The following is a 54,783-nucleotide window of genomic DNA, read 5'->3' on the forward strand; positions in this document are numbered from 1 at the left end:
GATCGTTGTGATCCGAAATAAAGCATGGAGGTGTTTTTTCTATGGGTACAAGAGTGAGTTATCCGGTTGAAGTGAAACAGAAGGCTGTAGAAATGAGATTGGCAGGTGTACCTATGAAAGAGATCATGCAGGAATTGAATATTAAGAATAAGACGCAGGTTCAGACATGGGTGAGGTGGCATAAGGCTGGGGATACACACCGGTTCGAACAGCCTGTTGGAAAACAATATACCTATGGAAAGGGCCCAGAATTAGAGAGACTGCAGGCAGAAAATCGCTATTTGAGTCAACAGAATGAAGTTTTAAAAGAGTACGAAGAATTGGAAAGGAAGTTGATCAGGAAAAGGAAATTATATTTGTTGTAAGAATTAGAGAGACTGCAGGCAGAAAATCGCTATTTTAGTCAACAGAATGAAGTTTTAAAAAAGTACAACGAATTGGAAAGGAAGTTGATAAGGAACCGGCAATCAAACTGGTAGAAGAATTGTGCAAAACGTTGACGGTACAGGACACCTGTATCCATTTAGGCATCTTACGAGTATCAGAAAGCTGTTCATATAAAAGGCATTACCATGAGCATGTCCCATAAAGGGACGTCCGCTGATAATGTGCCTCCATCGAATCGTTTCATTCCTCACACGTTCTATACTTAACAGGATTGATCGAACTACGACCACCATCGTAGAACGCACTGTCAAAGAATACATTTATTATTATAACAACATCCGTATGCAAACGAAACTAAACAACCAATCACCGATAAAATACCGGCAATTGGCTGTATAAAAGTGTTTTGATCCCTGTCTCAAAAACGGCGGGTCAGTCCCGAGGCACGGGCTGTTTTTATTGTCTTTTGACCATTCGTTTATAGAATTTCGTAAATGGCTTGAACTCTTCGTTCACCAAACCAGTAACTTCTGCAATGACTTGCATAAACATGACCAGTAAAAAGATAATGATCAATGAGAGCCAAATGGTGGCACTTGTCAGCAAGATTGCACTTAAGCTAAAGACTAAGCCAATCATGTAAATGACGATCACAGCCATTCGATGAGATAAGCCAAAGGCCATCAGTCGATGATGGATGTGTGATTTATCAGGCGCCGAAATTGGCTGTTTATTTAATATCCGCCTAATGATTGCAAAGGTGGTATCAAAGATAGGGACACCTAAGATGATCACTGGGACAACGACACTAAACAAAGTGACACTTTTGTATAACCCTAAAAGTGACAGCACCGAAATCATATAGCCTAAAAATAACGAGCCTGTATCGCCCATAAAAATCTTTGCTGGATGGAAATTATAAAATAGAAAACCGATGGTACTGCCAATGACGACAAGAGATAACGAAAGAATTAGGATTTTGTCAGCCGAAAACGCCATGACTGCAATCGTTGTTAAACCGATAACCGAGATACCGGCAGCCAGTCCATCTAATCCATCGATTAAATTAATTGCATTTGTGATTCCAACAATCCATAGTACAGTCAGGGGATATGCCATCCACCCTAGCTCCATTCGATCTGTTAAGAAAGGAACAGAGAAAAAGTCCATTTTTAACCCCGTGCTCACGATTAAACAAGCGACGAGAATTTGTACGAGAAATTTAAATTTTGCACTTAAATTATATTTATCATCAAATATACCTAAAATGACGATGAGAACAGCGCCAACTGAAATAGCTGTAATTTTATTATGTAGAAACAGCCCACCTGCTAGTGCTCCAGTCGCTACCCCAATAAAAATCGCCAAACCACCCATTCGAGGCATTACTCTATCATGAACTTTTCGTTTATTCGGCTGGTCCACTGCACCAATCTTAATTGCAAACTTTTTGACGATTGGTGTCACAATTAAAACTGTAGCCAGAGAGACAAAAAACGCTAATAAGGCGCGTTCGTAATCCATAGGTCAGTCTCCTTCTAAATTGAAATCTGTATTTTGTATATTGGCCGCTCTTTCCATTATACAATTGAATATAGGATGATCACAAGCTCCCCCTGTGAAGAAGAAACAAATAAAAACGCACAATCCTGAATGAATTATGCGTTTTCTTTAATATTCGTTAATTCCACCATGTTTGTGAACAGCGCGTGCCAATCTTTTTTCTTTGCTCGGCTTTGTCTTAGATGTCTATAGGTCATGTCGTCTTTTTTGCTGATCACTTTCAGACAGGCTTCTACGAAAAGAGCAGAATCTTCGCCCTCTAAATATTCATACACATCATTCTCTTTTAGCCTTTCCGTTGATGGAAGATTTAAACCAACAACAGGTATTCCTGCAGCTAAAAATTCATATAGCTTGAGCGGGAAAACAGCTTGATTATAAGGAGACTGTTTGTATGGCATCATTCCTACATCAATCAGTTTCATGTAAGCAGGCACTTCTTCTGGTGCGACAGCCCCTGTCCAAATGACATTTGGCAGTTTGAGTGCATGCTGAAAAGATGGATCTCCATTTGTTCCATCCGGACCAACAAATAAAAATGTCCAATCTGGCTGCATGCGAGCAGCTTGTGCGATCATGTCAAAATCGAGCTTCGGCTTGATTCCTCCAATAAAGCCAAGAACGGTACCTTCTCTTCCCTCTAGCACATCCTCCCTGCTAGGAAGGCTGCTTTTCGCAAACACATCGTACTCGACGCCATTTTCCACTGTGAACACATCTTTCGGTTCACCCATAAGCCTTTTTTTGATTTGATCATGTAGATATTGAGAGGAGCATGTAATGCTGTGTGCGTATTTAATGATCCGGTTTTCTGCTTTTACAATGACCCGCTGCCTCATATAAGAAAGAATGCTGTTTTTTCCGCTGATAGGCTCTCCCCACAGATCACTGCAATCATACACAATATGTTTCCATTCAAATAAAGAAGATAAGAGCGGAAATCCAGGAAACGTATACCATAAACAGACGGCCATGCCCTTCTTTTCCTCCTGCCGCAAATGCTCAAGCAGAGGGGACAATTTATGAATATAAAACATATCTTGATAACGGCCAAAGCGGAAAAACTTGCTCTTGAGCACATCAGGAATGGTCATTTGCTTCATTCGATCCGTTATAGGCTGAAAGGGAGCTAAATGACGGGAGGCAGATGGACATACCCAGATGACCTCTTTCGTCTCTGGATCAGATGCTAGAAATTCTGCTAAGCGATGCCGTCTGTATCTCAGACCATCCTGTCCCCATTCTCCCGTTGCTACGATAACATGTATGATCGAGTCTGCTTTCACCTTTATCACCTTTTTTCCCTTCTGTTTATAAGCGCTTCTTCACAGCATTTGTGGCATAATGCATAAAACACCAAGACGCTTTGACAAAATGAAGCTGCTCAATTTCTCTGTAGACAAACCACGTTTTTTTCGCTGCTTTCCACTTGTTACTAGAGATCGAGTTGCCAACGATGCGATATTCACTGAGCGGCTCACTCATTCCATAGGCCGTAAATCCTCTTTTTAAAATAGAGAGCCATGTGGCTAAGTCCTGTCTTGTTCGAATGTTCGGCATTTCCACATGTCCCACCTGCTGAAGATCGAGCATCACCGTCAAACAGCCGATAATCGTATTTTTCAAGGCTTCATTGTAGTTCAACTGAGCCGGTGCTGTGACCGTTTTTTGTAACGGTTCTCCATTTTCTGCGATGATGTCATATGCCGTGAATGTAAAGGCATAATCATTTGCTAGCATAAAGTCGACCTGTTTTTCGAGCTTTGTCTCTTTCCACTTATCATCGCTGTCTAAAAAAGCGATAAAGCGCCCTTTTGCCTGTTTGATGGCAGTGTTTCTAGCAATGGCGGCTCCCCCATTTTCCTCTAAATAAATGACGTTGATTCTGTCGTCCGTTTGACTTAATTCCCTTAACAGCTTCCTAGTTCCATCTGTTGAGCCATCATCTGCAATGATCAGCTCCCAGTTAGCATAAGTTTGGGCAAGGACGGAATGAACTGTATCCGTTACATAACGTTCCGCATTATACGCCGGTGTAATGATTGATACTAACGGTTGCTTGTTCACCTAGGACTCATCTCCAGTTCATCATTAAGATTCTTTGAACACTTCAGGTAACACCACAAACATGAGCGAGATGCTGAAGCCAATGACAAGTCCAAGCAGTGCCCGTTTTTTCGCTGACATGCCTTTATTGCCTTCATCGAGCACTTGGGCAGGATCGACAATCTTTGCCTGCTTCATCCCGAGCTTTGTAGACTCCAATTCATATAAAAAACGTTCTTTATCGACTTTGGAATCATCGCTGACAGATTCATCTTCTAGAGCAGATAATCTATTTTCAATGACCTGCTGTCTTTTCATAAATAAGGCCTTGTCTTGCTTTAAAAATGTATCTGACACTTGTTTCACGACAGCCAAGGCCCGGGCTTTGTCGGCATCTGTAAATGACAGCTGTAATTGTGTATCTGATGCATTGGTGAGAATCAGACGGTTTTTCACATCCTGCCTTTCTGCTTCCTTGACATCATGTAGTGCTTGATTCAGAAATGCATCGCTTTTTATGAGAGATGTCACTTCTGCCATATTGTTATACACCCCATCATCATATTTACCAAGCGTCAAGGTCACAGCGGCTGTGTAGCTAGACTGCTCTACTGTCCCTTTGGCAAAAAAGAAACCAAAAGCGGCTAATATGACAGGCAATAGTACGAGCCATACGATATATTTTTTGATTCGCTTCCTTATTCTTACCATGAAACCAGACATGTTCATTCTCCCAACATTGACGTATTTGCTTTTTCACTAGTGTAGCCATACAAGCTCATCATCACACGTTTTACCACGGCTTTAAACGTTGTTTATTTTTCATGATATTCACCGCCGTCATCACCAGTCCTAAAAATACCCAGTGGAAATATAAATTCGAAACGGAGCTGGGACTAATACTCGAGACGAGAAAACTCAGCATTGCAGCAAATAGACCTTCGATGATCATCTTTGCTGGTCTCGTGTCAGCCAATTGGTATTGTTTGTACAGTGAGAACATGAGATAGGCGTACACTGAGAGATAACCCAGCATGACGGCAAAGCCAAAATTCGTCATCAGCTCTAGCAGCCAATTGTGCACTTCAACGACTTGATCTGTATCAAAGATCGAAAAGTGGGCTAAGTAGTAAGACACATTGCCTGCACCGACCCCAAAGCCATATGAATTCGTAAAGAAATGCCATGCGTTTTTGATCAAATTAGCCCGAGCGATGTTGGACGGGAGTGGTTCACTAAAAGAATGTGCGACCTGAGAAGCGAGAAACAAGTCATAAAAGACCGAATAGATCTTAGCTGAAAAGATGGCAAGACATATGACGCCAAGCCCGCCTGCTGCGATGAGTGACCACTTTTTTAAAAAGCGAGGCAGTAGCAGCCACACATAGATCGCCGCTCCAGCAAATATACCCAGCAAGCTCGCGCGCGATTCTGTTAACAAAATGAGATACAGTGCTGCGATCGCTCCTAATCCCCCAAACGCTTTGATATAACCATTTTTCACCTGACGCATACACGCTACATATAAGAAAAAGCTAATAGATAAAAACGTCGCAAAGTCATTTTGATTAAAGAATACAGCTGTAGGATAGTGCTGTTTGTACGCTGGTCCAAGATACAATGATGTATTCGGTAAATGGTTCAAGGTCAAGTGATTATAGAACCCGATCCCCATCACAAAGACGGTCATGACAAGCCAAATGCTATAAAAGGTTACAATCTGATCCATTCGCTGAATATACATGACCACCAGGAAGACAAATCCCATTCCCATTGCAAGAAGAGACATATATTTCAGACCATCTGTGACTGAATGAGCCCAAAGCAGTGAAATGAGGCCATAAAGAAACCATGCAGCGAAAAAGCCAAGAATGCCTTTTACACGAATGTGCCGCCACTGTGATATGTACGTTCCCCTGTCTCTCATCCGCCATATCAATAAAACAAAGACAGCCATGAGCATGATACGGTAGAGAAAAAGACTAAAGAATCCGACACTAATAGAAAAGAAAGCGTTATTGAGAAAGGTGAATGCAATCAAAAGGTAGATGGCTGACATGAAGACTTGATCACCGTTCATGTATAGCTTCATCAATACGGCAGCTGCCGTGAGCACCACAAGCAAAACCGGGACTGCCACCATCTTTTTTAACCCAATAGGCTGGGTGGATGCCAGCTGCACAAGCCCTATGCCTGCAGCTAATAAAATACATCCGATCATGATTTGCCATGCTGTTTGTTTCACACTCATACCCATTTTCCTCCTAAACAACCCATCCGATTTGAGGGATTAAGCCTTTACTCCCTGTTCATAGTAGGAGATGGTACGAGCCAAACCTTCTTGTAAAGACACGACAGGCTCCCAATTTAAGACTTGTTTCGTTTCCTCATTTGACAATGTACTATGCACAATATCTCCTGCACGCTGAGGCTTATAAATCGGTTCAAGTTGTGATCTGGTCACTCGCTTCATCGTTTGAAACAGCTCATTCACCGTGATGGAATCACCACATGAGATATTTAAACAAACGTTTGATTTGGCAGTTAAAGCCGACACATTCGCTGCTGCTAGATCACCGACATAGATGAAATCTCTTGTTTGTTCCCCGTCTCCGAAGATGAAAGGGGTCTCATGCTTTGCAAACTTATCAGAAAAAATAGAGACAACCCCTCCTTCGCCAAGCGCATCTTGACGCGGTCCATATACATTGCTGTATCGTAGAATACAATAATCCAGCTCATAGAGTGATTTCGCCATCTCTAAATACCGCTCGACTGTGAGTTTCGATAAGCCATAAGGTGAACCAGGCTGTAGTGGATGAGCTGTATCTACCGGCAGATAAACCGGGTCTCCATAGACAGCTGCCGATGAGGCAAACACCACTTTTTCCACACCGGCTTCAGCCGCTGCTTTTATCACATGAAGCGATCCTTTAATATTGACCTCTTCGTCATAGATAAAATGTTGAACCGAAACGGCTACACTCACTTGTGCTGCAAGATGGATGATATAATCTGGTGCAATTTGTTTGATCAAATCGACCGTTTCTGATTTTGTGACATCTGCTTCCACGCATTGTACGGAAAGATGAGCTATATTTTCCTTAGATCCAGTTGAAAAATTATCAAGAACTATGGGCTCATAGCCTTTTTCTAGTAAAGCCTCTACCGTATGAGACCCAATAAATCCACTTCCCCCAGTAACCAATACTTTCTTCATCCAAGCTCCCCCTATTATTGTGCCTTCGATACCAATTCTGCTTCCCATACGCCTGGGCGGCCGATCGACTGGTAAATAAATCCTCTCTCTTTCATTTCTGCTGGATCAAACAAATTCCTTCCATCAATTAAAATTGGTGAGCGAAGCAGCTGCTTGATCTGATCCTTATCCATCTTCTGTACATCCTCCCATTCTGTTAAAATGAGACAAGCATCTGTATCTTTCACTGTTTCGTAGAGATCATTGCTGAAGACTGCCTGCGGGCCAAGCTCTCTTTCTGCTTCTACATAAGCAATTGGATCATAGGCTTTGACAAAAGCTCCGAGTTCTCTCAGCATCGGGATAATATCTAATGATGGGGCTGAGCGCATATCATTGGTGTTCGGTTTAAATGCGAGCCCTAAGACGGAAATGGTCTTCCCTTTAATATCACCGAACACACTCATGAGCTTGCTGACAAGATGAGCTCTTTGGTTGTTGTTTGTTTCAATCACAGATTCGATCAGCTTGAACCGGTAGCCGGCTGTCTCGGCAATTTTGAGAAGAGCCATTGTATCTTTCGGGAAACAAGACCCTCCAAATCCAATGCCCGCTTTTAAAAATTTATGCCCGATGCGGCTGTCTAACCCAACTCCTTCGCTGACTTTCTCAACATCAGCGCCAACCCTCTCGCAAATATTCGCAATGTCATTGATGAATGAGATTTTTGTGGCGAGCATGGCATTTGCCGCATACTTAATCATTTCTGCACTTTCTAAGTTGGTCTCAACAACCTCTGTTTGAAACGGATCATGCAATCTTTTAATGATGGTCGATGCATGAGTGCTTGTTGCGCCAACGACTGCTCTCTCCATATTCATCGTGTCTTGAATCGCCGAACCTTCTCGAAGGAACTCTGGATTGGATACAACATCAAATGGATATTTACTGCGTGATGCCTTTTGAACAATGGCTTGAACAAGACGTCCTGTTCCAACTGGCACTGTGCTTTTGTTCACGATGATTTTGTAGCCATTCAGGTGTTCACCAATCGTTTGAGCGACGGCTTTTACGAAAGTTAAATCCGCTTCACCCTTCGATGTCATCGGTGTCCCTACAGCAATATAAATGATCTCAGATTCTCGAATCGCAGCAGGAATATTGGTTGTAAAACATAATCTTCCTTCTTTTGTATTCTTTTCAATCAATTCCTTTAAGCCTGGTTCATAAATTGGAACGACACCGCTTTGTAAGCTGTTGATTTTTGATTCATCAATGTCACAGCAGATGACGCGATTTCCGATATCAGCAAAACAAGTACCCGATACTAACCCGACATATCCTGTTCCAATCACAGCAATTTTCTTCAACCTGTTTCATCCTCTCAGTAAAAGCATATTGTCCGTTCCAAACTGTTTATCTATCAGTCTTTGCACATTTCTTCCTGTTTAAACGATGGATATTGATTGATTCAGCACCTTTTCATACTGCTGAATGAGATGCTTCGTATTATGTGATGATGAATATTCTGTATGGACGATGTGGTGAAGGTCGTTCTTCACTTGATCATTCCATTTATTTTCATAAAGATACGCGTGAATCGCCTCTTTTAGCTGACTCGTTGAGCGCGGCTCAATGAGCAGATGTCGATAAGTAGAAAACAATGATGGGAGGCCACCTACTCGTGTTGCAATAACAGGTACTTTTAAAGCGAGCGCCTCTAGGACGACAGTCGGCATTCCTTCACTATAGGATGGAAGGGCAAACAGATCGGCCGCCATGACATAATGTTTCACTTGATCATTTGGCATCTGCCCCGTGAGTATAATTGATTCCCCAGCTCGTTCTGCTAGCTCCTTTGCGAGGGGTCCTTTTCCAACTAAGACCGCTTTCACACCAGCCATCCCCTTAACTGCATCAACTAATTCAAGTAAGCCTTTCTCTTTGACTAAGCGACCGGCGAAGACAATAAGCTTGTCGTGAAGCGGTAACCCTAACTGCTTTCGGATGGCTTCTTGATCCCCTTGTGTATTAGAAAATGACTCGAGCGGAATCCCAAGCGGGAGGAATTGCGCTTCCACCTTTGTCATATCATGTGTCTTTTTTGCCAGCTCCTCACTCACTGTCAGAACAGCGGCGGCCTGTTTCACCGCTGTTTCAAAGGCTGCAAGCGCCCCTTTGCTATAGTTCGGATATACATTCACATCACTGCCGTGTAAGGTCAGAAGATAAGGGATATGCGTTTCTTTTTGAATCACAGCTGCTGCGCCGCCAGACGGCATAGCAAAGTGCGCATGGATAAAATCTGGTGACAGCTGATTGCGCTGCATTGCGCGGAGAACAGAAGCTGCGATTCGGTTGCTCGGCTGTGCCCATTTCAACTGTCCAGGTAACGCTGTATAGGGCGGCCTGTAAACCGTCACACCGTTTCGAACCTCTTGTTCCGGCAAGTCTATTTTCTGCCGATAGGACGACTTGATCATCCGTAATACTGGGAGATTCACGGGGGTAGGGCAAATGACGGTTACGTCTATTCCTTGTTTGAGCAGCTCCTGCACCTGCGTTTCATGAAAGACGCCTTCACTCGGATGGTTTTCACTAGGATATACACTTGTCAGCCATAGCACCTTCATGACGAACGACCTCTTCTCCATAATTTGCTTGCAGCCTGCGGATACATTTTGACAAGCAGCAAGCCATACAAAGCAGCACTTAAACAAATTGTTAGTAGCAATTGAAGCGTCATATCGGCTGACGTCAGCTTCATCCCTTGATGAACAGCCACTGTACAGGCGGCCATGAACAGCGTCATGACAGCAGGCTTTACGAGTGAGCTTACATACACCTTCATATCTAGCTGAATGACGTATGCCATAAGCCATCTGCCCACAATGAAGTTCAGCAGGCTGACACCTGAGTAAATCCAAGCTACTGTCACTAGACTGCCCGTATTTACTCCCGTATATAATGCGCCTCCATAGACGATCAGCATGCCTGTATCCCAATAAAAAGCTAAGTCCGCTCTCCCTTTTGCAAGGAGGATGGAACCGTTTGGATTCATGAGCACACGCAGAAGACCGACAATGCACAAAATATTAAGAACCGGAACTGCCACTAGCCACTTCTCTCCAAACACCACTTCTATAAAGCTGTCTGATACGGCAGCAAGACCGATTAATAATGGGAAACTAATCAATGCGAGCATATTCGTCATACTGAGGAAGCCCTCGCGCAGCATCGAATGGTCTCGCTGACTTTTTGCGAATAGAGGGAAAGCCACTCTCGTCACAATCGGATTGATTTTCAGCACTGGAATCGTCACGATTTGATAAGCCAAACTGTAAATGCCTAACGCCTCCGCTCCAAGAAACCGGCCGATTAAGATCATGTCAATGTTCGATCCTGCCCGGTTGACAAGCCTTGATGCCATCTGGAAAGCCCCGAAGGAGAAAAACTCTTTCACTTCCCCTAATGCGAAAACAGGTGCTGGGCGCCACTTTTTCCAATAAGCTGCCGCATACAATAGCCCCTTTCCTGCTTGAAGCAGCACTTGAGAAACAACATAGGCCACAATCGGATTGATAAAAAAGGCAAGAACGAGTAAAACGAGCAGCGATATGATGGACGCAATGGTTTCAATGGTACTTAATGTTTTAAAAGCTAAATCTTTTTGCATCATATATTGATATTGCTGACCAATTGGTGCAATGAGAAACATGATCGATAACAACTTGAGCAAGCCATCCAGCTCAGGTCTGGCATAAAAGGCGGCAATCAAGGGACTTGCGAGGATTAATACACAAAACAAGAGAATCCCCGTCAGCAAGTTAATCCAATATAATGTAGATAATTGACGTTCTGTCGTTTGTTCCTTTTGAATGATCGCAGCACCAATGCCTAGATCAAGTAAAATTTGCGTAAATATTGTGACAGTTGTGATCATGCCAACGAGTCCAAATTCTTTAAGTGACATCACGTTCCCTAGAAAGGCAAACTGTGCAATTTGGATAATGGTAATGATCAATGCGGACAAGCTTGTCCATTTCGCCCCGCCTAGCATGCGATTTTTCATACTTGCCATTTCTCTTCCCTACTTTACTTATCTGGCTCCGTCACCAGTCAAAATGACTTTTAACGTTTTTACCATAATCTTCGCGTCGAGAGAAAATGTCAAGTTTTGAATATAATGTAAGTCGTGTGATAATTTTTCACTTGGACTCATTTCATATCCTCCATTTACTTGAGCAAGGCCTGTCAGCCCCGGCTTGACCGTCAGTCTTTTTGTAAAGCCTGGTATTGTCCGATTAAATTCTGCAGTAAACATCGGTCTTTCCGGGCGTGGACCTACAATACTCATTTCTCCTTTTAACACGTTGATAAATTGCGGCAGTTCATCAATTCTTGTTTTTCGAATGAATGCCCCCACTTTGGTAATACGGGGATCATTTTTTTGCGCCCATTTCGCTCCTCCGCTTTCTGCGTCGGTTCTCATCGATCTGAGCTTCCATAATTTAAAGTAGACACCGTCTTTTCCGACCCTTTCCTGCATATAAAAGGCTGGACCTGGTGTTTCTAACTTAATCAATAGGGCGAACAGCAAAATGATTGGCGTACTCAACATCAATCCGATGAACGAGAACACTAAATCTATGAAACGTTTTGCAAATAAATAACGAACCATATGTTCTGTTAAAGCAAAAGAGTGGTTTCGTCTCACTTCATATTCTCTATAAAGATTCATCGCTTTCTCTGCGCTCACTGACCTGCACCTCACCATTCAGAGTAGTTGTTGTGTAAAGAGATGTTCTATGAAAGTCAGTTTAGCAGAGCAACATTAAGCAAATGTAAATGGGCTGTTAAGTCTTGTAAAAGTGTGTTAAGAATGTGCCCTTATATCAAGTTATGCCCTTTTAAACGTAAAAAAGACCCGCAATTCTGCGGGTCTACGTGTCTTTTTTTATTTTGCCTTTACGGATTCGATTGTCTTAAGTCGGAGCGTTCCGTTTGCATCTTTTGTATAGGTTACTTTCACTTTTGATTCTTCTTTTAGGCTGTTGACTTGTTTAGAGAATGTATTTCCGAATTGAATGGCTATTTCTTTTCCATCAATGTTGACAGCAATGGTGTGTCCATCAGCCAAACCGACATATGTGCCTTCTTTGGTGACTTCATTGTTCTTATTCGATGTTGATTCTTTCTTTGTTTTAGACTCGTCCTGAGTCGTTTCTTCTTTTGTTATTTCTTTACTTGAGCTATCTTTTGTATCTTCATCAGATTGACCTGCTTGGTCTTCTGTTTGAGCAGCTGTTTCTTTGCTTTCATCGTCTGCGTCTTCTGTCTGGTCATCTGTTGCTTTTTCTTTGTTTTGATCAGCTGATTCCGTTGTTTCTTTTTTGCTGTTATCCGTATTGTTATTGTTTGATTGATTTGTTGTGCCGCATGCTGTAAGCACTACACCTAGAAGTAATACTAAAATCGGCATTGTGATTAACTTTTTCAATATCGTCACCTCTTCATGATTTGTCGATTTGCTGTCATCGGAAGGTAAACACACAAAAAATCCACCCTCTATGTTTCAATTATAACAAAAATAACCTGAATTGAAATGTATTTTTAACTTGACATGTCAGGCATTCGGTTTATTTTATTCGAAATAAACCGAAACACCCGCAGCGATTCCAGAAGCTAGCCGATCCTTTGCAATGGTTGATTTTAAAATACTGGCATCAATCGGACTGGTCACAAACCCTGTTTCCAGCAGTATGCTTGGCATTTTTGAATACTTGATCACGTAGAAACCGGCTGTTTTCACGCCGCGATCCTTTGTACCGAGGGCACTCACCATTCGGGGCTGAACCTTTTGTGCCAGCTTTAAACTATTGGCCGCAGCATACGTCGCATCATAATATGTCTCTGTACCATTTGCACTTCTGTTATCATTTGCATTGGCATGGATGCTGAAATACATCAGCACCCGCCTGTGCCCCTTTGCTTACACGTGTTTGCAAGGAATCAAAAGTATCAGATGATCTAGACATGACCGTTATGGCACCCGCTTGATTGAGCCTACCACGCAGCTTTAACGCCACTTCTAAATTGACGTTTTTTTCAAGAAGTCCATTCCCAACCGCTCCAGCATCCTGCGCACCATGACCTGAATCGATCAAAATGGTTTCACCTAACACCGCATTTTTCAGTTGTGTGACGACATTGGCTCGAATGTTGGACGCTCCGCTTGCTGAAAGGCATAAGGCACAGCACTTAGAGCATACGCATATGCATCCCCGCCTACTAGAACAACAGTAGATGCTGTCGACCATCCTCTTTTCGCAGCATTTACTGCGACCTCATACCGATTACTTCCTTCAATCCTCGATACGGTATGCTGTGCAAATGCAGATGGTGCATACAAACATAGAGAAATCGCCATCAATACAAAACATTTAATATAGAAACGAATGAAGTCAACCTCCTTGGTTTTGAACCCTTCACCCTGGAATCACTTCATGGACTTTGGACTTTTGAAAAAAGGCTGCCGAGAGACGTTCTCGAGCAGCCTAGAGGAGTATCTTAGGCACCCCTCATGTTTGTGTTTTTTTATCTAAAATAGCCTGAAACGCCGCTTGAAATCCCTGATGCTAATCGGTCTTTATATGTGGCGGATTTCAAAATATTTGAATCAACTGGACTGGAAACAAAACCAGTTTCTAAGAGAACACTCGGCATCTTAGAATATTTAATGACATAGAAGCCAGCTGTTTTCACACCGCGGTCTCTTGTGCCTAATGCACTGACCATTTTAGGCTGGATGTTTTGTGCAAGCTTTAAGCTGTTTGCAGACGCATATGTTGTGTCGTAATACGTTTCTGTCCCATTTGCACTGCTGTTATCATTTGAATTCGCATGAACACTAATGAAGATATCTGCTTTCGCATCCGCACCTTTGCTCACTCGTGTTTGAAGACTGTCAAATGTGTCTGATGTTCTTGACATGGTAACGAGTGCACCTGCGTTGTTTAATTTTGTATTTAAACGCTTCGCTACGTCTAGATTTAAGTTCTTCTCATATAATCCATAGCCTACAGCTCCTGAATCTTGAGCGCCATGACCTGGGTCAATGAATACTTTTTTGCCGACGACTGGGTTCTTCAATTGATTCACAACAGTTGCTGTGACCGTATTTGGACTGCCTACGACCGTGAATTTGGTGATATTTTTACTACTAATTGTTGCTCTTGTTACTTTTGGCAACGTCTTTTCGTTCGTCAAAAGCAAGGCTTTGTTTTGCTTGGCTGCAATCCCTGCCGCAGAAGATGAAGTGGCATAGCCAAATCCTCTTCCTACATAGGTGTTATTTGTGCTCATATTGTACTTTTTCACAATATTCGCAGCTACGTCATAACGAGTAGAGCCTTTGATTCGAGTTGGAGATTTCAACTGATTGTAAGCTGCTTTTGTGACGTAATTCTCTCCGCCTACGACAATGGTTTGTTTCACATTGCTTGCCTTTGCAACAGCGGCGATTTCAGAACGAAGGCCCTTTTTGTCTGTATATAGAATTGGGAACCCTTTTTGCGCTGCCACAGGTGCAATCGCAATCCCATGCGCATAGAAAGAACCTTCCACGACAACAACGCCAGCTGGCGTTTTCATTTTTTTCGCGATATTTGCAGATAGCTCATATCGGTTTTTTCCTGAAATACGTTGTGTAGAGATGCCCATTTTCTTCACTTGATTGACCACGTCATTTGACACACTTGATGTGCTGCCTAATACAATGACTGTCTTTGTCTTTAATGCCGTTAAGGCTTTTTTTGTATCACCTGAAAGGCTTTTACTGTTTGTGTAAAGAACTGGTCCATTTTTTTGATGTGCAAGCGGAATCCCCGCTGTTGCATCTGCATACGCAGTCTTCCCTACTAAAACAACTGTACTTGCTGTTCCCCATCCTGTTTTCGCTACATTTGCTGCTACAGCATACCGGCTCCCGCCGTCAATTCGAGAGACTGAGTTATCTGCCAAAGCTGTTGGAACAATAACGAAAATAGCGATGAGGCTGAGGATGGCTGTTTTGATCATTGAGCGCATCTTCTAAGTCCTCCCTTAACCTTTTAATAGTTTGTTAGTTTCGTGCCTGGATAGTAGAACGAAAGTATGGAAGAATATGAGTCTCCAGATTCAGCTCTAGCTTTGGCGCCGTATTGGCTCATTCCAATGCCGTGACCATACCCTTTTCCTGAAATCGTGAAGTCATCTGTATTATTTTTTACTGACGCAAACGTACTTTTCACCTTTGTTGCGCCCATGACGGTTCTAAACTCCGTCATCTTCATACTTGCCGTTGTACTTTTGTTCACTGTATACTTGCCTGTTTTGTTTTTCAAATGGTAATTCAGCTTGATTGATACTGTCTGCGCACGCTGACCTTTTGTTTTACCCGAGAATGTCAGACTAGAGATTGATGCGATTCTCATGTCAGATGCAGCTGTTTCTTTGTTTTTCAGCAGCCATGATTTTAGACCAGCAAGATCGGCTGCATTTGCTTCTTTTGTCTTAGACCACTGAGAGGCTGCTGTACTTGCAGTGAGCGTAGTGCCTAATTGTTTTTTAGACAACTTTAGTGTCCAAGTATTGACCGGATCTTTTGTGTCTTTTTTGGCTACTAAGTATGGAAGTGCATTTCCCCACACTTCTTCACTTGCCTCAGTATATCCGCCATTACTAGAATAATAGGTTGCTGAAATGAGTTGATTGTTATATGTCAGAACCTTTCCTTTTGTGGCATCGACAGCTTTTGTCGAATTCGTGTACCAATTATATCCTCCATATACTTGGAAGGCTGTTGTATCAGGTACGACTTTCCCAATACTTTTCACTGAATACGTTCTAGCGGCAACCGCTTGTGCTTTTAATGCTTCAACATGCCAGCTTGCAGGCATTTCGTTGGGCACAACACCTTTAAGATAGTCTTCAAATGGAATATTTTCGAGAGTCGGCCTGATATATCCTGATTCAATGGCAAAGTTTACATGACCTAAGTAAGGCTTTCCTGCAATTTGAAGGACATTTTTCGTTGAATATTTCTCAGGAACAACTCTTAATGTGTTATACGTCTTGATGCCTTTTAATGAAATTTTTCCGTTAGAAATATTCAATTGGTAGTTTTGATTTTTTTTCAGATAGACTTGCTTGGCTAAAGAATTTTTCAAGCTATCTTTGATTGCACTTGTGCTACCAGCCAGATGGTAAGCATATGTACCTTTTTCTTTCAGCAGTGCTTTTAGTGAAGCTGTAACAGAATCTGGTTTCACATACACAACGGTACTGTTAGATTTTGCAGCCAATTGCGACATCGGCATTGCATAAATGTAGCTAGAGGCTTTTGCTAAATAGACTTTATCTGCATTGATATTTAATTTCTTAATGATATTCACAGATAATTCGTAGCGATTGGCCCCGCTGATTCGTGTAACTTGTGAGGTTTTTTTGATTTGATTTTCTACTTTTTGTCCAGTACTTTTCGTACTGCCGACGATGATCACTTTACTTGGCAATTTGTAGGACGGAATAGAATCTTTTTTTGTTAAGAGAATTGGGTATCCTTTTCTCGATGCATAGGATGCAATCGCAATCCCATTCATAAATGAGTTCCCGCCGACAACTACGGCTTGCTTGTAGTTACCCATTTCCTTTGCGATTTTTTGGGATATTTCAAACTTGTCTTTTCCACTAATGCGTCTCACTTTACCGTACTTTTTGATTGATTTCTCAGCAGCTGTTGAAATACTTTTCGTATTACCGATAATCAGGATGTTGTCCGGATTCATTTTTTTCAGCTGGTTTTCAGTTGTTTTCGTGAGCTTTTCAATGTTCGTGTACAAAATCGGTGCGCCCAGTTTGTATGCTAACGGCGATACAGAAATGGCATGATCAAAAGCATCTCGGCTCACAATCACAACGGTTGAAGGGTTTGTCCAGCCTGCAGAAGCGATACTATTGGCTACTTCGTATCGATTTTTGCCATCATATCTTTTCGTGACAGCAACATTTGATCCTGATAGCTTGTATTCTCCAGTTGTTGATAGATCTATACTATTTTTGTTTCCGATATAATTAGACAATTTCACTGAAATTGTCGAGCTAGCCATGGCAGACTGAAACGGTGCGACTAGTAGAGTCAGTGTCATGAGAACAATAAGTGTAATGCCTGTTTTCTTCAATTTTGTTCATCCCGCCCATCTTTTTTACTTCTGTTTTTCGATCTTTTGAATTTCTTTTTGACCACTGTCATTGATAAAGTAAGAGATTTCTACTTTGTCACCTGGTTTAAATTCATTTAACACATCTTTAAAATTATCCGTAAATTCATAGCTTAAGGTCGTATTCATTTTTTTCACTTCGACTGTATGTGCATCAGCCATTCCAATAAATTCAGCTTGTTCTTCAAGTACCTGAGGAGTTGAACTGTTTGTCTTGTTTTCTCCTGAGGACTGCTCAGCCGTTCCACATGCTGTGAGCACGATACCTAGTAGTAGTATTAAGAACGGTAAACCGACGATTTTCTTCATTTTTTTCACCTCATGTCTTTGTATCGTCTTATAACATAATATTTTAAGGTAAATTTAAGGTTTTTTGAAACCTTTTTTTTGTTACAACGTCTATATCTAGGTTCAGAGTAAAAAAATAACTTGTTTATCAAGATTCGTAAACCTATAATCATGGAAGAATCATAGAAAAGGTGAGGGACATTATGAGAGCTGAAAGAAAAAGAAAGAAGAAAAAGGTTCTTTGGATTGTTTTATCGATTATTGGCTTGTTCGTTTTAGTTACTGGCGGATATGCCTATCATCTTTGGAACACAGCAGCATCAACGGTTGCAGGTATTCAGGAAAACTTAAAGAAGTCAGATAAGCGTGACAAAGATGTCGATTTAAGTAAGAAAGACCCGATCTCTATTTTAATCATGGGTGTCGATGAAAGAAAGAATGACCGCGGCCGTGCAGATACATTAATATACATGACAGTCAATCCGAAAACGAAAACAACTGAAATGGTGAGTATCCCGCGTGATACGTATACAAAAATTGTCGGAAAAGGCACAATGGATAAAATCAACCATTCTTACGCTTTCGGCGGTACACAAATGGCAGCAGATACAGTAGAAGAACTGCTTGATGTACCTGTTGATTACTTTTTTAAAGTAAACATGGAAAGCTTTAAGGATATTGTCGATACACTTGGCGGCATCACAGTGAACAGCACGTTTGCTTTCAGCTATGACGGCCATTCATTTGGTACAGGAGAGATTAACCTAAACGGCGATGAAGCCCTTGCCTATACAAGAATGAGAAAGCAAGACCCTAAAGGTGACTTCGGGCGTCAGCAAAGACAGCGTCAGGTCATTGAAGGCATCATTGCAAAAGGAGCTAACATCTCATCTATTACGAAATTCGGCGATATGTTTAAAGTTGTTGAGAACAACATGAAAACCAACATGTCCTTTGACGATATGTGGACGCTGATGAATGATTATCGTGATGCAAGACAAAATGTGAAACAGCACGAGCTGAAAGGCACAGGCACACGAATCAATAACATTTATTATTATCAGCTTGATGACAGCAGTTTAGCGAAAGTGAAGAAGGAATTGAAGGAAAGTTTAGAGCAGTAAAAAAACGAAGACTACGTGAATGTAGTCTTCGTTTTTTTATGATTGAAATGGGGCTGGCTTTTCGTCACTTAACCCAAAACGATGAAGGAGCTCTTGAACGATACGTTTCGATGCTTGTCCATCACCATAAGGGTTAGAAGCCTTCGACATGTGATCGTACTCTTGCTGGTCTTCTAACAGCTCTTTTGCCATCTGATAAATGGTTTCCTCATCTGTTCCTGCGAGCTTGAGCGTGCCAGCTTTCACGCCTTCTGGACGTTCTGTTGTATCACGCAGCACTAATACTGGCTTCCCTAAAGAAGGAGCCTCCTCTTGCACACCGCCGGAATCCGTTAAAATAAAGTGTGAAGCGGCAGCAAAGTTATGGAAGTCAACCACTTCAAGCGGCTCAATTAAGTGCACACGATCGAGATCACTGAATTCCGTCTGTGCCGCATCACGAACGACAGGATTTAAATGAACAGGATATACGACCTGAACATCTTCAAACTCTTCTACAACACGTCTAATCGCTCTAAACATGTTTTTCATCGGCTGACCAAGGTTCTCCCTACGATGAGCCGTTAATAAGATCATTTTATCTGTGCCTATTTTCTCTAGAATAGGATGCTGATACTGTTCAGTGACTGTTGTTTGCAGAGCGTCAATGGCGGTATTTCCTGTGACAAATATGGTTTCTTCTTTTTTATTTTCTATTAAAAGATTCTGCTTCGCCTCAGCCGTAGGTGCAAAGTGAATATCAGCAATAGTACCTGTCATTTGGCGGTTCAATTCCTCTGGGAATGGAGAATACTTATTATGTGTTCTCAAGCCTGCCTCAACATGACCAACTGAAATTTGGTGATAAAAAGCAGCCAAACTTCCCGCAAAGGTTGTCGTTGTGTCTCCATGAACAAGGACAATATCAGGTTTTTCCTCTTGGAATAATTGATCTAGTTTTAACAGTGCGTTTGATGTGATTTCAGATAATGTTTGGCGTTCTTTCATAATATTTAAATCGTGATCGGGCTTGATATCAAAAGCTTTCAGCACTTGATCAAGCATTTGACGATGCTGAGCAGTCACAGTAACCGAAGATTTAATTTGTGGATATTTTTTTAGTTCAAGGACAAGGGGTGCCATTTTAATCGCTTCAGGCCTCGTCCCGAATACAGTCATTACATGTAATGTTTTCAATAGTCTATGCCTCTTTCCTTCTCAATATCGTATGTTGTTCATTATACAAAAGAATAGAAACGAATCCTAATCATTCTATATGCATAATCTTTACATCGCCTTTACTCTTTTTAACATGAATATTTACACAAGTCCTTTACAATAGGTTTTAAATCTTTCTCGTAAATCATTTGTCATTTCTATCATTTGTAAGTTACACTTTATGAAAGATGAAAAATGAAGTCAAATCATTTTGTCTATATGTAAGGAAGGTGCAAAGTTCATTGAAAAAAGTACGTAAAGCCATTATACCAGCTGCAGGTCTCGGGACGCGTTTCCTCCCTGCCACAAAGGCCATGCCTAAAGAAATGCTGCCAATCGTTGATAAACCAACCATTCAATATATTATTGAAGAAGCTGTTGAATCAGGAATTGAAGACATTATTATTGTGACTGGAAAAGGGAAAAGAGCCATTGAGGATCATTTTGATTTTGCGCCAGAGCTTGAGCGCAACCTTGAGGAAAAAGGGAAAAGTGAGCTTTTAGAAAAGGTAAGAAAGTCCTCTAATATTGCTGACATTCACTATATCCGCCAAAAGGAGCCTAAAGGGCTTGGTCACGCCGTTTGGTGCGCCCGTAACTTTATCGGCGATGAACCATTTGCCGTGTTACTAGGGGATGACATTGTTCAAGCCGAAACACCTGGGCTCCGCCAGCTGATGGATGAATATGAAAAAACCTTGTCATCTGTGATCGGCGTTCAGCAGGTAGCGGACAGCGATACGCATCGCTACGGGATCATTGACCCTCTTACACAAGAAGGACGCCGCTACCAAGTGAAAAACTTTGTTGAAAAGCCGCCGCAAGGAACAGCACCATCGAATCTAGCCATTTTAGGGCGCTACATTTTCACGCCAGAGATTTTTATGTTCCTCGATCAACAAGAAATTGGTGCAGGCGGAGAAATTCAACTGACAGATGCCATCCAAAAGCTCAATGACATCCAGCGCGTATTTGCCTATGATTTCGAAGGAAAACGATATGATGTCGGCGAGAAACAAGGTTTCATTGAAACGACCCTAGAGTTTGCCCTTCAGGATGAAGAGCTGAAAAAGAAACTCATTCCATTTATGAAACAGCTTCTTGAAAAAGAAGAAGCCCATTAAGAAAAGCTACCGGCATCGGCAGCTTTTCTTTTTATTTCATAACTGAAATGGTCAGCGTATGCTGTTCATTATCAATGACAAACAGATAATTTTCGCCCTTTACTGCGAATTTCGTTTGTTTCTCATTCATCCAGACATTCTGTTCTGTCAGCCCGAGTGTCGAAGGAGAAATCGTCATGATCTCGCGGAACACCATCGTTTTCGCCTGTCCATTTTGAATCACATAATCCGTTTTTTCAGTCGTCAGCCGCTCAATGGCATCACCCTGTTCACTTTTGACCGAGATAAGTGTTTGCATTCTTTGCTTCAGCACAGACTCCTCTTTCCCAAGGAAAGAAAGTAAGTATTCATACGAGCCTGCGGATGCGGGAGATACGTAGGAATTGAACTGTGCGGGTCCGATGGATAATGGCTTCAACTCATCTGCGTTTTGCAGCGCATTAGGTTTCGCATAATACGTCTCTGCTTCCGTTTTGATTTGAACGGTTTGTTTGTTATCAGCCACAGCCTGTACTTTTTGTCCAAAAGGCAACGTAACGTCTGCCTTTTTCTTCATGGCTTGGTCTTTATAGACCGTCATTGGATCTGCCTTGACTATGGCCAGTTGATCAATTTTTCTCATATCAGAGGCACCTTTCGTCTCATTCTTCGTTGACTGAGGCGCCTCTGTTTTATTTGATGGAATTGCACCAAATGTCGCCAGCGTACGAAGCGGGCGGTCCGAAAACATAGAAAGGGCAAGTAAGATGGTGAAGAGCGCTAAAATTGTCACTTGTAACGCTGGTCCGAAAAACGAACGTCGTTTCCCGTTCTCATGATAACGAGACACCCTTTCTGTCTTTTGTACACCTTTTCGGCCTTCCTTGTGCTTCAATTGGTATTCCTTTTTCTCTTGCTTGGATAGCTTGTTAAACCATTCAACAAACTCCTTATACTCTTTCACAACCTTTTTCGTATCATCAAACATACGAAGCTCACCATAATGCATCCAAGCAACCCGGTCACAGATTTTTTGGATTTGACTAATGGAGTGGCTCACAAAAAAGATTGTCTTTCCTTGTTCTTTAAATTCTGTAATGCGGTCCACACATTTTTGATAGAAGGTTTGGTCTCCTACAGATAACGCTTCATCAATAATGAGGATATCTGGATCAATATGTGCTGAAATGGCAAAGCCTAAACGAGATTTCATCCCGCTTGAATAGCTCTTTACAGGCTGATCGATAAAGTCGCCAATATCCGCAAACTCGACGATTTTTTCATATAGCTCGTCTATTTCTTTATTCGTCAGCCCCATCATTAAGCACTTTAATCGAATGTTGTCTTTACCGCTTAATTGATTATTCAGCCCTGCCGAAATGGCAATTAACGAAGGCTGGCCATCCATATCAATCTCACCGCTCGTCGGTGGAATGATTTTCGCTAGAAGGTTCGACATCGTTGATTTTCCAGATCCATTGATTCCTACAAAACCAATCGTCTCACCTTCATATACGTCAAAGGACACATCACGAACAGCAAAGAAACCTTTTTCATTTTTATTAGGAAAAAACAGCCCTTTAATCTTATCCGACTGTTTTTTATATAGGACGTATTGCTTGGATACGTTTCGAAACGAAACCTTTAGTTTCATCGTATAATCTCCTTACTTTTTAAAGAAAATCGACAAATTTATCCCTGAATTTCATATGAAGCAATGAACCAACTGTTAAAAGAAGAAGCGTCATCAGCCAAAAATAAAGCGTATATTTCACATCATGGAAGAACCATTCTCCCTTTAACAAGCTATTTCTGAAACCATCAATAATGTAGAAAAGAGGATTCAATCTTAAAATATCTCCTATCCATGCTTTGTCTCCAGTGAGCTTCTCTGAGATATTCCAAAAAATCGGCAGCAAAAAGAAAAGTAAACGTGTCACGGATTGTAACAGAAATTGATAATCTCTTACGAGTACGCTAATTGTTGAATTAAACAAACTAAACGAAAACATAAACGCGATCATACAAATCAGATAGTATATATATTGTAGCCAATGCGCGTCAGGATATATGCCATAGGAAATCAGCACAATCAGATAGACACCCATCATGACAAAATAGCTAAACAAATTGGACATAATCACCACAGACGGCAGCGCACTAATCGGAAAATTCATTTTCGATACCATATTAATGCGTTTAAACACACTGTTTGATCCATCAAGAATCGTCGGACTAATGAAGAACCATGGAATTAATCCGGCAAGCATCCAAATGATAAATGGAACCTCCATGCCTCCAATGACAATTGGCTGTCCTCCTCTAATTCCCATACCAAAAACAAACCAGTAAGCCAGCATTTGAATCAATGGATTTAAAAACTGCCATAAAACACCTAAATAATTCATCTGATATTTTGATTTTGTTTCATAAACAGCAAGTCGCATAATCAGCGGAAATGAGCCGATTTGCTCCTTCAATATCGTCAACATTGCGTTCATTGTTATCTTCCTTAGATATAAGTTTTTGGGATTACTTTTTTAAAAGCACCGTTCATAATTGTAACAGAAGTTGAGGATTATTTCACTTTATATCATGATAAAAGGCTTACAAGCCATTAGCTGTAAGCCTTTATCCTGTTTATTTAACCTATTCAAACACTACTTCCACCACACGCTTCGATGACTCTCCGCTCTCTAAATAGCAGAACTTTTCATAAAACGGTGCGAATGAAGCTGGTAATGTAAAAGTCGGCTGTTCTGTTTCTCTTACCCATTCAATCACGCTTGATGTTTCTTTTACAAGCGGTCCTGGTGCTTCTTGTTCAAAGTCGAAGTAGAAGCCTCTTAGTTTGTCACGATATGTTTCGATGTCTGGTACATAGAACAGCATCGGACGTTTGAGGTTTGCATAATCAAAGAACACGGATGAGTAATCTGTGATGAGCAGATCAGAAATCATATACAGGTCTCGAATGTCTTCGTAATGAGAGAAGTCATAGGCAAAGCCTTCATATGGTCCTAGATCAAAGTTTTCAGCGACTAAATAGTGCATACGAAGAATGATGATATATTCTTCTCCGATAGCTGCTCTCAGCTCATGCAGATCAAGGTCTAAATCAAACTTGTACTGCCCTTTTTTATAAAATTGATCGTCTCTCCATGTCGGTGCATATAAAATCAATTTTTTATCAAGCGGCAGGTTCATTTTTTGTTTGAGTGCTCTCATCGTTTCTTCATTGTTTTGATTGTGAAGGAAATCATTTCTCGGATATCCCGACTCAATCATGGTCTTCTGGAATTGGAACGCACGTGTAAAGATTTCAGTCGAGTATGCATTAGGAGAAATGAGATAATCCCAGTTCGATGCTTCTTTCGTGAAGTTCTTTTTGTATTTCTTTGTGTTTGTTCCAGGCATATGCACTTCGTCCATGTCCATCGCCAGTCGTTTTAACGGCGTACCGTGCCATGTTTGCAAATATGTTGTGTGGTCTGGTTTTGGAACCCATAGCGGCAAACGGCTGTTTACGACCCAATACTCGGCTCTTGCCATCGCAAAAATCCATTTGAATGACAGACGATTGATATAGTAGATGCCTCTTTCCTTAAACGGTGCTTCATGCCCTTTTTTAACGCTCCAGATCAGCGTATATTCAGGGTGATTTTCTTTCATATATTCATAAATAGCACGAGGGTTACAGCTGAATTGTTTCCCATTAAAGCTCTCAAAAACAACGGTTTTCTCTTTCACAGATAGCTTACTCGCCAGTGTAAAGGTCGTTTGGAACGTCCTTGTCACAAGTCGATTGCGGACTTTTTTGATTTTGCCGATTTGCTTTTTGACTTTCTTCCATTTGCTCTTCACATAGTACTTAGCACGTGTCTTCATGGTGTAATCATTAATTCGGATGCCAAGCGTTTGTCTTTTTTTCTTTCGGTACACTTCATATCGAATCGGTACATCGTTTCGTTTATAAATTTGAACAAGCCCTTTGAGTTTGTTTGAACGATCTCCCAGCACTAAAGAAGTCGTTGTTAGCGTTTCTTCCACTCCGTTAACATCGCAAATAAACTCAAGATAGAAACGATATACAAGGCGTTTGTTTAAGGAATAAGTTAATTCCTTCAAAGGGACTTCTGCTAAAAATTGATAAAGCTGTGGTGTTTGATGGTCATCACGGTATTCAATTGCTTCATCTTTTTTATGTGTGATCTTTACCGGAAAGCGGTGCTCAATTGGTTCTTCACCATTCTTCTTCAATAGAAGCTTTACTTCTTTGATTTGATAAGGGTGCTCTGCACTCAGAACGCCTGCATACCCAGATAAAGATAACGTACATTCTTTGTTAAGCTCGATGTGATTGAATTTCACAACTTTGAGCTCCCGCTTGATTTTCAAAGAAGCATTTCCCTTGTCTGTACGATATGGAATGACATACAGCATCGCCTCTTTATTTTCTACAAATGTCATCTCTGGCGTTTCAATGTCCATTTTCAAACGACGTTTATAATATGGTGTTTTCTCTTCTATTTCAGAATCTGCATTGATATCGGCTTCTTTTACTTCCTCTTCCTCTTCTTCCGAATCAGAATCATAGGCTGAGTCTTCAAGCTCGTCTTCGTCCTCTTCTTTGTCTGCGCTCAGATAGTCCGTAACATATAAGTTATATGTCTGGCCTTGCTCTAACGAAAGCGGGAACGAAGCTTCATTCAGTACCAATTTGAATAGATTCTCTTCCTGATGAACAAGCGGAAGGAATAGTTCTTGTTTTGATACCCTTTCTCTCATAAACAGATAAAATTCTCTATCTGCTAATGGCATGTCATCGTAGATGCGGACGAGCATTTCTAATTTCTCATGATGATTTTTTAAACCTATAACGACACTCTTTTTATGAATACCATCTTCAATCATTAATCGTTAGTCTCCTCTATTCAAAAATCTTACCGCTATTTTGTATCATTATTTCACTTTCCAAGAATAGTTCCCCTGCTTTGTTTGATACGACCAGCCATCTATTGATGATGGTTTATTGGTCAGGAGCTCTCCCTCTACTTCTAGACGTTGCAGAACTTCTTGAAGTTCTTCTGTTTTGAAGCGAATGTAAAAATCAACATATTTCGTTTCGTTCAATTCAATGTTTTTCTTTGTTTGAAAATGACCAATTGGGAAGCTAACTTGATGGTTTTCATCAATTGTTTGAGATATAATTTCAGCTCCATTGACTCGATCATATCCTGCAAAATCAATTTTCACATGATCCGCTTGGCTCATTTCGTCCTTCACCTCAAGCTGAAGGTGCAGAACATGGTGTTCAGAGCTTAGATCACGCAAGCTCCATTTCATGCGCTCCACGATACTTCTCAGTTCATCTTTACGCACACGGTTTTCGAGCATCTGATGAAGGGCTCTATTCCAAGCCGGCATTTCATCAGAAGGCACATGATAAAAATAAGCTTGTTCTCCCAATACCTTCTCGACATCTTCTTTATGCTTAGTATCTCCAAAGAAGACGGCATCCACTTGCTGTTTTCTGATTTGTTTAAATAATTCTCCATATTGAGAATCAATGTGGTGCGGATTTTCCTCATAATGGGCTTCATGCACAAAAGCAGCATAATAAGTTGTTTCCGGTTGATCTATTTTAAACAGATGGCGATCTTGGTCCCGTTCCTCTGTTACCATCAGCTTTAACCGGTCATTTTGTGATTGAATCATAGATAGCCATTGCTGCTTTATATCCGTCTTCTTTGAAAATGTTTGAATTCCTGTTTTTTTATACCAATTAATGTGGCGCACTGGATTTTTTTTTGCATCACCAGAGTAGATGATCTCCATACAGATGCTACCATCGTCCTTGATCAATTCCTCTAAGTATAGAGCGCCTGTATGAGGAACAAAGCTTTGTACTCTGCGCAAAGCTCCCTGCCAATCGTATTCTTCCCTCTTCACTAATTGCTGCTCTTCATTATATTGATCAATCGTCCAAATGGGAGAAGAAGGCAGTTCATATCTCGTCACCTGAATGGTCGATTCATCTGCCGGTATGACCGATTCATTGATCGAATGCGGTACTTCCCCTGCAATAAACTCCGAGTAATGCCTTTTGCTCCCGCTCTCCGGTAAAATATAATGTTCGAATACATTCATGATGTCAATTTGAGGATGGAAGGCCTCCTTCATGCTGCGGATACGTTCCTTCGCATTTACATCGAAGTTCAAAGTTAAAATCACAGCATGCTTATGTTCCTCAGCCAGTCGCTTTAATCTTGCATTTAAAGACTTCGTTAAGCTATCATCCTGTTTTGGCACGTCACCTACAATAAAGTAGTAGTCCATATCAGGGATACCAACTGATGTCATTGTTTCATGTGGTTCAGGTTGATCCAATGTGTGTTCAACTTTTTTCTTCATCCAATTTTGAAACACAGGAAGCTCTCCTTAAAAATAATGATGCCTTGCTCATTGTATTTTACATGAAAAAGCACTTCTCACCAAAAGATAAGAAGTACTTTTTTTCAATCTATTAAAGTCCCGCAATTTCTTCCTTAATTTGTGTTGTCGAGATACCTTCTGTTCTCTTCAAGTAAACGACTTCACAATACTCTTTCAAGAAATCGAATTTGCCTTCCCAGTCATCTCCCATGACAAATACATCAATGTCATGCTCTTGTACATCGCGGACTTTTTGATCCCAGCTATTTTCTGGAATGACTTCGTCTACATAACGAATGGTTTCTAAAATCAGCTTTCGATGCTCGTAGCTATGATAAGCCTTTTTTGATTTTTGTAAATTAAATTCATCTGTAGAGATGGCCACCACTAAGTAATCTCCGAGCTGCTTTGCACGCTCTAGCAGCTTGATGTGCCCCCAGTGTAATAAATCAAATGTACCGTAAGTAATAACTTTCTTCATTGTAAACATAAACTCCTTTCTTTCATCCTTATTCGTCTGCTTCAAACAGTAATGTTTATCCGTAATCCTATTATCATCGATTCATATTTTTTCGCTCTTCGGAACCTCATTATATCACAACGCCCAATAAACGTTAAGCAGATGTAAAGACAAACTATTTCCAATTTAATGGGCACGAATGAAAAAGTCCGAAAAATCAATGTTTCACTAGGCTTCAGTCCTATGAAGTGATGAAAATGTCACGAAATTTAAAGGATTGTAAAGTTATTGTTAATATTTCATGGAGCAACTGTGATAAAATGATGAGTAGGTGAAGAATGAATTTACAATGAACGTTCATAGATAACAAGATACAAAGGGGGTCTGAGCAATGCAAACAGAAATGGTCTCTAACCTTTCTTATGTAAATGGCGACTTAGAAGAATTTATCAGCTATATCAATCAACATCATATTTCCCAGAGAAGAGGCGCCATGATTGCGACGGTGAATCCAGAGATCGGCTATGCAGTCATGAAGGATGATGCGTACCATCAAGTGGTCTCTTCTGCGGATTATGTACTGCCGGATGGTGTAGGTGTTGTGTTGATGTCACGTATGACACAAAGTCCATTGAAATCAAGAATTGCAGGTTTTGATGTGTTCATGTCTATGCTCGATCTTGCAAACAAGCAATCTAAAAGTATCTTTTTATATGGGGCGAAAAAAGAAGTGCTTGAGGCTGTCAAACAGCGGATTGATTCGGAATATCCAAATGTGGTGATCGCAGGCAGCTGTGACGGTTATCAAGCCGACAAACGTTTTGTGGCAAAACAAATTGCTCGTTCAAAACCAGATATGGTATTTGTTGCTTTAGGTTATCCAAACCAAGAGAACTTTATTTATGAATACCGTCATTTGTTCCCGCAAGCTGTTTGCATCGGTTTAGGTGGAAGCTTTGATGTATTTAGCGGAACGGTGAAACGTGCACCACGCTGGATGATCAAAACAAATACAGAATGGCTGTACAGACTGATTGTCAATCCGTGGAGATGGAAACGAATGCTGAATATTCCGAAGTACGCTTTTGCCGTATTAAAAGAAAACAAAGGCAAAAAGCGCTACTATCCTGAGCAAATAAAGGATCAGACGAAGCAGCTGTGAGAGACTGATACATGATGAATATACGCTCACTGATCATCTCATGTTATGCAGCTTTTGTGTCTTTCATTGGATGGCTGATGAGCGGCGTGAAACCTCGTGAAAACCAGGTGACGCTGCTTGTTTCATTCCAAGAGAATGCAGCTGCTCTCATTGATGCTTATCAACAACAGGCGAATATGACGATGAAGCTCACTGTCCTCTATACGAAGCATGCTTCCGTGATAGAAAAGGACGTGCCTCATGTGTCATTTCGCTATTTTCATGAAAAAAACCCCTTCCATCTCATTCAATGTATGTATACGATGCTGAAAAGCAAAGTCGTTGTCACGGATAATTATTTTCTGATGACAAGTGTGCTAAGAAATAGACCTTCTACTACTTGTATTCAGGTGTGGCATGCCAATGGCGCTTTGAAAAAGTTCGGTCTTGAAGACGCTTCAAATCGTGACCGAAGTTCTCGTGATCTGAAACGCTTCAAGCGGGTCTATGCGTCTTTCGATTATATCGTCACAGGCTCAGATCAAATGCGTGAGATTTTTAACACTTCATTTGGCGTCGATGACGATCGTTTTTTACCAACAGGTGTGCCGTTTACGGATGTGTACTATGATCAGCGCCCACCTTCCTTTGATACAGATGTTTTCCCAAAAGGAAAAAAAATCTTGCTTTATGCACCGACCTATCGAGATTTCGCTATGGACGATCTTGTCCTACCCTTTTCAAAAGAGCAATTGCAGAAAGAACTGAACGGTGACTACATCCTGCTCGTTAAGCTTCATCCTGCGGTTAAACATTTAGCCAAAGCTGAAACAGATGGTGAATGGATATTTGATGTGTCCGATCAGCCGCTCTATCCTTTGCTCTATGCCTGTGATGTCTTGATTACGGATTATTCGTCAATTGTGTTTGAATATGCGCTGCTTCAAAAACCTGTTTTATTCTTCACTTATGATCTAGAGACTTATCGAACGAAACGCGGCTTAGTCGATCATTATGAAGACATCATTCCAGGAAAGGCTTGCGTGACTCATGACATGCTCTTAAAGGAGCTAATGCAGCTAAACGAAGCAGACAATCGAGCCTTATTAAAAACCTTTGCTGAGGAATGGAACCAATATTCAAAGGGGCAGTCAAGTAAACAGCTCTTATCATTTATCGAACAGCAGCTCTTACACAAAAAACGTCCAGCTTCTCAATAGGAAGCACGGACGTTTTTTTATTGGTTATACACCGGAATATCATAATACAGCGTATAGTTATCAAGTAAGTTATACAAACTATACATACGAGTGACCTGTTTATAAGCCCATCCAATATCCGTTGCATATTGATGAGTGGCTGCCGCAGACCAGCGCATTTTATAAATCGTATCTTGTTGGTATGTGGCGTTATTGATATAGCTGTTACCAATGAATTTTGCCCCGCCGATAATGGCTGCTTCTGGCGTAAACCATTGCTGTTCATACGCATACTTTGCACCAAGGTAATTCGGATTGCTGTCATATGCACCAATGCCATACATATTATATACGATCTTATCATTAAATTTCGTACCGTTCGCTAAAACCGAACTTCCGTTACCAGTTTCAAGCAGCGCATGAGAAATTAAATAGATTTCGTTGATATGATACGTTTTCGCTGCTGTAATAAAGGCTTGTCCTTTTCCAGCTAGAATACCTTTCCCTGCTAAAATCTTCGAATTGACTTCAGCCGGATCGAGATTCGCAGCTTCAGAGAGTTTGAGAAATTGAAAATATGATGGCGTACCCTCAACGATATTGGCTGGGTCTACATATTTTAATACTTCTGCTGAACTCGCATTTCTCCAGCCAAGGCTGATCTTTATCCAGTTTCCTTCTTTCCCAAGCTGTTTCACTTTTGTGCCCTTGTTCAGCTGTGCCACAATGTTGCTTGAAGAACTTGAATCCGGTGTAGAACGTACATTTAACCCATCTGTATTCACTGTTGAAGTCGCTGCGTCTACATATGTCGCATACACATATGCCGCACCATCTGTCTGTGGTGACACCTTCATTTGTTTGTTCACCATCTCATTGACAGTGAGGTTATAATTCGTTTGCATAACCATTGGACCATTTTTGATTTTGGTTGCGGTGGCTGTCCAGCCATATTGGCTTTTCACAAAAGCAATGGCCGCATTGGCACTGGTTAATCCGGTGAATTGCTGCGTCATGTTGATTTTATATACCGGTGATGTTGTCGTTTTATAAGCTGCTGTTTCATTCCGTTTTTTGAAAAATGTCATGCCTTGATCACGCAATGCAGCAGTCGAAATGACACCTGTTTTGATCTGATATTGACCATAATCGGTTGTACCCGTTTTTTGGGCGGCCGCCTTCATTTTTTGTTTCGTCAAATAGCTAAGTGCTTGATTGAGTTTTGTCTGATTCACAGTCGCCTCTGTTGTGATACGGTATTGCTTGACAACTTCTGTTAAAGTTTTTGTACTGCTGGCAACCCCATTTTTCTCAATGATTTCTTGCGCCTGCTTCACTTTGTTTTGATCATATACAGGTGTTGTCACCAAGCTATACGCTTTGGTGACGGCTTGCCCCTGGGCTGTTGTGATGTTACTTGTTACCTGTTGTGCCTTTAAGTATTCGGCACCTTTATTCACTTTTGCCTGGTCCATTGCTTGATTGACGACAAGTCGATACGTGCTGTCAGATGCTACACCTGTTTTTTTCGTTGTTGCGGACACCTTTTTCTTTTGGAAGAAAGCGGCTGCTTTTTTCGCTTGATCATCACCCAAAAGATTCCCAGTCACTACTTGATATGGCTGCGTAGAAGATATTTTTTTGGACGTATAGCGCCATTTCTTTTTCTTGAAAAAGTCCACTGTTTTTGCGTAAGCCGTATCGTTTAATTGATTGAGCTTCACGATATAATTTTTCGTTTTCCCTACTCGCTGCAACGTACCGGCAGCACCAGTTTGTTTCTTGATCTGCGCTACAGCTGAGGCTGCTTGTTTGCTGTCTTTGAAATAGCCCGATTCCATGCTATACACATTTTTAGCAGCTCCTGCCTTCTGAATCTTCCCGCTGATTTTTGCTTCTTTTTGCAGCTGGGTCAGAAGGATCTGGGCTTTAGACTGGTTAGCTTGTGCAGCTGATGTGACGATGTAATACGGCTTGCCTGCAGCCACCGTTTGAAGCACTGCTTTTATACCAGATTCCTTTTGAAAGCCTTGCAGGATGGTATTTGCCTTACTTTGTCCAACAATATTGCCTGAGATCAGCTGATACACGGTGCCCGCTTTGCTTTCAGTTTGGTATGTACTAGTGACTCCGACCTGCTTTTGTAATTCCGTCTGAATATTTTTGACCTTCGTTTCTGAATCAATGACTCCTGAAATGACCTGATAAGAAGGTTTGCTTTGATTGATAGGTTCATAGGAGCTATTGAGCCCTGATGTTTTCGTCAGCTCTAATGAGAGCTTTTTCGCCTGGCTTTCATCGTTGATTGGGTCAGATACGACCTTTTGTAAAGGAAGGCGGTCACCTACTGGAGACACAGTACCGCTTATGCCCAGCTCCTTTTTTAATGCCGTAGCACTTGCACTTGCTGCAGCTTGTGAGTCATATCCTGAGGCAATGAGTTGATAGGTTGATGTATTTCCTGAGGTTTGATAAGTGGCTGTCCACTTTTTGTCCTTTTTCAATGCGTCAACTGCTTTTTTCACTTCTGCTTCTGTTGTAAATACTTTTGAGGTGCTGATTGTATAAATGGATTGATCGACATAGGAGGCTGCTTGTGCTTCTTTGCCTGTGTGTAATGTCATACCAAAGGCAGCTGCGAGTAACATAATCTTGATGGTTTTTTTCACGTTCCCTGTCCCTCTCTTAATTTTGCATATAGTCTACTAATCTCTTTATCGACAAAAACAATGGCTCTTTCAAGTCATGCAATAGAAAAATAGAGGACCCCCTGAAGCCCTCTTTTCATTTATATATGTGACACAATGAGTTCACAAGATCCTTCAATCGAGAAGCTCCCTGTTTCAGCTGGCAGGATAAAATGAGCCCCTTTTGGCAGTGGGTACGTGTTCCCATTATGCTCTAAAGACCCTTCCCCATTAATAACACTGCACAGCAAAAACGGATAGTCTTGCGAAAGCTCTACTTTTTGATCAATTTCCCATTTATACACAGAGAAATATTCTGCTTCGACAAATGTTCGAATGGTCACCCCTGGACGAGTTTCTACTGATTCATCTGCATAACCGTCTACATGAGGGACCGTTGTGACATCAATAGCTTGCGCGAAGTGAAGTTCACGCTCATTGCCATTTTGGTCTTTTCGTTCATAATCATACACCCGGTAAGTCGTATCTGAGCTTTGCTGCGTTTCAAGGACAAGCGTTCCTTCACATAGCGCATGAATGGTTCCGCTCGGCACATAATAAAAATCGCCAGGCTTAATTTTCACTCGCCGCAAGAGACCTTCCCAATCTCCGCTGTTCATCATGGTCACCAGCTCAGTTCGTGTTCTTGCATTATGACCATAAATCATTTCTGCTCCTTCTTTGCAGTCAATGATGTACCAGCACTCTGTTTTTCCAAGCTCTCCATTTTCATGTCTTCCCGCATAATCATCATCTGGATGTACTTGAACGGATAAGTCTTGGTTTGCATCTAAAATTTTGGTTAATAGCGGGAAGCGGTCGCCTTCTATTCCCCCGAACAATTCTCTGTGATTGTCCCAGAGTTCGATCAACGTTTTCCCTTTATATGGACCGTCTTGCACGACACTTGGTCCGTTTGGATGAGCAGAAATTGCCCAGCATTCTCCCGTTCGATCAGAAGGAATATCATAGCCAAATTGATCTCTTAAGGCTGTACCTCCCCATATTCTCTCCTTCAATTCAGGCAGTAAAAAAATTGGTGACTGCTTCATTCAGGATGACTCCTCCCTTTGCTACCCTTTGATAACCCTTGCCAAGCATGATGAAAACTAGCAAGTCTCAACTTTTATTATGACGCTATCTAAAGAGAAGTCAATCCTTTCAGTACACCGAATGAAAACGATAACACCCAAAATGTTTCACCCTTTAACTGAGCCTGCAAGAAGCCCTTTCACAAAGTATTTTCCAAGCAGAATATACACCAAAAGGGTCGGCAGTGCTGCCAAAATAGCCCCTGCCATCTGGACATTCCATTGTACAATTTGACTACCTGATAGATTTTGCAAGGCAACCATGACCGGCTGATGCTCCGCAGTGGTCATCGTGACCGCAAATAAAAACTCATTCCACACATTTGTGAACTGCCAAATGGCAACCACGACAAATCCCGTAATAGAAAGCGGCAGAATCATATGTCTGAAGATCCCGATAAACCCTGCTCCATCCATTTTCGCCGATTCAATCATTTCATCAGGAATGCTCACATAGAAATTGCGGAACATGAGTGTTGTGATTGGCAGGCCATATACGACATGGACAAGCACAAGACCTGGAATGGAGTTATACAAACCAATTTCACGTAAAAATTGAATGAGTGGAATGAGAATGCTTTGATACGGAATAAACATACCGAACAGCATCAACGTAAACACCACTTCTGACCCTTTGAAACGCCATTTGGACAGTACATACCCATTCATCGCACCTAATACAGCAGACAATAAGGTAGCAGGAATGACAAGGTAAAGAGAATTCATTAAATTGGGCGATAATTTTTCAAAAGCAATTTGATAGCTTGAAAAATCGAGTGTAGACGGAAGCGACCACATTCGCTCAAGCGTGACTTCACCTAATGGCTTTAAGCTTGTAACGAGCATGACATAGACAGGCATGAGAAAAAATAGACTGCACAACATCAGCAGCGCATAGAGAACTGGACGAACGAACCTTCTTGCGGTCATGATGAAGCCCCCTTCCGGCTAGACAGGAGATACGGTACGATAAAGACCGCAACAGAGATCAGCATGACGATTGCAATGGCGGCACCGCCTGCATAATGGTTTCCTCTAAAGGTCATTTCGAACATATAAACACCCGGCACATCGGTGACAAAGTTCGCACCTGGTCCTGTCATCGAGTAAATCAAATCGAAAATCTTCAAAGAAATATGAGCCATGATAATAATAACACTCGCTGTAATTGGTTTTAAAAGCGGGAAGATGATTTCCCGGTAGATTTGCCATTCAGTGGCTCCATCCATTCTAGCAGCCTCTCTCACTTCCTCTGGGATGCCTCTAAGACCTGCCAAATACATCGCTAGTGAGAACCCTGTCATTTGCCACACAGCTGCAATGACGACTGCAATCATTGCAGCTGGTACACCAAATTCAATTTCCCCCCATACAAATCCAGCTAAAATGTTCGTATCAGTGTACCACTTTGGCTGGATGCCAAGTGTTTTCAAAAACAGATTCACGCCAGTTGACGGATTTAAAATCCATTGCCACACGACACCGGTGACAACGAAGGAAAGAGCCATTGGAAAGAAGAATAAATTCCGAAAAAGTGATTCACCCTTGATTTTCTGATCTAGTAAAATGGCCAGTACAAGCCCTGAAGCAATGACCGCCCCAATAAAAAACAGCGTAAAAAAGACCGTGTTCCGAAGATCTGACTGAAAGCGAAAATCTTGAAACAGCATGACATAATTTTTCATACCTGCGAAAGAAAAATCAGGAACAAGCGAGGTCCAGTTGGTTAATGAAACATAACCTGTCCAGCCAATAAAGCCGTAAACAAAGATGAATAACAAAACAGCTGATGGTGCTAAAAATAGCAGGGCAAGCAACTGGTCTCCATTCCATTTTTTCCGAACACGTTTCACTTTTGCCGCTGGTGTTTTTGTGATCGGCGATGTGTCCATGCGCATGAAGCTACACTCCTTTTTTAAAAAAGAGGCGGTGCCTATCGGCCGCCTCTTTCGACTTTATTTCATTGCATCTTTTAAAGAAGAAACAAACTGACTGCTGTCTTTTTGTGTCACGAAAATATTGACGGCTTGGTTTGCCTTCGTCACAAAGCCTTCTTCAGCAGCTGAGCCATGTGCGAGGGACGGCGCCAGCTTTGACTCTTTAAATGCCTTCATCGCCGATTTTCCATATTCATCATATTTTGATACATCTGCATCCACACGCGCCGGAATGGACCCCTTCAGCGGATTAAACGCATCCTGACCTTCCACAGATCCCAACACAGATAAGAACTTCTTCACGTTTTCTGGCTGTTTGACACCCTTTGGCAGCCCGAATGTATCAGTGATCACCATAAAGCTTCCCTCCGTACCAGGCGTTGCCACGTATCCGAAGTCTTTGTTCACCTTCAAGTCCAGATCATTCACAAAGTATCCCTTTGCCCAGTCGCCCATAACATTCATCGCTGCTTCCCCTTTTGCCACGAGCTGTGAGGCATCCTGCCAGTTACGAGAGCTATGATCGTCATTGACGTATTCGAGCATACGTCCAAAGATGTCTGCCGCTTCCTTCACCTTGGCGTCATCCAGTTTCAAGTCGCCCGTCCAAAGTTTCTGATAATCATCTACGCCTAATACACCAAGCAGCACACTTTCAAACAAATGAGTGGCTGCCCAAGGTTCTTTATCTCCAAGCGCAAGTGGTGTAATCCCTTTTTTCTTTAATGCATCTGCTGTTTTGAAAAATTCATCAAATGTTGTGGGCGGCTCTAAGCCTTGATCTTCAAAAACCTTTTTGTTATACCAAAGCACATTGCCTCGGTGAATATTCACTGGAACGGAATAGATTTTCCCATCTTTGCTCACAAGGTCAATCAGTGATTCTGGAAATTTGTCCTTCCAGCCTTCTTTTTCATAAAGATCATCCAGCGGCTCCATTTTACCTGCCGCGACCCAGCTTTCATTCAGCTCTGCCCCGCCATGTACTTGGAAGGTAGCTGGCGGATCATTCCCTTGCATCCGGCTCGTCAGAACAGCCTTGGCATTCGTACCAGCGCCACCAGCGACAGCTGCATTTTCAATTGGAATGTCTTTATTTTTCTCTTCAAACAATTGAATGAGTGCCTTCAGCCCGTCTTCCTCACCTGCACCAGTCCACCAAGAGAAAATTTCTAGCTTCTCCGCTCCGCCCTCTTTCTTTGCATCTGAGTTCGTCGATGAACTGCAAGCAGAGATGACCAGCATACAGAGTGCCAATAAAGTTAAGCCTAATTTAAATTTCATCATGGATCCCCCATCCCTTTTTGTAAGCGTTATCAAAATAAGTATACTGGCAGATCCTTGCTTTTTTTCAGGCAAATTTCTTCACTTTTTTATGAAATTCTTCATTTTTTTACGACCTGTTTTCGATATTCTTTCGGTGAACAGCCGACCGTTTTCTTAAAGACACGACTGACGTAATTCGGATCTGTATATCCTGCTTGATAGGTAATTTCTTTTAAACTAAGCGAACTGTCTTTGAGAAGCTTCTTAATTTTGTCCAGCCGGCAGGTCGTCACATATTCTTTAAACGTCAGACCGGTCTCATCTTTAAAGCGTTTTGTGAAATAAGTTGGGCTTAATTCGACATAGGCAGCGGTTTGCTCCAGCGTGATATTTTCATAAAAATGTGTTTTAATGTATCGTTTCGCCCGCTCTATGTCATTCACTGTCTGAGTTCTTGCTTCATACAGGTCAAATAAATGCTCACAGCATTGGCGGCATTCTGCTTCCGTAGTGATCGTTAAAACAGGTAAATCTGCTCGAAGTCGTGACTTTAATAAGATGAGCAGCTCTTTTACATGTGAAATGGTCGCTCCTTCTAAATAAAAGGCATCATAATATGCTAGGGCGTCCTCTCTCCTCCCTTCTTCTAGTGCAAGCATCATGTCATCGGCAAGCTCCGGCAGATTCATTAATGGAATGGATTGCAGCTCTGTGTTGTAAAAACCATAACGAACAACGCCGCCATCCTTTTTGCGCTGATAATAGGACAGCTTAGCCTCTGCTGCACTTTTTTGAAGATGAAGCGGGTTGGAGACTGGGTGTCCCATGCCAACGACAGGGGAAGGCTGTTCTCTTGTCATGGCAGCTCGAATGGCTTGAAGTACGTCCGCCTTTAGCTGACCCGGTGCTTGATGGCTATAAATAAAGCACGTCATCAGCCCGCCGCCCGCCTGAATAGGCACCGCATTAAAAAGAGCGGATTTCTGTAAATCAATCAGTAACTGATCCCCGCCAGTCCGCTGAACAGCGATGACGAGGCCTGCTTTAAATGCCTGAAACAGCCGCTCAAACTCCATCGAGGTATCAGGCTGTCCGTTGAATACATGGGCTTCCAGCCACTTTGACTGCTGAATGACTGCTTCTTCCTGCCGCTGAGAAGCCTCCCGCTGAATTTCAGCTGCAACAGACCGAATGACTTTAATGGTTTCGTCTTTGTCAGCTGGTTTGACGAGGTATTGTTTGACCCCTTCCTGCATGGCTTGCTTGGCGTAATCAAACGTATCGTAGGCTGTCAGCATAATAAATTTTGTGTATGGACAGCTTGCTTTGATCTGTTTGATCGCTGTCAGTCCATCCATGCCAGGCATCTGAATATCCATGAGCACAAGGTCAACTGGCTCTGATCGTACAAATTCAACCGCTTTCTTTCCATTCTCAGCTTCCCCTGCAATATGACACTCTGGCAGCCATTCGGTCATGAACTTACGCATCGCCATCCGCTCAATTTTTTCATCATCTACAATCAGCACGTTCAACATGCTCGTTCCTCCTTTATCGGAATCGCCAATTGAATGGTGGTGCCTTCATTTGGCTTTGAATCAATTTGAAGCGCATCCTGCACCCCGTAAAATAAACGCAGTCTTGATATCACATTTCGAAGACCAATCCCTGTCGAGTGGCCTTTACTGAGTGTGTTCGAATCATCCTCTTCTTGCGATAGCAATCTCTTTTTCTCTCTATCACTGATTCCAAGTCCATTATCCTGAATCCGAATCATCACAAAGCCTTTGTCTCGATAGATAGAGAGCTTAACAAGCCCGTTCTCCTCCTTTGGTTCTACCCCATGAATAAAGGCATTTTCGACAAGCGGCTGTAAGGTGAGACTTGGAATATGAACAGATAGACATGACTCATCTATGGTCGTTTTACATGTAATGCGATCGGCAAATCTCGTTTCTTGTATATGAAAATATTCTTTGACCACTTTCACCTCTTGTTCTAACGTGACGGACGTGCTGAGAGGAGATAACGAATACCGCATCAGTGTAGAAACAGATTGAATCAATTTCGATGTCGCATCAGCTGACTCTAAGTAAGCCATACGTGATACGATGTTTAATGTATTAAATAAAAAGTGTGGATTCATTTGGTTTTGCAGTGTTTTCAACTTCATGTCTTTGATTTTTTGATCTAAGGCAGCCTTTTGTTTCATCTCTTCAATCATCACCTTCATCTCTTGCCGCATTCGTTGAAAGGCATCATTTAACACAGAGATTTCGTCCTTTGATGTCACATGCAAATTCGGCCCATCAAAATGACCTTCTGATACTTCTTTGGCACTCCGAGATAGATGAACAATTGGTCTTGAGATTCCGCCAGCAATCATATAAGCCATCCATAATGCGATCCCTATGGATAACGTAAACAGGCACAGAGTAAAGAGCGCATACGTATGATGTCTTTTTTGAAGTGATTGATAGAGTACCTGATACTCAGATAATTCATCATCCAGAAGGGTCATCGTCTGCTCTTGTATATAAGAGGAGACGGTTCTTACTTCTTTCACACTTGCAGCATATTCTTTGATTTTCCCTTCTTTGACATGAGTCATGGTCGCATCACTTTCATTCATGAGCGTCCGCATCATATATTGATATTTTTCAATGGAGGGAATTGCGGCATGAAGCCCTGCATCTTTCAGGAGCATCTGATCATAGGACGTCATTTTCTGTTTCGATTCACCATATTCTTTAGCAAACTGTCGGTCCTTTTCAATGGCATAGGCATTGACCTTTTCATACATCGTTTTTGCTTCTGTCGATATATCATTCAGCAGGAGAAAGGAACGAAAGCTCTTGCTATATTCTGATGTTATTTTCGAGCTGCTCCAATAAACAAAAAAAGCGGCCACGTTGCCAAGGAGCACAAGGATTAAAAATGCCAATAATAATTTACTTCGAATCCGCTTCATGGCTGAACCCCCTGCAGCTTTTCTGCTTGATAAAGAGGCAGGTCCTTCCGCCGAATCACACTGGTTCCCGTGTACTGAAGCGGCTCTTCTTTTTCACCTTTTTGCAAACGAACAAGTGATTCAACCGCTTGGTAGCCCATTTCATAAGGATGCTGCACGACCACCGCATCAATTTCTCCTTCATCAAGCGCCTGAATCGTATCAGGCAAAGTGTCAAATGCGAGCACATAAAAATCAGCAGAAGATCGATATTGCTCTGTTGCTTGAATGATGCCTACACCGTCTAATGCACTTGTTCCATAAAATGCAGTGAGCTCCGCATGATCGTTTAGTAGTTTATACGCAGCACCGGAAGCCCCTGATTTCGTAATGGCTGATTCTTCTATGCCAACAAGATGAATGCGTTTTTCAGCAGAAACTGCATCTCGAAATCCCTTCACGCGAAGCTTCTGGTGGATCGCATCAAGCCGCCCTGTGACAATGCCAACATACTGTTCGCCTTTTGTATCTGCGATGAGCGCCTGTCCTGCAATAAAACCTGAATAATAATTATCCGTTCCAACATACACTTGGCGCTTGCTCTCCTCTGCATCGGTATCGACTGTGACGACATCAATCCCTTTTTCCCTCGCTTTTTGAAAGAGAGGCTTGTATTTCGTCGCATCAAGTCCCTGCGTCATAATGCCATCTACATGCCCGGCAATCGCCATATCAATGGTTTTCAGGTGATCATCTACATCAGCCTGCTTTGGACCCAGATATTCAAGATACACACGATGAACTTCAGCCGCATCAGCAGCTCCCTTTTGCACCAATTGCCAATATTCATTATCAAGTTCCTCCGGCACAAGGACAAAGTGATATTGATATGTTGACACCGCCTTTTCGGAAACGCTTTCAATTTTAACTAGATCTACACCTAATACACATAAAAAACCCACGGATACCACACAAAATGTGAGAAATGCGCCCATTCCAATCCACTTAGACCATTTCACGCATATCCCCCTCCTTCCATTGTTACCGCATAAAAAAAAGAGCTGCTTATAAAAGCATACTCTCTCGACCTCTATAATTCCTTTGTCATAAATAAACTGTTTGGATCTTCTTGATATGAACCAAAAGGCGGGCAATATTGAAACCCAAAGCTTTCATATAATTTTCTTGCCGGTTCAAAGAAAGCAATCGCACCCGTTTCAAGGCTGACTCGTGTATAGCCTCGCTTCTTCGCCTCTTGGAGAAGATGGGTAAGCAGATGCTTCGCTACCCCTTTTCGCATATGGGCTGCCGCTGTCCTCATTGATTTGAGTTCCCCATGTTCACTTGATAACTCCTTGATGGCTCCGCAGCCAAGAAGCGACTCCCCATCCCACACACTCCACACTGTGACATCTTCTTTTTTCAAATCATCTAGTGGAAGAGCATGAATGCTTTCTGGCGATGAATGCTTCTTCATCTCTACTAAATGGCCGGCAATCAACTGTTCTATCCGTCCATCTTTTAGTTCATCTTGTTGAATGTACATACCAATCTCTCCTTTATACACATTGTACGTGAAAAGGTGCGTCTTCCCCGCTATGATGTCAGATAAACGAACAAACAACCGGCGTCCATGAGCCAGTTGTTTGTTGTCATCTATATGATGGATGAGGAGAGAACAGCTTGTAATTCTTCTGCTGTACTGCTTTCAAGCTGGCTGCCAACACCTACGGCTACTGCTCCTGCTTCGAGCCATTTAGGGACATCAACTGGATGAATACCACCAGTTGGAATGAATTCAATTTCAGGAAATGGACCTTGTAAGTTTTTCATATAGGACAAACCGAAGGAGCCGCTCGGAAAAAGTTTTAACAAACTGTATCCATTGGCTTTTGCCTGCATGATTTCACTCGGGGTCAGGACACCTGGTACATAGAGTGTATCGTGAAAGGATAGATGCTCTCCGATTACAGGAAGATATCCCGGGCTGACAATAAACTGAGAGCCTGCCTCAATGGCTGATTGTGCCTGTTCAAGTGTCGTAATGGTTCCCGCTCCAACAATGAGGTCTTGCTCATGCCGAAAGGATGCGATGATGCGTTCGGCATTTGGGGTAGTATACGTCACTTCAATGGCACGCACCCCTTTTTTCTTTAAACGCTCAATCATCCCTAGCCCCTCTGCCTCACTATCTGCTCTAACTACTGCAATCAGTTTACAAGCCGAAAGCTGCTCTTTAACGCTCAAACTTGCTGACTTTCCCATACTTCTCATCCTCCTTCATTTCGTTTCGCCTTTGATATCGTTTTGCTTCTTTCATAAATGCCTGAAGCTTCTCCCGCGTAGGCAGTCCATCATGATCTCCCGGCGACATAACCGCAAGTGCCCCAATGGCATTACCCCTTGTTACGGATTTTTCATATGATAAGCCGTCAAGCAGGCCGCTAATGACCCCAACTGCAAATCCATCACCAGCACCGACCGTATCAACGACATCTTGAACATGAAAACCCTCGACAATGCCTTGACCGGCTGCACTTTTAAAAAAGGCACCTTCCGCTCCGAGCTTAATGACCACGAGCTTGACACCTTTTTGCAAATAAACGTCTGCAATCTCTTCCGGCTCATGACACCCCGTGAGTCTTTGCCCTTCTGCAAGTCCGGGGAAAAACCAATCTACTTGAGAAGCCATCTGGTTCACCGTATGAATCATATCTTCTTCCTCTTCCCAAAGCTGAAACCTAAGGTTCGGGTCAAATGAAATCGTTTTTCCTGCTCCCTTCATTTCTTTTAGGGCATGAAAAGAGAACGCTCTCATTTCACTGGACACTGCAGGTGGAATGCCTGTCAAATGAAGGTGTCCGGCCTGATTAAAATAGGCGGAAGGAAAGTCGCTTGGATTCATGGTGCTCGCAGCAGAGCCTTTCCGGTAATACGTCACATCCGGATCTCCGTTGATGACTTTTGATTTCAGCAATATCCCCGTTTGGGACCCATCATTTGAACGGAGCACTGCATTTGTATCGACCCCTTCTTTTTGAAGCTCTTCTAAAACAAATGTGCCAAGTGAGTCTGCTCCGACTTTGCTCATCCAGCCTACCTCAAAGCCTAACCTTGCCAAGCCGATAGCGACGTTACTCTCTGCACCAGCAAGTGCTTTTTTGAACGTATTCACTTGATGAAGCTCCCCAATTTCTTTTGCATAAAACATCGCCATTGATTCCCCAAATGTGATCACATCCAATGCTTTCACTCCATTTTCCCCTTTCTTGGTACCGGTTTCAAATTAGTTGAAAAAGAGAGAGCATGCACGTATGGATACTCTTCTCTGCCTTCGCTTATATAGATTTTCTCACCATGATTTCACCATCGAGTTGAATGGTTTGGGGAGCACTTTCATCCCCTTCAAGCCGCGTTTTGATTTTTTGCATGGCTGCTTTCCCCATTTCATGAGATGGCTGTGCAACCGTTGTGATTCCTGGACCTATCAGCTTATACCATTCTGTATCATCAAATCCGGCAATGCCTGTCTCCTCAGGAATCTTTACCCCAAGCTCCACGAGTTCACTGATGAGCTTCAGCATGAGTAATCCATTGCCGGCTAAAATTGCTTTTTTCTGGTTGTTTGATTGTAAAAAACGACGAACCTCATGCCGAATTTGTTCCTTTTGCTTCAAATTGATTTCTGCAATCATGGGCTTCTTATGTTTACTCATGACCGTCTGTTCATATGCTTCTTTCCGTTCTTCACGAGGACTAATCCCATCGACCGGCTCAGTAAAGAAAGCGATGTGCTCGTAGCCTTTTTCATACATTTGATGGAGTAGACGAATCGTGATATCTCGGTTATTCGTTGTCACAGTGTCGACCTTGAGTTCAGGTAATTTACGGTCCACAAGAACAATCGGTACACCGTTTTTCTTAAAATCTTGCAGAATGTCATTGTTTTGACCAGTCGTATTGATGATCAGCCCTTCAATATAATGCGCATTCAGCTTCAGAAGCATTTCTCGTTCTTTTTCTGGACGATTATCTGTGTTGCACACCATGATGCTGTAACCATATTCATCACAAATTTCTTCAACACCGCGAAGTGTCGCCACAGAGAAAGGATTCGTAATATCGGCCACAATAAAACCAATGACCTTGCTTTTTCTTACTTTCAACCCTTGAGCAAGCTGACTCGGACGATAATGGAGCTCATCAATGGCTTTTTTAATCTTTTTTACTTTTTCAGTAGAAATTTCATTTGTTCTACCATTGATGTACCTGGATACAGTTGATTTTGAGACACCTGCATAAGCTGCAACTTCGTTAATGGTGACCTTCGTTTGCTTTTTCTCTTTCATTCAAAAAAACTCCCACGTTCGATCTTCTGATTTGTTTCGAAACCGATTTCAAATAAACTTAAAAAAAGCATATCATAAGTTGATGAATATCAGAAGATTTTTTTTTATAATCATGAAGAAAAATCCTTTTATATAAATAAAGAAAACGATTTCAAATTAACGGTTGACGCCGCTCTCTTTTTCCTCTAAAATTTTCCTTGAAACCGATACCAAATAAAATATCCATATGTTGTTTCAGATGGAAAGGGAGGCTTATCTTAAATGGAAAATCGTTATGCTGTACATCCTGAGCAGGTCAAGCGTTTTACAACAGAGGAACTTCGTCGTCATTTTCATATTCCTACACTATTTGTCAGTGGTGAATTGAAGCTGTATTATTCGCATGAGGATCGCGTGGTGATTGGTGGCGTCATGCCAAAATCAGAACCGATCAAATTGGATGCCGGCGACTTTTTACGTACGGATTATTTCCTTGAAAGACGGGAGATTGGCATCGTGAATGTCGGCGGGCAGGGAACGGTCACAGTCGATGGTGAGTCTTTTGTGCTGGAGCATAAAGATTTCTTATATATTGGACTTGGACACGAACATGTAGAATTTGCTAGCTCATCAGGCGAGCAGGCCAAGTTCTATCTTGTGTCAGCCACTGCTCATAGAGCGTACCCTACGCAAAAGGCAGCCATCGCTGACTTAACACCGAATCACTTAGGGGAAGCGGCGGCCTCAAACGTACGAAATCTGTATCAAGTCATCCATGCAGACGGCATCCAAAGCTGTCAGCTGATGATGGGGATTACTCAGCTTGAAACCAACAACACATGGAACACGATGCCTGCTCATATTCATGATCGGCGGATGGAAGTGTACTTATATCTTGATATAGAAGAAGATGCACGTGTCTTTCATTTTATGGGGGAGCCATCTGAAACGAGACATCTCGTTGTTGCAAATGAAGAAGCGGTCATTTCACCTGCGTGGTCCATTCATTCAGGCTCAGGTACAGCGAATTATTCATTTATTTGGGCAATGGCGGGAGAAAATTACACGTTCAAAGATATGGACTTTGTCCCAATGGACCAGTTGAGGTAATGAGATGACGACGACATCCTATGTAGCGTCCCTCTTTTCCCTTGAAGGCAAAACAGCTCTTGTCACAGGTCCTGGAACTGGTATTGGTCAAAGCATCGCTGTGGCGCTTGCCAGTTCAGGTGCAGATATCATTGGCACATACCACCATACACCCCTTGATGAAACAAAATCGCTTGTTGAACAGGCAGGCAGATCATTTCATGCGGTTCAAGTAGACTTTGCAGATCCTCCGTCTGCTCAGCAGGATATCGATGCCCTTTTAAAACAGCATACAATTGATATTTTAATCAATAATGCTGGTACTATTAAAAGAGAGCAAGCGGCTCATTATTCAGAGGAAGACTGGCATACGGTCATCAATGTGAATATGAACAGTCTCTTTTTCCTCACGCAAAAGGTCGGACAGCAGATGCTGAAAAAAGGGCAGGGAAAAATCGTCAATATCGCCTCGCTTCTATCGTTTCAAGGCGGTGTCTTTGTCCCGGCCTATACGGCGAGTAAGCATGCAGTCGCAGGGTTGACGAAAGCTTTTGCAAATGAATGGGCAAGCCAGCACATTCAGGTGAATGCGATTGCCCCAGGTTATATTGCAACCAATAACACGCAAGCCATTCGGGACGATGAGAATCGGAATGAAGAGATTCTCAAACGAATCCCTGCTGGACGCTGGGGACGGCCTGAGGATCTAGCCGGTGCCGCCGTATTCCTCAGCTCACCCGCCTCCGATTATATGAACGGTCATATTTTAGCCGTAGATGGCGGCTGGCTTGCGAGATAAACATATGGAGAGAATTCCTATTTTCAGGGATTCTCTTTTTTCTATTTGCATAATTCTCCCCCTTCCGAGTCACTCTATAAAAAACATGATATGAGGGTGAGGTAATATGAAAAGTCGTATTGAACCAGATATACAGTCCGTCATCAAGCGCGTCAAAAGCTTTGCGGGGAAAAGTGATGATATCGTGTTCCATTCTTTTTCATTTGGTCCTTCCACTATCTCTGCATGTCTCGTGTACGTTGAAGGACTCACAGAATTCGAGATGCTTTCCAAACAAATCATTTCACCAATGCAAAAGGAACTGAAGATCACTGAAGTCGATCACACTACACTTCCTTCCCTTTCTAAAACATTCTTTGGCATTCAAAATGAAGTACTGGTAGATATAAACCTTGCCATTGAGCAGTTATATAGCGGCAGGGCTATTTTATTTGTGGATGGAGCGACGCAAGCGCTTGCGCTCCAAACAAATCTTTTTCAATTTAGAGAAGTAGAGGAGCCGCAATCTGAAGTCCTTGTAAGAGGACCACGGATTGGATTTATTGAGAACCTTGAAAAAAACACAGCTTTACTTCGTGAACGGGCAAACGATCCGAACCTTGTCATTCAAAAGGTAAACATAGGTACTCGTAACAAGAAGTCTGCCGCTCTCGTGTATGTTCGTGATATTGCAGATCCCAAACTAGTAGAAGATGTTCAATCTCGCATGAAGCGAATCAAAATGGACGATATCCCTGAAACCGGCTATATCGAACAGCTAATCGAGGACAGTCACGTCTCCATTTTTCCACAGATTCAAAACACAGAACGCCCTGACCGGGTGATCGCCGCTGTGCTTGAAGGGAAGATTTCCATTTTACTCAACGGTACGCCTTTTGCGCTCATCATGCCTATGACACTGACTGCCTTGATGCAATCGCCAGAGGATTATTATCAGAGGTGGACAAGCGCCACCCTTTTACGTTTACTCCGTTATATTGCGGTACTGCTGACTATTTTTTTACCAGGACTCTACATCGCCCTTGTTTCCTATCATCCCGGCTTATTACCAACACGAATGGCACTCACCATCGCAGGTAGCCGGCAAAATGTTCCCTTCTCTCCTGTCGTTGAAGCCATCCTCATGTCGTTTACGATTGAACTGCTGCGGGAAGCCGGGCTTCGCCTTCCGAGGGCGATTGGGCAGACGATTGGACTGATTGGCGGTGTCATTATTGGGCAGGCAGCTGTACAAGCCAATATCGTCAGTGCATTAATGGTCATTATTGTGTCACTGACTGCCTTGGCCGATTTTACTGCACCCTCATATGACTTTAGCTTCCCATTACGAATTCTGCGGTTTATGGCGATTTTCAGTTCAGCGATGTTTGGTTTATACGGCTTAATCATGTGCTATTTATTTGTGCTTTGCCACTTGATGCAATTAAAGACCTTTGGTTTCGACTATTTCACACCTGTTTTGTCTTCACCGTTTTCAGACTTAAAGGATACGTACGTTCGTTTACCGATAGGGCTATTTAAATCGAGACCGAAAACAACCAAGACAAAAAATATCAAAAGACAAGGAGAGTAAACGATGTACAGAGCTGAGAAGCTATCATTGTTACAAGTCACCATTCTGTGCAGTTCTACAATGATAGGCGCTGGAATATTAACCATTCCACGCAGTTCTGCCAATTCAGGGTTCCCTGATGGCTGGATCATTGTATTAATACAGGGAGTCATCTTTGCTTTCATTGCGTTTTTGCTAGGTTGGATCGCTGAAAAGAATGCACCGGACACCATTTTTGAGTCAAATACAAGAGGAGCCGGCGCATTCTTTGGCACGATGTTTAATTTAATGCTAATTGCATATTTACTAGCCATTGTCGGCTTTGAGGCGCGTGTACTTGGGGAAGTGGTTCAGTTTTTCCTGCTGCAAGAAACCCCTATGACGGTGATTGTCATGATTTTTTTACTCGTGGCGATCTATCATTTGAAAAGCGGGATCTTTCCAACAGTAAAAATAGTGACATATATTTATCCAATCACCATGGTCATCTACATTGGGCTCATGCTGTTTTGTCTGAAAATATTCGATTTTGATTATTTACGCCCTGTCATGGCGCACGGTTTTAAGGATTTTCGTAACCTGTTTCCTCAAACCTTTATTCAATTTACAGGCTTTGAAGTGATTTTGTTCGTTATACCGCTTATGTATAAAGAGAAAAGGTCGAAAGCGAAATGGGCGGCAGCAATCGGTGTCGGGATCACATCTCTTGTCTATTCCCTCACGCTTTTTGTTGTGATTGGCTCCATGACAGTTGGAGAAACGAAATCCCTCACGTGGCCGACAGTTTCTCTCATTCAAGCGCTTGAAATTGAAGGCGTATTTATTGAACGATTTGATATTTTCTTACTGACGATTTGGACATGCCAGCAGTTCATTTGTATGCTTGGTTTTTTCCAATTTGCCATTAAAGGCTGCCAAACAGTCTTTAAGACCACCAATTTAATGAGACTGCTATGGGTGCTATTTGTGATTTCCGCAGCATTGTCTCTTTTTCCGAGAAATATCAATGAAGTCTTTTACTACTCTACTTTACTCGGCTATTCGCTGTTCGCTATTTTAGCCATTCCTTTTATAACAGCTGTTCTTCTGATGATACGTAAAAAATGGGGAGGTCGTTCTGCATGAGAGGACGTCATTTATTGCTATTGTCTATGTCCTGCTGTCTTTTACTACTATCAGCAGGCTGCTGGGACTTAAAGGATATTGAAAAATTATCGTTTGTGCGTGGTGTTGGCATTGACGAGGAGGGTGACAACGGAGTCAAGCTCACCTATCAAAACCTTGTACCAAAAATGGGTGGAACACAAGAAACAGACTCTCCTGGCTATGTGAATGTGGTCTCGAAGGGGAAAAATGTACTGGAGGCTGTGAGTACCGTTGCCTTGAAAGGACCGCCGATCTATAGTGATCATCTTAAAATCTTTTTGTTCGGCAAAAATCAAGCAGAGCATCATGATATTCAAGGGACACTGAATCACTTTATACGAGATGATGAGGTTCGAAGAAGCAGCTACATCCTAGTGTCACGAGGTGATGCGTCAAAGGTGATCAACCAAAAATTAAAATCACAGCAAAAGGTTCCAGTTGAGCATATCTTTGAAACATCGAAAAACCGGAGCTTTAACGGAAAGATTTTACTGCCGACACGTATTGGCCGAGCGTCCGATTACTTTCAGATGGGCACAAGCTTTCTTGTCCAAAGTGTAGATGTAGTAGACGGTGAACTCACATACGATGGAGCAGGCATCATCCATGGGAAAACGAGAAAGCTCATAGGATTCATCCCAGCAAAAGATGTCCAATCCTTAAACTGGGTCATGAATCGCATTTCAGGCGGAGTCGTACCAGCCACCTACAAAGGCTTTCCAATCACGTATGAAATGAAGCAAGCAAAATCAAAGGTCGAACCCTATCTGAAGGATGGAAAGATTTCCTTTACCATTCATGTGCAAACAAGCGGGAAGCTATCAGAGGATCAATATCCCCCTGAAAACTCATTCGATAAACATTACATCAAACGATTTGAGCGCATTTTTGCCAACAAAATGAAGGAGCGGATTCATAAAGCTGTTAACCACATGCAAAAAGAAGTTGGTGTTGATCCGATCTTTTTAAATCAGCAGGTGCGCATCAAGTATCCTGATTTTTGGGAACAGCATCGAGACGAGTGGGACACACTATTCCAAGAAGTAGACATTGATTATAAGATAAAAGTCAACATCTTAAACTTTGGTGCAGAGGGCGCAACGAAAAGCTTTAAATGGTAACAGCAAAAAGGCGGTTATCCCATGGGGGAACTGCCTTTTTTACGAGCCACAATTAAAAGTTGGTATAATGTCACGTGATCGGATAATGCTTTTGTTTGAAAGCCAAGTGCTTCTCCTACTCTCGCCACTTCGTCAAAAAATAATTGGACGTTTTGATCAATTTGCACATTGATTGGCTGTGTGTTCACAAGGTCAAACAAATGCTCTGGAAAGAGTGCGCTCATCGTTTTTGGTGTGAAAAACCTCATATGCGTTCGATCTAGAATCCCCGCATCTTGATACGTAAAATCACCTGTCATTAATGGCAGGAGCACTTCTGCATGCATCATATTAGGCAAGCAGCAAATGATCACGCCCCCTGGCTTTAAAGACGCGTGCGCTTGAGCAATCAGTTCCCATGGATCTGACATATGCTCTAATACATCAGAAAATATGATGGCATCAAAAAAAGTTTCCTTCTCTGACAACGGATACTCATCTGCTTTTGCCTCAATGACTTCTTTGTAATATGCCTTTGCAATCTCTGCTTTTAGTGCATCTGCCTCCACTCCGTACATGTCAACAGACTGCCGATTGATAAGCTCAAGTCCTGTCGCCCCTGCACCGCATCCCATATCCAGCACACATACGGCATCCTTAGGAAGCAGAGCTGTAAAGTATGGATGGGGCGCTATGAGGTTTAAATCAATGCCCCATTTATCTAAAAACCGAAGCCTGTTCTCGGCAAACAGTGTAGAGATGTTTGTCTCCTGATTCGCATGGAAGGTTGCATGACCGTGATGATGCACAAATGAATCATGGACGATTTGCAGCTGATATCCCTTTAATAATGAACGCAAACAAAGGTCGTCATCTTCAAATGACCCATATCCAAACCGCTCATCAAAAAACCCCACATCCTCGATCAGCTTTCTTTTTACCAGCAAACAAAACCCAACAAGTCTATGCACATACGTCCTCTGACCTTTCCTCGCAGCCGTATATTCCTTAGCAAAAGCAGGAAGCTCCTTCACATCTGTGTACGATGGATGAACGAGCTGAGGACCACTCACATAATTAGAGACTGGTCCCACCATGCCAATACGTTCTGATGCAAATAATGCCTCTTTTAATGGAGAAAGCCAGTTTTCAGTTACGATCGTGTCGTTATTTATAAAGAGAATACTGTCTCCTGTCGCTCGTTTCGCTCCTTGATTACAGCCCTTTGCAAAGCCTTGATTCTTCTCGTTATCAATGAACACGACATCTTCCAGTTCTCTGATATATTCCTTCGTACCGTCTGATGAGGCATTATCTACTACGATGAGTTCATATTGGTCACTTCGGGTATGCTGCTTGATGCTGTCGATACATGTTTTGGTTAAGTGCAGTTCGTTGTACGTCAGCATGACAATGCTCGTTTTCCCTTTCATCTCACTCCACCTTTCGCCCGCCTGTTACATATGTATGTCATATGCAGCACGTTCAGAAGATGAGAGATTGTCTTTTCTTGATTAAACGTTTGTTTAACAAAGGGCTAAAATGAACTTGATTTATCCCTTTGTCTTCTTTTCATCGTGATAGAGAACCTTTGCATTCTAGGAATTACGAGTACCGGCACGCAGGACTGCGGGCGAATGCGAGGGTTTGTCTATACGCTGAGACTAGCCGCTGTATGTAGCTAGTCTTTTTTATACCGTTTCCCCTTCATCATTGACGACGGTGCGGTTTCTCTTTTTTAAATCTGCTTCAATCTCTTCAAGACTTTTCCCTTTCGTTTCTGTGACTAAGTATTTCACAAACAAGAAGGCGCCTATGCCAATGACCGCATAAATCAGGAACAGATGACTGATGCCAATCGCACTTAACAAAGCTGGGAATGTAAGCGAGATGATCAAATTCCCTGTATGAAGCAGGAAGGTCGATACCCCCGTACCGATTCCCCGGACATGTACTGGGAACAGCTCTGGCAGCATCACCCATACGACTGGACCCCAGCTGACAGCAAAGATCACAATGAAGAGTCCTAAACAAATAATCGTTGTCCATCCAGCGGCTGTTGATCCTTCGAAAAATCGATTCACTACCGACAGGACAATTAAACTAAGGACCATACCGGCATTCCCAAATAGGAGTAACGCTTTACGCCCGACACGATCAATGATTTTGATCGCCACAAACGTCATGACGACATTGACCGCACCAATACCCACAGTTCCTAAAATCGCCGCTGAATCGCCAAAGCCGACACTTGTGAATGTTTTAGGTGCATAGTAAATGATCGTATTTGTACCAATAAACTGCTGTAAAAAGGCTAAACCGACACCAGCGATTAAAGCTGGGCGCACCCATGGTTCAAATAACTCCTTCAAACCGCCCTTCTCTTCACTTTCCGCCTTTTGTATATCTGACATTTCTTCTTCAACTTCTTGCTTACTCTGTCTAAGTTTTGACAATATCTCTTTCGCCCGGTCCCTCTGTCCATGGACAAACAGCCAGCGGGGGCTTTCAGGCATAAACAAAATACCAAATAATAGTAAAATAGAAGGGACGACGGCAATCCCAAGCATCAGACGCCATGCCTCTGCATCCGCTAAAACGTAGTTCACGATATAGGCGAGAAGAATACCGAATGTGATCATGAGCTGGTTTAAAGAGGACAGTGCCCCTCTTGATTCCTTTGGAGCAAGTTCAGATAAATATAATGGAACAATCGTCGTCGAGCAGCCTACTGCAAGCCCCAGTACGATTCTGAATAAGACCATCATCTCCGTATTTGGTGCAAGAGCTGTTCCAAATCCGCCAATAATAAATAAAATCGCTGCGGCGATAATGGCTTTTTTCCGTCCAAATTGGTCTGTCAGCTTCCCAGAAAGAGAAGAACCAAGCATTGCCCCAATTAAAATTGAGCTGACGACAAGCCCCTCCGTAAAAGCATTTAAACCTAAATCGTCTTTCATAAATAAAATGGCGCCAGAAATGACACCTGTATCGTAACCATATAAGGCGCCGCCAAGTGCGCCGAAGAAATAAAGCCACCCATTCCGATTTTTCATGCTCATAACCCCTCTTTTATCTATGTCTTGACTGGATGATTCTCTATGAAAAATCATTTTCCTCACTTCCTGCCAATTCAAACATTTCGATGTTTTATGACAAATATATTTCATTTGCGTATCATTGAAACTTTTTACGATAAGGAAACGTCAATTAAGCGTTGATGAAAAAATGTCGCACTATATCCCGTTTTAAGGTATATTTGTTTTAGTTTGTAAACATGAAGAAGGACATCTTTACTATAAAAATCATAGCGAGGGTTTAAAATATATGAATCAATCACGAAGCAAACGCAAAGGTAAAAAGCGTTTAAAACCATGGGTGAAAGTCACTCTTTTTATATTTGGTATTCTTTTACTGACAACCGCTTCTGTCACAGGCTATGCCTACTATAAAGTGACAACTGCTGCGCAAAAAGCACAAGTATCTCTAGAACGCGGTGCACAATCAGTCAAACGGATTGAAGCATTCGATCCTGGGAAAGACAGCTTTTCTGTCTTACTGCTTGGAATAGACAGCAGATCAGGCGAAACAGTCAAACAAGCACGAAGCGATGCCATGGTCTTGGCGACAGTCAACCGTACAAATAAAACTGTGAAATTATTAAGCATTCCAAGGGACTCCTATGTGAATATTCCAGGTCATGGCTATGATAAAATTACACATGCCCACGCATTTGGTGATGCAGATTTAACGGTGAGTACAGTGGAGAATTTACTAGATATTCCAGTTGATTTTGTCATTGAAAGTAATTTCAAAGCATTTAAGGAAATTGTGAATGAACTTAATGGTGTTTCTATTAACATTAAAGATGAATATGTAGTCAAACAGATTCAAAAAGATACAAAGGGCAAGGTTGTGCTTCAAACGGGGACGCAGACACTTAATGGCGATCAAGCTCTCGCCTATGTGAGAACGAGAAAAGCAGATAATGATTTAATGCGCGGACAGCGTCAAATGGAAGTATTAAAAGCCATTTTTGATAAATCAAAATCATTAACATCTATTCCGTCATATGACAATATCATTGATACACTTGGTGAGAATGTCTCAACCAACCTATCCATGAAAGAATTAATCGGTCTCTTCCCGCTTCTGACTTCATTGAAATCTGTTGATACCATTCAATTAAAAGGATCTGACTATCAGCCAAACGGCGTTTATTATTACCAATTAGATCAAAATCAACTGAACGAAGTAAAAGCTGAATTAAAGAAACAGCTTGAATTATCGTAAGCAGAAATCGTCCCTTTGTCTTCTTTCCAGCGTGACCTGAAAACCTTTGCAGTCTAGGAAGGCCGAGTACCGGCGCGGAGCGAATTTAACATTCGTGAGCACCGGCACGAAGCACTGCGGGAGTCTCAGCTGGTTTTATATATA

At 42.1% G+C, this 54,783-nt stretch carries 45 protein-coding genes and 3 pseudogenes; 12 read left to right on the plus strand and 36 right to left on the minus strand.

Translation table 11 applies throughout. The features are described from left to right. Positions 1–41: 41 nt before the first annotated feature. Both BA1_RS07820 and BA1_RS18635 read left to right on the plus strand, forming a co-directional pair. A pseudogene (locus tag BA1_RS07820) lies at positions 42–328 on the plus strand (IS3 family transposase); the annotation flags it as partial. Positions 329–527: 199 nt separating this feature from the next. Next, positions 528–786 (plus strand): annotated as a pseudogene (locus tag BA1_RS18635) (IS3 family transposase); the annotation flags it as partial. Positions 787–843: 57 nt separating this feature from the next. On the opposite strand, the gene BA1_RS07825 reads toward BA1_RS18635, so the two are convergent. From BA1_RS07825 to BA1_RS07895, 16 genes and pseudogenes are all read right to left on the minus strand, one after another. Next, positions 844–1,911 carry a glycosyltransferase family 4 protein gene (locus BA1_RS07825; RefSeq protein WP_008357497.1) on the minus strand — a complete coding sequence of 356 codons (1,068 nt, stop codon included), beginning with the start codon at positions 1,909–1,911 and terminating at the stop codon, positions 844–846. A gap of 134 nt (positions 1,912–2,045) precedes the next feature. Further along, a complete protein-coding gene (tuaH, locus tag BA1_RS07830) occupies positions 2,046–3,245 on the minus strand; it encodes a teichuronic acid biosynthesis protein TuaH (RefSeq protein WP_008357499.1) in 1,200 nt (399 codons plus the stop codon). Positions 3,246–3,261: 16 nt separating this feature from the next. Beyond that, positions 3,262–4,017, minus strand: a complete 756-nt coding sequence (gene tuaG / locus BA1_RS07835; RefSeq protein WP_008357501.1) for a teichuronic acid biosynthesis protein TuaG — start codon at positions 4,015–4,017, stop codon at positions 3,262–3,264. Positions 4,018–4,041: 24 nt separating this feature from the next. Then, entirely contained in the window at positions 4,042–4,719 is a 678-nt protein-coding gene (gene tuaF / locus BA1_RS07840; RefSeq protein WP_008357503.1) for a teichuronic acid biosynthesis protein TuaF, read from the minus strand. 70 nt (positions 4,720–4,789) lie between these two features. Then, entirely contained in the window at positions 4,790–6,247 is a 1,458-nt protein-coding gene (tuaE, locus tag BA1_RS07845) for a teichuronic acid biosynthesis protein TuaE (RefSeq protein ID WP_008357506.1), read from the minus strand. A 39-nt stretch (positions 6,248–6,286) separates the two neighbouring features. Continuing rightward, positions 6,287–7,216, minus strand: coding sequence for an NAD-dependent epimerase/dehydratase family protein (locus BA1_RS07850; RefSeq protein WP_008357508.1), 930 nt, complete (start codon positions 7,214–7,216; stop codon positions 6,287–6,289). 14 nt (positions 7,217–7,230) lie between these two features. Continuing rightward, a complete protein-coding gene (gene tuaD, locus BA1_RS07855) occupies positions 7,231–8,565 on the minus strand; it encodes a UDP-glucose 6-dehydrogenase TuaD (protein ID WP_008357510.1) in 1,335 nt (444 codons plus the stop codon). 78 nt (positions 8,566–8,643) lie between these two features. Next, positions 8,644–9,828, minus strand: a complete 1,185-nt coding sequence (tuaC, locus tag BA1_RS07860; protein WP_008357512.1) for a teichuronic acid biosynthesis protein TuaC — start codon at positions 9,826–9,828, stop codon at positions 8,644–8,646. Continuing rightward, a complete protein-coding gene (gene tuaB / locus BA1_RS07865) occupies positions 9,825–11,276 on the minus strand; it encodes a teichuronic acid biosynthesis protein TuaB (RefSeq protein WP_008357515.1) in 1,452 nt (483 codons plus the stop codon). Before tuaB ends, tuaC begins: the two co-directional genes overlap by 4 nt. A gap of 18 nt (positions 11,277–11,294) precedes the next feature. Further along, positions 11,295–11,954 carry a sugar transferase gene (locus BA1_RS07870; RefSeq protein WP_008357518.1) on the minus strand — a complete coding sequence of 220 codons (660 nt, stop codon included), beginning with the start codon at positions 11,952–11,954 and terminating at the stop codon, positions 11,295–11,297. Positions 11,955–12,152: 198 nt separating this feature from the next. Next, the gene (locus tag BA1_RS07875) at positions 12,153–12,704 is read right to left on the minus strand and encodes a hypothetical protein (RefSeq protein WP_232532140.1); all 552 of its coding nucleotides are present in this window, start codon (positions 12,702–12,704) and stop codon (positions 12,153–12,155) included. A gap of 135 nt (positions 12,705–12,839) precedes the next feature. Further along, positions 12,840–13,404, minus strand: a pseudogene (locus tag BA1_RS19770) (N-acetylmuramoyl-L-alanine amidase family protein); the annotation flags it as partial. Continuing rightward, entirely contained in the window at positions 13,389–13,625 is a 237-nt protein-coding gene (locus BA1_RS19850; protein ID WP_237739199.1) for a cell wall-binding repeat-containing protein, read from the minus strand. The pseudogene BA1_RS19770 and the gene BA1_RS19850, both read right to left, overlap by 16 nt. A gap of 167 nt (positions 13,626–13,792) precedes the next feature. Beyond that, a complete protein-coding gene (locus tag BA1_RS07885) occupies positions 13,793–15,283 on the minus strand; it encodes an N-acetylmuramoyl-L-alanine amidase (protein WP_008357523.1) in 1,491 nt (496 codons plus the stop codon). A 23-nt stretch (positions 15,284–15,306) separates the two neighbouring features. Next, positions 15,307–17,415 carry a SpoIID/LytB domain-containing protein gene (locus BA1_RS07890; RefSeq protein ID WP_008357525.1) on the minus strand — a complete coding sequence of 703 codons (2,109 nt, stop codon included), beginning with the start codon at positions 17,413–17,415 and terminating at the stop codon, positions 15,307–15,309. Between the two features lie 24 nt (positions 17,416–17,439). Further along, on the minus strand, positions 17,440–17,763 hold the full coding sequence (locus BA1_RS07895) for a lipoprotein (RefSeq protein ID WP_008357527.1): 324 nt from the start codon (positions 17,761–17,763) through the stop codon (positions 17,440–17,442). A gap of 182 nt (positions 17,764–17,945) precedes the next feature. Between BA1_RS07895 and tagU the strand changes: the two genes are divergently transcribed. Then, positions 17,946–18,866, plus strand: a complete 921-nt coding sequence (tagU, locus tag BA1_RS07900) for a polyisoprenyl-teichoic acid--peptidoglycan teichoic acid transferase TagU (RefSeq protein ID WP_008357528.1) — start codon at positions 17,946–17,948, stop codon at positions 18,864–18,866. Positions 18,867–18,902: 36 nt separating this feature from the next. On the opposite strand, the gene wecB is transcribed toward tagU, so the two are convergent. Further along, the gene (gene wecB, locus BA1_RS07905; RefSeq protein WP_008357531.1) at positions 18,903–20,042 is read right to left on the minus strand and encodes a non-hydrolyzing UDP-N-acetylglucosamine 2-epimerase; all 1,140 of its coding nucleotides are present in this window, start codon (positions 20,040–20,042) and stop codon (positions 18,903–18,905) included. Between the two features lie 263 nt (positions 20,043–20,305). On the opposite strand from wecB, the gene galU reads away from it, so the two are divergent. Further along, a complete protein-coding gene (gene galU / locus BA1_RS07910) occupies positions 20,306–21,187 on the plus strand; it encodes a UTP--glucose-1-phosphate uridylyltransferase GalU (RefSeq protein ID WP_008357533.1) in 882 nt (293 codons plus the stop codon). A gap of 31 nt (positions 21,188–21,218) precedes the next feature. Here galU and tagH read toward each other — a convergent pair whose 3' ends face one another. From tagH to tagD, 5 genes are all read right to left on the minus strand, one after another. Then, on the minus strand, positions 21,219–22,820 hold the full coding sequence (gene tagH, locus BA1_RS07915) for a teichoic acids export ABC transporter ATP-binding subunit TagH (RefSeq protein ID WP_008357535.1): 1,602 nt from the start codon (positions 22,818–22,820) through the stop codon (positions 21,219–21,221). 19 nt (positions 22,821–22,839) lie between these two features. Continuing rightward, positions 22,840–23,667: an ABC transporter permease gene (locus BA1_RS07920; RefSeq protein WP_008357537.1), complete on the minus strand. Its 828-nt coding sequence runs from the start codon at positions 23,665–23,667 to the stop codon at positions 22,840–22,842. A gap of 148 nt (positions 23,668–23,815) precedes the next feature. Next, a complete protein-coding gene (locus BA1_RS07925; RefSeq protein WP_008357539.1) occupies positions 23,816–26,080 on the minus strand; it encodes a CDP-glycerol glycerophosphotransferase family protein in 2,265 nt (754 codons plus the stop codon). 48 nt (positions 26,081–26,128) lie between these two features. Further along, positions 26,129–27,595 (minus strand): alpha-glucosyltransferase N-terminal domain-containing protein, encoded by a 1,467-nt coding sequence (locus BA1_RS07930; protein WP_008357541.1) that lies wholly within the window; start codon positions 27,593–27,595, stop codon positions 26,129–26,131. 97 nt (positions 27,596–27,692) lie between these two features. Beyond that, positions 27,693–28,082: a glycerol-3-phosphate cytidylyltransferase gene (tagD, locus tag BA1_RS07935; protein ID WP_008357543.1), complete on the minus strand. Its 390-nt coding sequence runs from the start codon at positions 28,080–28,082 to the stop codon at positions 27,693–27,695. Positions 28,083–28,452: 370 nt separating this feature from the next. Here tagD and BA1_RS07940 point away from each other — a divergent pair, with 370 nt between their 5' ends. Both BA1_RS07940 and BA1_RS07945 read left to right on the plus strand, forming a co-directional pair. Continuing rightward, positions 28,453–29,223, plus strand: a complete 771-nt coding sequence (locus BA1_RS07940) for a WecB/TagA/CpsF family glycosyltransferase (RefSeq protein WP_008357545.1) — start codon at positions 28,453–28,455, stop codon at positions 29,221–29,223. 11 nt (positions 29,224–29,234) lie between these two features. Continuing rightward, a complete protein-coding gene (locus BA1_RS07945) occupies positions 29,235–30,422 on the plus strand; it encodes a CDP-glycerol glycerophosphotransferase family protein (protein ID WP_008357547.1) in 1,188 nt (395 codons plus the stop codon). A gap of 17 nt (positions 30,423–30,439) precedes the next feature. On the opposite strand, the gene BA1_RS07950 is transcribed toward BA1_RS07945, so the two are convergent. The 12 genes from BA1_RS07950 to BA1_RS08005 all read right to left on the minus strand — a co-directional run bounded on the left by BA1_RS07950 (position 30,440) and on the right by BA1_RS08005 (position 44,681). Then, the gene (locus BA1_RS07950; RefSeq protein WP_008357548.1) at positions 30,440–33,070 is read right to left on the minus strand and encodes an N-acetylglucosaminidase; all 2,631 of its coding nucleotides are present in this window, start codon (positions 33,068–33,070) and stop codon (positions 30,440–30,442) included. 119 nt (positions 33,071–33,189) lie between these two features. Next, positions 33,190–34,140, minus strand: a complete 951-nt coding sequence (gene manA, locus BA1_RS07955) for a mannose-6-phosphate isomerase, class I (protein WP_008357550.1) — start codon at positions 34,138–34,140, stop codon at positions 33,190–33,192. Between the two features lie 147 nt (positions 34,141–34,287). Next, a complete protein-coding gene (locus BA1_RS07960; protein WP_008357551.1) occupies positions 34,288–35,109 on the minus strand; it encodes a carbohydrate ABC transporter permease in 822 nt (273 codons plus the stop codon). Further along, the gene (locus tag BA1_RS07965; RefSeq protein WP_008357554.1) at positions 35,106–36,077 is read right to left on the minus strand and encodes a carbohydrate ABC transporter permease; all 972 of its coding nucleotides are present in this window, start codon (positions 36,075–36,077) and stop codon (positions 35,106–35,108) included. Before BA1_RS07965 ends, BA1_RS07960 begins: the two co-directional genes overlap by 4 nt. Before the next feature lie 57 nt (positions 36,078–36,134). After that, positions 36,135–37,403, minus strand: coding sequence for an ABC transporter substrate-binding protein (locus BA1_RS07970; RefSeq protein ID WP_034738768.1), 1,269 nt, complete (start codon positions 37,401–37,403; stop codon positions 36,135–36,137). A gap of 98 nt (positions 37,404–37,501) precedes the next feature. Then, complete coding sequence (locus BA1_RS07975; RefSeq protein WP_008357558.1) at positions 37,502–38,920, minus strand: response regulator; 1,419 nt, start codon at positions 38,918–38,920, stop codon at positions 37,502–37,504. Next, positions 38,914–40,353 carry a sensor histidine kinase gene (locus BA1_RS07980; protein WP_008357560.1) on the minus strand — a complete coding sequence of 480 codons (1,440 nt, stop codon included), beginning with the start codon at positions 40,351–40,353 and terminating at the stop codon, positions 38,914–38,916. Before BA1_RS07980 ends, BA1_RS07975 begins: the two co-directional genes overlap by 7 nt. Beyond that, entirely contained in the window at positions 40,350–41,351 is a 1,002-nt protein-coding gene (locus BA1_RS07985; protein WP_008357562.1) for a sugar-binding protein, read from the minus strand. Before BA1_RS07985 ends, BA1_RS07980 begins: the two co-directional genes overlap by 4 nt. Positions 41,352–41,422: 71 nt before the next feature. After that, positions 41,423–41,878, minus strand: a complete 456-nt coding sequence (locus BA1_RS07990; RefSeq protein WP_008357564.1) for a GNAT family N-acetyltransferase — start codon at positions 41,876–41,878, stop codon at positions 41,423–41,425. Positions 41,879–41,988: 110 nt separating this feature from the next. Continuing rightward, the gene (locus BA1_RS07995; RefSeq protein WP_008357566.1) at positions 41,989–42,597 is read right to left on the minus strand and encodes a bifunctional 4-hydroxy-2-oxoglutarate aldolase/2-dehydro-3-deoxy-phosphogluconate aldolase; all 609 of its coding nucleotides are present in this window, start codon (positions 42,595–42,597) and stop codon (positions 41,989–41,991) included. After that, the gene (locus BA1_RS08000; RefSeq protein WP_008357568.1) at positions 42,569–43,585 is read right to left on the minus strand and encodes a sugar kinase; all 1,017 of its coding nucleotides are present in this window, start codon (positions 43,583–43,585) and stop codon (positions 42,569–42,571) included. Before BA1_RS08000 ends, BA1_RS07995 begins: the two co-directional genes overlap by 29 nt. 85 nt (positions 43,586–43,670) lie before the next feature. Next, on the minus strand, positions 43,671–44,681 hold the full coding sequence (locus BA1_RS08005; RefSeq protein ID WP_008357570.1) for a LacI family DNA-binding transcriptional regulator: 1,011 nt from the start codon (positions 44,679–44,681) through the stop codon (positions 43,671–43,673). 261 nt (positions 44,682–44,942) lie between these two features. Between BA1_RS08005 and kduI the strand changes: the two genes are divergently transcribed. The 5 genes from kduI (at position 44,943) to BA1_RS08030 (ending at position 50,367) form a co-directional block, all read left to right on the plus strand. Then, complete coding sequence (kduI, locus tag BA1_RS08010; protein WP_008357573.1) at positions 44,943–45,770, plus strand: 5-dehydro-4-deoxy-D-glucuronate isomerase; 828 nt, start codon at positions 44,943–44,945, stop codon at positions 45,768–45,770. 4 nt (positions 45,771–45,774) lie between these two features. Continuing rightward, positions 45,775–46,548, plus strand: a complete 774-nt coding sequence (gene kduD, locus BA1_RS08015) for a 2-dehydro-3-deoxy-D-gluconate 5-dehydrogenase KduD (RefSeq protein ID WP_008357574.1) — start codon at positions 45,775–45,777, stop codon at positions 46,546–46,548. 106 nt (positions 46,549–46,654) lie between these two features. After that, positions 46,655–48,121, plus strand: coding sequence for a spore germination protein (locus BA1_RS08020; RefSeq protein ID WP_008357577.1), 1,467 nt, complete (start codon positions 46,655–46,657; stop codon positions 48,119–48,121). 3 nt (positions 48,122–48,124) lie between these two features. Beyond that, positions 48,125–49,225 (plus strand): GerAB/ArcD/ProY family transporter, encoded by a 1,101-nt coding sequence (locus BA1_RS08025; RefSeq protein ID WP_008357579.1) that lies wholly within the window; start codon positions 48,125–48,127, stop codon positions 49,223–49,225. After that, positions 49,222–50,367: a Ger(x)C family spore germination protein gene (locus BA1_RS08030; RefSeq protein ID WP_008357581.1), complete on the plus strand. Its 1,146-nt coding sequence runs from the start codon at positions 49,222–49,224 to the stop codon at positions 50,365–50,367. Before BA1_RS08025 ends, BA1_RS08030 begins: the two co-directional genes overlap by 4 nt. A 14-nt stretch (positions 50,368–50,381) precedes the next feature. On the opposite strand, the gene BA1_RS08035 is transcribed toward BA1_RS08030, so the two are convergent. Further along, complete coding sequence (locus BA1_RS08035; RefSeq protein ID WP_008357584.1) at positions 50,382–51,779, minus strand: bifunctional glycosyltransferase family 2 protein/class I SAM-dependent methyltransferase; 1,398 nt, start codon at positions 51,777–51,779, stop codon at positions 50,382–50,384. 258 nt (positions 51,780–52,037) lie between these two features. Then, positions 52,038–53,402, minus strand: coding sequence for a sugar porter family MFS transporter (locus BA1_RS08040; protein ID WP_155887856.1), 1,365 nt, complete (start codon positions 53,400–53,402; stop codon positions 52,038–52,040). Between the two features lie 271 nt (positions 53,403–53,673). Between BA1_RS08040 and BA1_RS08045 the strand changes: the two genes are divergently transcribed. Beyond that, entirely contained in the window at positions 53,674–54,639 is a 966-nt protein-coding gene (locus BA1_RS08045) for an LCP family protein (protein WP_008357588.1), read from the plus strand. Positions 54,640–54,783 lie beyond the last annotated feature (144 nt).

The organism is Bacillus xiamenensis, from assembly GCF_000300535.1.
Lineage (GTDB): Bacteria > Bacillota > Bacilli > Bacillales > Bacillaceae > Bacillus > Bacillus xiamenensis.

Excerpts from the sequence above, each read along its gene's own strand:
- BA1_RS07825 (WP_008357497.1), bottom strand. The coding sequence starts at position 1,911 with ATGGATTACGAACGCGCCTTATTAGCGTTTTTTGTCTCTCTGGCTACA.
- tuaF (WP_008357503.1), bottom strand. The coding sequence starts at position 4,719 with ATGTCTGGTTTCATGGTAAGAATAAGGAAGCGAATCAAAAAATATATC.
- tuaE (WP_008357506.1), bottom strand. The coding sequence starts at position 6,247 with ATGAGTGTGAAACAAACAGCATGGCAAATCATGATCGGATGTATTTTA.
- BA1_RS07850 (WP_008357508.1), bottom strand. The coding sequence starts at position 7,216 with ATGAAGAAAGTATTGGTTACTGGGGGAAGTGGATTTATTGGGTCTCAT.
- tuaC (WP_008357512.1), bottom strand. The coding sequence starts at position 9,828 with ATGAAGGTGCTATGGCTGACAAGTGTATATCCTAGTGAAAACCATCCG.
- tuaB (WP_008357515.1), bottom strand. The coding sequence starts at position 11,276 with ATGGCAAGTATGAAAAATCGCATGCTAGGCGGGGCGAAATGGACAAGC.
- BA1_RS19850 (WP_237739199.1), bottom strand. The coding sequence starts at position 13,625 with ATGGCGATTTCTCTATGTTTGTATGCACCATCTGCATTTGCACAGCAT.
- BA1_RS07885 (WP_008357523.1), bottom strand. The coding sequence starts at position 15,283 with ATGCGCTCAATGATCAAAACAGCCATCCTCAGCCTCATCGCTATTTTC.
- BA1_RS07895 (WP_008357527.1), bottom strand. The coding sequence starts at position 17,763 with ATGAAGAAAATCGTCGGTTTACCGTTCTTAATACTACTACTAGGTATC.
- tagU (WP_008357528.1), top strand. The coding sequence starts at position 17,946 with ATGAGAGCTGAAAGAAAAAGAAAGAAGAAAAAGGTTCTTTGGATTGTT.
- tagH (WP_008357535.1), bottom strand. The coding sequence starts at position 22,820 with ATGAAACTAAAGGTTTCGTTTCGAAACGTATCCAAGCAATACGTCCTA.
- BA1_RS07920 (WP_008357537.1), bottom strand. The coding sequence starts at position 23,667 with ATGAACGCAATGTTGACGATATTGAAGGAGCAAATCGGCTCATTTCCG.
- BA1_RS07925 (WP_008357539.1), bottom strand. The coding sequence starts at position 26,080 with ATGATTGAAGATGGTATTCATAAAAAGAGTGTCGTTATAGGTTTAAAA.
- tagD (WP_008357543.1), bottom strand. The coding sequence starts at position 28,082 with ATGAAGAAAGTTATTACTTACGGTACATTTGATTTATTACACTGGGGG.
- BA1_RS07940 (WP_008357545.1), top strand. The coding sequence starts at position 28,453 with ATGCAAACAGAAATGGTCTCTAACCTTTCTTATGTAAATGGCGACTTA.
- BA1_RS07945 (WP_008357547.1), top strand. The coding sequence starts at position 29,235 with ATGATGAATATACGCTCACTGATCATCTCATGTTATGCAGCTTTTGTG.
- manA (WP_008357550.1), bottom strand. The coding sequence starts at position 34,140 with ATGAAGCAGTCACCAATTTTTTTACTGCCTGAATTGAAGGAGAGAATA.
- BA1_RS07960 (WP_008357551.1), bottom strand. The coding sequence starts at position 35,109 with ATGACCGCAAGAAGGTTCGTTCGTCCAGTTCTCTATGCGCTGCTGATG.
- BA1_RS07965 (WP_008357554.1), bottom strand. The coding sequence starts at position 36,077 with ATGCGCATGGACACATCGCCGATCACAAAAACACCAGCGGCAAAAGTG.
- BA1_RS07970 (WP_034738768.1), bottom strand. The coding sequence starts at position 37,403 with ATGATGAAATTTAAATTAGGCTTAACTTTATTGGCACTCTGTATGCTG.
- BA1_RS07975 (WP_008357558.1), bottom strand. The coding sequence starts at position 38,920 with ATGTTGAACGTGCTGATTGTAGATGATGAAAAAATTGAGCGGATGGCG.
- BA1_RS07980 (WP_008357560.1), bottom strand. The coding sequence starts at position 40,353 with ATGAAGCGGATTCGAAGTAAATTATTATTGGCATTTTTAATCCTTGTG.
- BA1_RS07990 (WP_008357564.1), bottom strand. The coding sequence starts at position 41,878 with ATGTACATTCAACAAGATGAACTAAAAGATGGACGGATAGAACAGTTG.
- BA1_RS07995 (WP_008357566.1), bottom strand. The coding sequence starts at position 42,597 with ATGGGAAAGTCAGCAAGTTTGAGCGTTAAAGAGCAGCTTTCGGCTTGT.
- BA1_RS08005 (WP_008357570.1), bottom strand. The coding sequence starts at position 44,681 with ATGAAAGAGAAAAAGCAAACGAAGGTCACCATTAACGAAGTTGCAGCT.
- kduI (WP_008357573.1), top strand. The coding sequence starts at position 44,943 with ATGGAAAATCGTTATGCTGTACATCCTGAGCAGGTCAAGCGTTTTACA.
- kduD (WP_008357574.1), top strand. The coding sequence starts at position 45,775 with ATGACGACGACATCCTATGTAGCGTCCCTCTTTTCCCTTGAAGGCAAA.
- BA1_RS08020 (WP_008357577.1), top strand. The coding sequence starts at position 46,655 with ATGAAAAGTCGTATTGAACCAGATATACAGTCCGTCATCAAGCGCGTC.
- BA1_RS08025 (WP_008357579.1), top strand. The coding sequence starts at position 48,125 with ATGTACAGAGCTGAGAAGCTATCATTGTTACAAGTCACCATTCTGTGC.
- BA1_RS08030 (WP_008357581.1), top strand. The coding sequence starts at position 49,222 with ATGAGAGGACGTCATTTATTGCTATTGTCTATGTCCTGCTGTCTTTTA.
- BA1_RS08035 (WP_008357584.1), bottom strand. The coding sequence starts at position 51,779 with ATGAAAGGGAAAACGAGCATTGTCATGCTGACGTACAACGAACTGCAC.
- BA1_RS08040 (WP_155887856.1), bottom strand. The coding sequence starts at position 53,402 with ATGAAAAATCGGAATGGGTGGCTTTATTTCTTCGGCGCACTTGGCGGC.
- BA1_RS08045 (WP_008357588.1), top strand. The coding sequence starts at position 53,674 with ATGAATCAATCACGAAGCAAACGCAAAGGTAAAAAGCGTTTAAAACCA.